51 protein-coding genes and 1 riboswitch are annotated in these 46028 nt (G+C 65.5%); of the genes, 18 read left to right on the forward strand and 33 right to left on the reverse strand.

The features are described from left to right. Window positions 1-73: 73 nt before the first annotated feature. From FNL14_RS00545 to FNL14_RS00580, 8 genes are read right to left on the reverse strand one after another with little or no spacing between them, the layout of a single operon-like run. The gene (locus FNL14_RS00545) at window positions 74-1135 is read right to left on the reverse strand and encodes an L-idonate 5-dehydrogenase (RefSeq protein ID WP_181762495.1); all 1062 of its coding nucleotides are present in this window, start codon (window positions 1133-1135) and stop codon (window positions 74-76) included. Next, window positions 1135-1905, reverse strand: a complete 771-nt coding sequence (locus tag FNL14_RS00550) for an SDR family oxidoreductase (RefSeq protein WP_142056713.1) — start codon at window positions 1903-1905, stop codon at window positions 1135-1137. Before FNL14_RS00550 ends, FNL14_RS00545 begins: the two co-directional genes overlap by 1 nt. Continuing rightward, window positions 1902-2846, reverse strand: coding sequence for a 2-hydroxyacid dehydrogenase (locus FNL14_RS00555; protein ID WP_142056715.1), 945 nt, complete (start codon window positions 2844-2846; stop codon window positions 1902-1904). Before FNL14_RS00555 ends, FNL14_RS00550 begins: the two co-directional genes overlap by 4 nt. A gap of 42 nt (window positions 2847-2888) precedes the next feature. Next, window positions 2889-3638 carry an SDR family oxidoreductase gene (locus FNL14_RS00560; protein ID WP_142056718.1) on the reverse strand — a complete coding sequence of 250 codons (750 nt, stop codon included), beginning with the start codon at window positions 3636-3638 and terminating at the stop codon, window positions 2889-2891. A gap of 53 nt (window positions 3639-3691) precedes the next feature. Further along, complete coding sequence (locus FNL14_RS00565) at window positions 3692-5032, reverse strand: MFS transporter (protein WP_091421598.1); 1341 nt, start codon at window positions 5030-5032, stop codon at window positions 3692-3694. Between the two features lie 55 nt (window positions 5033-5087). Then, window positions 5088-6143 carry a biotin-dependent carboxyltransferase family protein gene (locus tag FNL14_RS00570; protein WP_255470650.1) on the reverse strand — a complete coding sequence of 352 codons (1056 nt, stop codon included), beginning with the start codon at window positions 6141-6143 and terminating at the stop codon, window positions 5088-5090. Continuing rightward, window positions 6140-6871, reverse strand: a complete 732-nt coding sequence (locus tag FNL14_RS00575) for an allophanate hydrolase subunit 1 (protein ID WP_142056720.1) — start codon at window positions 6869-6871, stop codon at window positions 6140-6142. Before FNL14_RS00575 ends, FNL14_RS00570 begins: the two co-directional genes overlap by 4 nt. Window position 6872: 1 nt before the next feature. Then, complete coding sequence (locus tag FNL14_RS00580) at window positions 6873-7661, reverse strand: LamB/YcsF family protein (RefSeq protein ID WP_142056722.1); 789 nt, start codon at window positions 7659-7661, stop codon at window positions 6873-6875. 504 nt (window positions 7662-8165) lie between these two features. On the opposite strand from FNL14_RS00580, the gene FNL14_RS00585 reads away from it, so the two are divergent. The 4 genes from FNL14_RS00585 to FNL14_RS00600 all read left to right on the forward strand — a co-directional run bounded on the left by FNL14_RS00585 (window position 8166) and on the right by FNL14_RS00600 (window position 11654). Beyond that, window positions 8166-9086 carry a LysR substrate-binding domain-containing protein gene (locus tag FNL14_RS00585; RefSeq protein ID WP_142056725.1) on the forward strand — a complete coding sequence of 307 codons (921 nt, stop codon included), beginning with the start codon at window positions 8166-8168 and terminating at the stop codon, window positions 9084-9086. 180 nt (window positions 9087-9266) lie between these two features. Further along, the gene (locus FNL14_RS00590; RefSeq protein WP_181762496.1) at window positions 9267-9446 is read left to right on the forward strand and encodes a hypothetical protein; all 180 of its coding nucleotides are present in this window, start codon (window positions 9267-9269) and stop codon (window positions 9444-9446) included. Between the two features lie 246 nt (window positions 9447-9692). Beyond that, window positions 9693-11165, forward strand: a complete 1473-nt coding sequence (locus tag FNL14_RS00595; RefSeq protein WP_142056730.1) for an HNH endonuclease signature motif containing protein — start codon at window positions 9693-9695, stop codon at window positions 11163-11165. Between the two features lie 288 nt (window positions 11166-11453). Continuing rightward, window positions 11454-11654: a hypothetical protein gene (locus tag FNL14_RS00600; RefSeq protein WP_142056733.1), complete on the forward strand. Its 201-nt coding sequence runs from the start codon at window positions 11454-11456 to the stop codon at window positions 11652-11654. On the opposite strand, the gene FNL14_RS00605 is transcribed toward FNL14_RS00600, so the two are convergent. Beyond that, window positions 11651-12328: a 4-carboxy-4-hydroxy-2-oxoadipate aldolase/oxaloacetate decarboxylase gene (locus FNL14_RS00605; protein ID WP_142056735.1), complete on the reverse strand. Its 678-nt coding sequence runs from the start codon at window positions 12326-12328 to the stop codon at window positions 11651-11653. The two genes, FNL14_RS00600 and FNL14_RS00605, sit on opposite strands and share 4 nt — an antisense overlap. A gap of 25 nt (window positions 12329-12353) precedes the next feature. Continuing rightward, window positions 12354-13562: an aspartate transaminase gene (locus FNL14_RS00610; RefSeq protein ID WP_142056737.1), complete on the reverse strand. Its 1209-nt coding sequence runs from the start codon at window positions 13560-13562 to the stop codon at window positions 12354-12356. A gap of 248 nt (window positions 13563-13810) precedes the next feature. On the opposite strand from FNL14_RS00610, the gene FNL14_RS00615 reads away from it, so the two are divergent. Beyond that, window positions 13811-14320, forward strand: a complete 510-nt coding sequence (locus tag FNL14_RS00615; RefSeq protein ID WP_142056739.1) for a hypothetical protein — start codon at window positions 13811-13813, stop codon at window positions 14318-14320. Between the two features lie 47 nt (window positions 14321-14367). After that, a complete protein-coding gene (locus FNL14_RS00620) occupies window positions 14368-14787 on the forward strand; it encodes a universal stress protein (protein WP_142056741.1) in 420 nt (139 codons plus the stop codon). A gap of 108 nt (window positions 14788-14895) precedes the next feature. On the opposite strand, the gene FNL14_RS00625 is transcribed toward FNL14_RS00620, so the two are convergent. After that, complete coding sequence (locus FNL14_RS00625) at window positions 14896-15534, reverse strand: GPP34 family phosphoprotein (protein ID WP_142056744.1); 639 nt, start codon at window positions 15532-15534, stop codon at window positions 14896-14898. 144 nt (window positions 15535-15678) lie between these two features. Between FNL14_RS00625 and FNL14_RS00630 the strand changes: the two genes are divergently transcribed. From FNL14_RS00630 to FNL14_RS00650, 5 genes are read left to right on the forward strand one after another with little or no spacing between them, the layout of a single operon-like run. After that, complete coding sequence (locus FNL14_RS00630) at window positions 15679-16587, forward strand: MurR/RpiR family transcriptional regulator (RefSeq protein WP_142056745.1); 909 nt, start codon at window positions 15679-15681, stop codon at window positions 16585-16587. 27 nt (window positions 16588-16614) lie between these two features. Then, on the forward strand, window positions 16615-17562 hold the full coding sequence (locus FNL14_RS00635) for an NAD(P)-dependent oxidoreductase (protein WP_142056746.1): 948 nt from the start codon (window positions 16615-16617) through the stop codon (window positions 17560-17562). A 33-nt stretch (window positions 17563-17595) separates the two neighbouring features. Beyond that, window positions 17596-19143: an aldehyde dehydrogenase gene (locus FNL14_RS00640; protein WP_142056747.1), complete on the forward strand. Its 1548-nt coding sequence runs from the start codon at window positions 17596-17598 to the stop codon at window positions 19141-19143. A gap of 36 nt (window positions 19144-19179) precedes the next feature. Continuing rightward, window positions 19180-20406 carry an amidohydrolase gene (locus FNL14_RS00645; protein ID WP_142056748.1) on the forward strand — a complete coding sequence of 409 codons (1227 nt, stop codon included), beginning with the start codon at window positions 19180-19182 and terminating at the stop codon, window positions 20404-20406. After that, complete coding sequence (locus FNL14_RS00650; protein WP_142056750.1) at window positions 20403-21809, forward strand: DUF3100 domain-containing protein; 1407 nt, start codon at window positions 20403-20405, stop codon at window positions 21807-21809. Before FNL14_RS00645 ends, FNL14_RS00650 begins: the two co-directional genes overlap by 4 nt. A gap of 250 nt (window positions 21810-22059) precedes the next feature. Here FNL14_RS00650 and FNL14_RS23165 read toward each other — a convergent pair whose 3' ends face one another. The 12 genes from FNL14_RS23165 to gcvP form a co-directional block, all read right to left on the reverse strand. Then, a complete protein-coding gene (locus FNL14_RS23165; RefSeq protein WP_167344656.1) occupies window positions 22060-22212 on the reverse strand; it encodes a hypothetical protein in 153 nt (50 codons plus the stop codon). A 39-nt stretch (window positions 22213-22251) separates the two neighbouring features. Continuing rightward, window positions 22252-22488: a hypothetical protein gene (locus tag FNL14_RS00655; protein WP_091421635.1), complete on the reverse strand. Its 237-nt coding sequence runs from the start codon at window positions 22486-22488 to the stop codon at window positions 22252-22254. 110 nt (window positions 22489-22598) lie between these two features. After that, on the reverse strand, window positions 22599-22817 hold the full coding sequence (locus FNL14_RS00660; RefSeq protein ID WP_142056752.1) for a hypothetical protein: 219 nt from the start codon (window positions 22815-22817) through the stop codon (window positions 22599-22601). A 5-nt stretch (window positions 22818-22822) separates the two neighbouring features. After that, window positions 22823-23755, reverse strand: coding sequence for a formyltetrahydrofolate deformylase (purU, locus tag FNL14_RS00665; RefSeq protein WP_142056754.1), 933 nt, complete (start codon window positions 23753-23755; stop codon window positions 22823-22825). Continuing rightward, on the reverse strand, window positions 23752-25239 hold the full coding sequence (cycA, locus tag FNL14_RS00670; protein WP_142056756.1) for a D-serine/D-alanine/glycine transporter: 1488 nt from the start codon (window positions 25237-25239) through the stop codon (window positions 23752-23754). Before cycA ends, purU begins: the two co-directional genes overlap by 4 nt. Next, window positions 25229-26065 carry a methylenetetrahydrofolate reductase gene (locus FNL14_RS00675; RefSeq protein WP_142056758.1) on the reverse strand — a complete coding sequence of 279 codons (837 nt, stop codon included), beginning with the start codon at window positions 26063-26065 and terminating at the stop codon, window positions 25229-25231. Before FNL14_RS00675 ends, cycA begins: the two co-directional genes overlap by 11 nt. Window positions 26066-26176: 111 nt before the next feature. Continuing rightward, the gene (gene lipA, locus FNL14_RS00680) at window positions 26177-27193 is read right to left on the reverse strand and encodes a lipoyl synthase (RefSeq protein WP_142056760.1); all 1017 of its coding nucleotides are present in this window, start codon (window positions 27191-27193) and stop codon (window positions 26177-26179) included. 13 nt (window positions 27194-27206) lie between these two features. Further along, complete coding sequence (locus FNL14_RS00685; RefSeq protein ID WP_142056762.1) at window positions 27207-28634, reverse strand: L-serine ammonia-lyase; 1428 nt, start codon at window positions 28632-28634, stop codon at window positions 27207-27209. Window positions 28635-28732: 98 nt separating this feature from the next. Then, window positions 28733-30070, reverse strand: coding sequence for a serine hydroxymethyltransferase (gene glyA / locus FNL14_RS00690; protein ID WP_142056764.1), 1338 nt, complete (start codon window positions 30068-30070; stop codon window positions 28733-28735). Beyond that, entirely contained in the window at window positions 30067-30450 is a 384-nt protein-coding gene (gene gcvH, locus FNL14_RS00695) for a glycine cleavage system protein GcvH (protein ID WP_142056766.1), read from the reverse strand. Before gcvH ends, glyA begins: the two co-directional genes overlap by 4 nt. Before the next feature lie 271 nt (window positions 30451-30721). Next, window positions 30722-31855: a glycine cleavage system aminomethyltransferase GcvT gene (gcvT, locus tag FNL14_RS00700; protein ID WP_142056768.1), complete on the reverse strand. Its 1134-nt coding sequence runs from the start codon at window positions 31853-31855 to the stop codon at window positions 30722-30724. 4 nt (window positions 31856-31859) lie between these two features. Continuing rightward, window positions 31860-34751 (reverse strand): aminomethyl-transferring glycine dehydrogenase, encoded by a 2892-nt coding sequence (gene gcvP / locus FNL14_RS00705; protein WP_142056770.1) that lies wholly within the window; start codon window positions 34749-34751, stop codon window positions 31860-31862. A gap of 161 nt (window positions 34752-34912) precedes the next feature. Continuing rightward, window positions 34913-35010, reverse strand: a riboswitch (glycine riboswitch). A 182-nt stretch (window positions 35011-35192) separates the two neighbouring features. Here gcvP and FNL14_RS00710 point away from each other — a divergent pair. Next, window positions 35193-37067: a Na+/H+ antiporter gene (locus FNL14_RS00710; protein WP_142056772.1), complete on the forward strand. Its 1875-nt coding sequence runs from the start codon at window positions 35193-35195 to the stop codon at window positions 37065-37067. A gap of 87 nt (window positions 37068-37154) precedes the next feature. Here the strand turns inward: FNL14_RS00710 and FNL14_RS00715 are convergent, their stop codons facing one another. The 4 genes from FNL14_RS00715 to FNL14_RS00730 form a co-directional block, all read right to left on the reverse strand. Beyond that, window positions 37155-37580, reverse strand: coding sequence for an ester cyclase (locus tag FNL14_RS00715; protein ID WP_142056774.1), 426 nt, complete (start codon window positions 37578-37580; stop codon window positions 37155-37157). A 115-nt stretch (window positions 37581-37695) separates the two neighbouring features. After that, complete coding sequence (locus FNL14_RS00720; RefSeq protein ID WP_142056776.1) at window positions 37696-38103, reverse strand: SRPBCC domain-containing protein; 408 nt, start codon at window positions 38101-38103, stop codon at window positions 37696-37698. Next, complete coding sequence (locus FNL14_RS00725; protein WP_091424400.1) at window positions 38100-38414, reverse strand: helix-turn-helix transcriptional regulator; 315 nt, start codon at window positions 38412-38414, stop codon at window positions 38100-38102. Before FNL14_RS00725 ends, FNL14_RS00720 begins: the two co-directional genes overlap by 4 nt. A gap of 33 nt (window positions 38415-38447) precedes the next feature. After that, window positions 38448-38744, reverse strand: coding sequence for a cbb3-type cytochrome c oxidase subunit I (locus tag FNL14_RS00730; RefSeq protein WP_142056778.1), 297 nt, complete (start codon window positions 38742-38744; stop codon window positions 38448-38450). Window positions 38745-38791: 47 nt separating this feature from the next. Between FNL14_RS00730 and FNL14_RS00735 the strand changes: the two genes are divergently transcribed. The 3 genes from FNL14_RS00735 to FNL14_RS00745 all read left to right on the forward strand — a co-directional run bounded on the left by FNL14_RS00735 (window position 38792) and on the right by FNL14_RS00745 (window position 39973). Then, window positions 38792-39151: a VOC family protein gene (locus FNL14_RS00735; protein WP_142056780.1), complete on the forward strand. Its 360-nt coding sequence runs from the start codon at window positions 38792-38794 to the stop codon at window positions 39149-39151. A gap of 120 nt (window positions 39152-39271) precedes the next feature. Then, on the forward strand, window positions 39272-39556 hold the full coding sequence (locus tag FNL14_RS00740; protein ID WP_142056782.1) for a DUF427 domain-containing protein: 285 nt from the start codon (window positions 39272-39274) through the stop codon (window positions 39554-39556). Between the two features lie 60 nt (window positions 39557-39616). After that, window positions 39617-39973: a DUF5655 domain-containing protein gene (locus FNL14_RS00745; RefSeq protein WP_142056784.1), complete on the forward strand. Its 357-nt coding sequence runs from the start codon at window positions 39617-39619 to the stop codon at window positions 39971-39973. 64 nt (window positions 39974-40037) lie between these two features. Here the strand turns inward: FNL14_RS00745 and FNL14_RS00750 are convergent, their stop codons facing one another. From FNL14_RS00750 to FNL14_RS00775, 6 genes are all read right to left on the reverse strand, one after another. Next, the gene (locus tag FNL14_RS00750; protein ID WP_142056786.1) at window positions 40038-40475 is read right to left on the reverse strand and encodes a hypothetical protein; all 438 of its coding nucleotides are present in this window, start codon (window positions 40473-40475) and stop codon (window positions 40038-40040) included. Window positions 40476-40575: 100 nt separating this feature from the next. Further along, window positions 40576-41181 (reverse strand): hypothetical protein, encoded by a 606-nt coding sequence (locus tag FNL14_RS00755; RefSeq protein ID WP_181762497.1) that lies wholly within the window; start codon window positions 41179-41181, stop codon window positions 40576-40578. Continuing rightward, the gene (locus FNL14_RS00760) at window positions 41181-41513 is read right to left on the reverse strand and encodes a PEP-utilizing enzyme (RefSeq protein ID WP_142056788.1); all 333 of its coding nucleotides are present in this window, start codon (window positions 41511-41513) and stop codon (window positions 41181-41183) included. Before FNL14_RS00760 ends, FNL14_RS00755 begins: the two co-directional genes overlap by 1 nt. Window positions 41514-41522: 9 nt before the next feature. Beyond that, window positions 41523-42413 carry a phosphotransferase gene (locus tag FNL14_RS00765; RefSeq protein ID WP_142056790.1) on the reverse strand — a complete coding sequence of 297 codons (891 nt, stop codon included), beginning with the start codon at window positions 42411-42413 and terminating at the stop codon, window positions 41523-41525. A 66-nt stretch (window positions 42414-42479) separates the two neighbouring features. Continuing rightward, the gene (locus FNL14_RS00770) at window positions 42480-42761 is read right to left on the reverse strand and encodes a helix-turn-helix domain-containing protein (protein WP_142056792.1); all 282 of its coding nucleotides are present in this window, start codon (window positions 42759-42761) and stop codon (window positions 42480-42482) included. Beyond that, a complete protein-coding gene (locus FNL14_RS00775; RefSeq protein WP_142056794.1) occupies window positions 42758-43162 on the reverse strand; it encodes a VOC family protein in 405 nt (134 codons plus the stop codon). The genes FNL14_RS00770 and FNL14_RS00775 overlap by 4 nt, the downstream gene beginning before the upstream one ends. A 215-nt stretch (window positions 43163-43377) precedes the next feature. On the opposite strand from FNL14_RS00775, the gene FNL14_RS00780 reads away from it, so the two are divergent. From FNL14_RS00780 to FNL14_RS00790, 3 genes are all read left to right on the forward strand, one after another. Next, the gene (locus FNL14_RS00780) at window positions 43378-44157 is read left to right on the forward strand and encodes a hypothetical protein (protein ID WP_370455784.1); all 780 of its coding nucleotides are present in this window, start codon (window positions 43378-43380) and stop codon (window positions 44155-44157) included. A gap of 289 nt (window positions 44158-44446) precedes the next feature. After that, entirely contained in the window at window positions 44447-45010 is a 564-nt protein-coding gene (locus FNL14_RS00785) for a dihydrofolate reductase family protein (protein WP_142056798.1), read from the forward strand. 91 nt (window positions 45011-45101) lie between these two features. Next, the gene (locus tag FNL14_RS00790) at window positions 45102-45938 is read left to right on the forward strand and encodes a class I SAM-dependent methyltransferase (RefSeq protein WP_142056800.1); all 837 of its coding nucleotides are present in this window, start codon (window positions 45102-45104) and stop codon (window positions 45936-45938) included. Window positions 45939-46028 lie beyond the last annotated feature (90 nt).

A 46028-nucleotide genomic window follows, 5' to 3' on the forward strand; every position in this document is an offset into this window, starting at 1 on the left:
ACGGCGGGACCTCCCGCCGTCGCCCGCTTCTGTTATGTGCGCTGCTGTTATGTGCGCTGCCCGGAGGCTGGTGCTAAGGCTTGGCGCCGAAGCTGAGCAGGACCTTCCCGGATTCCGCAGAGTTCCGGGCCACGCCGAAGGCTTCCAGCGCGTCCTCCACCGGGTATTCGTGCGTGATGACGGGCTCAATGTGCAACGAACCGTCAGCGAGGGCGGCAATGACGTCGTCGATCTCGTCGTTGAACCGGAACGAACCCTTCAGCTCGAGCTCGCGAGTGATGGCCAGCGAGATCAGCACCGGCTGCGGCCCGGTGGGCAGTAGCCCCACCATCACCACGGTACCGCCGCGGGTGGCGCCCTGGATGGCGGACGCCAGGCCGTGGTGGTTGCCGGAGGATTCAATCACGACGTCGGCCTCCACGCCGGCGATCGCCTCGGCATCACCGGCGGTGATCACCTGGTCCGCTCCCACGGCTTGGGCGATCTCCAGCGGCTTGTGATGCATGTCGACGGCGGTGATGCGGCTTGCGCCGGCCCGTTTCAGGACCGCAACGGCAAGGGCGCCGATAGGGCCGCTTCCGATCACGAGCGCGGATTTTCCGGCCACGTCTCCGGCCCTCGCCACTGCATGCCAGGCCACCGAGGCCGGCTCGATCAGGGCGGCGGTGCGGAGATCGATGTTGTCCGGCAGGGTCCGGAGCATCCGGGTCGGCAGGTTCACGTAGCGGCTGAACGCGCCGTCCTTGTGCGGGAACCGTGCGGCGCTGCCCAGGTACGTGCAGCCGGGCGAAAGGTTGGGCCGGTCCTCCGGGTAGCGCGCCGCGCCAGGACCGGGCGTGGCGGGGTGGACCGCCACCGGGGTGCCCGCTGCCGGACCGGTGCCGTCAGCAGCGGCACGGACCACTGTCCCGGAAATCTCGTGGCCCAGCACCAGGGGCGCCTTGAGGATGGATTCGCCGGCCGCGCCGTGCAGCCAGTAATGCAGGTCCGAGCCGCAGATGCCGCCGTAGTGCACCTCGATCACGGCCTCGTCCGGGGCCGGAGCGGCGAGGGTCAGTTCATCGATCCGGAGATCGTTCGCGGCATGGGCCACCACAGCCGGGCCGGTAATGGGGAGCGCTGTATCCAGGGACATCAGACCACCACCGTCATTCCGCCGTCGATGAAGATGGTCTGGCCGTTGACAAAGTCAGAACCGCTGGAGGCAAGCCACACGGCAGGGCCCGCGAGGTCCTGCACGGTCCCCCACCGGTTGGCCGGGGTGCGGCCCAGGATCCAGGTGTTGAACTGTTCATCGTCCACCAGGTTCTGCGTCATCTCGGTGTGGATATAGCCGGGAGCGATGCCGTTGATCTGCAGCCCGGACGCCGCCCACTCAGCGGTCATGGCACGGGTCAGGTTCCGCAGCCCGCCCTTCGCCGCGATATAGGGCGCGATGGTGGGCCGGGCCAGGTCCGTCTGGACGGAGCAGATGTTGATGATTTTCCCGTGCCCGCGCGGGATCATGAACCGGGCAGCTTCCCGGCCCACCAGGAACGCGCTGGTCAGGTCCGTGGAGATCACCCGTTCCCAGTCCTTCACATCCAGGTCCAGCATCGGCACCCGGTGCTGGATCCCGGCGTTGTTCACCAGGATCTCCAGCGGCCCCACGTGGTCTTCCACCCAGGCAACGCCGCGCGCGGCCTCGGCGTCATTCGTGACGTCGAAGGCCACACTGTGCACCCGGCCCGGCGCGAAGTCCGCAGCCATGGCCGCCGCGGCATCCTTGAGCCGCTCCTCATTGACGCCGTTCAGCACCACTGTTGCACCGGCGTCGGCCAATGCCCTTGCCAGGGCGTTGCCGATCCCGCGGCTGGAACCGGTGACCAGCGCAACCCGGCCGGTCAGGTCGAAAAGTGAGCTCATGCGAACGGACCTTCCTGGACGAGGTTGGCCGGAATCTGGCCGGCTGCCAGCGCCTCGAGCTGCTTCCGGAGGAGCTTCAGGATCCGCGGCTGGAACGCCGAGGCGTTGCCGCCCACGTGCGGCGTGATCAGGGCGTTCGTGGTGGACCAGAGAGGGTGGTCCTGCGGCAGCGGCTCGGGATCAACCACGTCGATGGCGCACTGCAGGCGGCCGGACAGGACTTCCTTGGTCAGCGCGGCGGTGTCCACCACGGAACCGCGGCCCACGTTCACCACCAGGGCACCGTCCGGCAGGGCAGCCAGGACCTCTTCGCCGATCAGCTGGTGGGTGTGCTCGTTCAGGGGCAGCACCGAAACCAGGATGTCGTGCGAGGCGGCGAGCGCGGCCAGTTCGGAGGACGCGTGGACCTGGCCGTGCTCATCCGTCCGGGCCGAGCTGCCCACCCGGGTAATGGAGACTTCGAAGGGCTCCAGCCGGCGCGCAATCTCGTGCCCGATTCCGCCCACGCCCACCAGCAGCACCTTGCGGTCCGCCAGCGACTGCCGCCGCTCCGGCCGCCACAGCCCGTACTGCTGGTCCCGGACGGCCTGGTCGATGCCCCGCAGCTTGGCGAGGATCAGGCCGATGGCGAGCTCCGCCGTCGCCGCCGCGTGGACTCCGGAGGCGTTTGCCACGCCGGCCGCCGGGCCCGCAGCCTCAATCACGCCGTCGTACCCCGTGGACTGGGTCTGGACGAACTTCAGGTCCTGCACCCTGGCCAGGGACCCCAGCACTGCGCCGGCGTTGATGTACGGCAGGATGACGCCGTCGATCTCAGCCAGCGTCCCGCCGTCGGGATCCTCATTCAGGTCCCAGACCACTCCCCGCAGCCCGGCGGGCAGGGGTGACAGATCGTCGAGGAGCTGCTGGTCGGGGAAGCTGACGGTGCGGACTGTTTGCATCGGGAACCTATCAATCGGTGGAACTGGTTGGCGTGGCGGTGGCTAGCGCCGGTCGAATGTGAGGCCGCCGGGCACCTGGAACGTGGGCATCAGTTCAAGCATGCCAACATTTACGTGCCGGGGTGTTTCGATGGCGTAATCCATGGCGTTGACGATGTCATCGGTGGTCAGCGATTCGTAGCCCTCGTAGTAGGTCTTCCACGCCTCTTCCATGGCCTCCGGCGTTCCGCCCATGTTGCGGCCGAAGATTTCCGTCTCCACCCGGCCGGGGCAGATCTCGGTGACGCGGATGCGCTTGCCCACGGTGTCGTTGCGGAGCTGGCGGGAGATCTGGTGCACCGCGGCCTTGGTGGCGTGGTAAACCGTGTGGCCGTAGAAGTTGTACACGCCGGCGATGGAGCTGACGTTGATGACGTGCCCGCGGTCGCGGTCCACCATACCCGGCAGCACCAGCCGGGTCAGCTGCAGCAGGCCGCGGAGGTTCACGTCGATGAGTTCATCGATGTCGCCCTCGCTGGAGTCCAGGATGTTGCCTGGCCGGGAGACGCCGGCGCAGTTCACCAGGATGTCCACTTCAAGGCTTCCGACGGCGGCAGTCAGGGCCGCGGTGTCGGTCAGGTCCACCACGTGGGGCACCGCGCCGGTTTTGTCCGCGAGTTCCTTCAGGCGGTCCTCGTTCCGGGCTACGGCGTGGACGGTGAGTCCGCGCTTGGCCAGGCGTTCGGCGATGGCGGCACCCATGCCGGTGGAGGCACCGGTCACCAGGGCGGTTGAGTAGTCAGAAAAAGTCACGGATATCTCCTGTGGGCAGCTCGGGGCTGCGGTGGTAGTTGTCGCGGGAAAGGTCAGGCGTCGCGGAGCGGCAGGTGCGCCCTGTCCTTCACCGTGCTGACGGCGGCGAGCGTGCCCAGTGCGGTAATCACGGCGTAGAAGGCGGGCATGTAGATGTTGCCGGTGGACGAGATCAGCCAGGTCATCAGCAGCGGGGCGGTGCCGCCGAAGAGTGCCGAGGAGATGTTGTAGCCCAGGCCGTAGGCGGAGTAGCGGACGCGGGTGGGGAAGAGTTCCACGATCAGGATGTGGATCACTGCCGTGTGGCCGGCGAAGACCACTGCCATGATGCAGGCACCCAGGATGGCCAGGGCCATCTCGCCGGTGGCGATCAGGGCGTAGGAGGGGATGCCCAGGACGGCCATGGCGATGGCGGAACCGGCGATGACTTTCTTGCGGCCTACCCTGTCCGAGAGTGCGCCCATAAACGGGATGGCGATGCAGATGACCACCAGGCTGCAGGCGGTGACCAGCAGTGCCTCGCCGATGGTGAAGTTGAGCTGCTTGCCCTTGAGGAATGTGGGCATGTAGGAGAACAGGACGTAGTAGCCGGAGCCGTTCATCAGCGGGATGAACAGGGCCAGGAGCATGGCGCGGCGGTGCTCTGCGGAGGCGAAGGCTTCCTTGAGCGGGTTCTTGGACAGCCCGCCTTCTTCCTTGAGCTTCTGGAAGTTGGGGGTGTCCGCGATGGCCTTGCGGATGTACCAGCCGATGATGCCCATGGGGATGGCAACCAGGAACGGAATGCGCCATGCGAACGCACCGAACCCGCCGCCGTCGATCGCTGCCTGGGTGAGCCACGGGGACATGGAGAAGGCAACCAGGGTGCCGGTCAGCAGTGCCGCGAAGGAGGCGATCTGGGCGTAGGAGGTGATGATGCCGCGCTTGCCTTCCGGGGCGTGCTCGGCGAGGAAGGTCATGGCGCCGGCAGCTTCGCCGCCCACGGAGAAACCCTGCAGCAGACGGAGCAGCACCAGCAGGATGGGCGCCGCGATGCCGATGGCCGCGTAGTTGGGCAGCAGGCCGATGCCGGCCGTGGCCACGCTGATCAGCAGGATGACGAAGACCAGCAGCTTTTGCCGCCCTATCCTGTCGCCCAGGTAGCCGCAGACCACGGCGCCAAGGGGGCGCACGAAGAAGGAGACGGCGTAGCCGGCGAAAACGAACAACAGGGCGTTGTCCGGGTTGCCGGGAGCCAGGAAAACAAGGGCAAGGGTCCCCGCCATGAAGGCGAAGATGCCGTTGTCATAAAGTTCCACAAAGATGCCGACGCAGCCGGCCGTGACGACCTTGCGGGTCTGCTTGCTGCTGAGCCGCTCTTGGTGCGGCTGGGCCGCATGCGTAGAAGTGGACATGGCTTTCCTTACTTAAGGGGATGGTAACAAGGGTTTGACGCCGGGGCGAGGGTGTTTAGCTTCCTGCTGCCGGCGCGAGCCGGGGCCAGCCTGGTTGGTTGCTGTAGTGGTTGCTTGGCTGGTTGCTTGATGGGTTGCCTGGCTGGTTGCCGACGCCCAGGAGGGCGAAGACGGTACTGACGGTGGAGCGGAGTGTTTCCAGTTCCCGGAGCGCTGCGCGGTATTTGGCTGTTGCTTCCGGGACGGAGGTTCTTCGGAAGATGATTTTGTGGCCGGGGCGGGCCTGGGCCAGGACGTCCAGCGAGCGGCTGGTGACCACTGCCAGGACGGGGTAGCCGGCGGTGACCCCCCGGCCGCGGTGCAGCACCAGGAGCTCTTCCCGGGACGGCACCTCGATGGCGCCCACCGGGACTCCCCGGGACAGCACCTCGGCCGTGGACTGGCGTTCGGGAAGGGCCCCGCCCAGCCGCAGGCCGATGTGGTTGCTCCGGGCGCTGACGGTGTACTCGGTGTTGTAGAGCAGGTCCGCGGTGCCGCCGAACTCCTCCACATCGGGTCCGTCCGTCACTTCCACCACGGCCGTGCTGGTGAATTGCGGCCGGGTGAGGCCCAGGCGGAAGAGGGGAAGGTCGAAGTATGGCTGGCGGATGGGCGGAACGCTGCGGAAAGTCTTCAGTTCCGTGCCTTCGATGAGCCGCAGGCCGAATCCGGCGACGGTGTCCGGCGCGCAGCTGCCCAGCAGGACCGGCGCCTCCACTGAGCCGTGGACGGCGATGTAGGCGCGCAGGCCGCCGTCGATCCTTCGGAGCGCCACCGTCTCCCCCGCCCGTACGGACACCGGCTCCCACTGCTGGCACTCGCGCCCGCCCACCGTGAGGTGCAGGGGCGCGCCGGTGACGGCGATGAGGAGGTCCGTGGTGGCCCGCATGCGGAAGTCCAGTGCGGTAACTTCCAGCAGCGGGGCGTTGTCCGGATTGCCGGCAAGGATGTTGGCGGCGCGGGCCGAGAACTGGTCCAGCGCGCCGTTCACGGGCAGCCCGAACCGGGGTCCGCGGAAGCGTCCCAGGTCAGTTACCACTGAGTTGCCGGGCTGCTGGATGACCAGGCTCATTGTGTCGCCTCCAGTTTCCTGCCGGCGTACTTCGCGAACTCTTCAGGCTGGATCTGTTGGAAGCGCAGGGTGTCGCCGGGGACGTAGGGAACCAGTGGTTCGGCGGCGACATCTAGGACGGTCAGGGGGGTCTGGCCGATGACGCACCAGCCGCCTGGCGCCGCGGCCGGTGCAATCACTGCCTGCCGGCCGGCCACCGATACTGCCCCTGCGGGCACGGACAGCCTGGGGTCCTTGAGGCGGGGCACAGGGAAGGGGAAATCGGGGCCGTCCATCATGGGCGAGCCGGCGGGGGCGCCCAGGCAGCGGATCACGTAGGACTTGGTGGTGTGAAGGGCGATGATGTCCTCGACGGAGAGCTGCTGTTGTTCGGCAACGCGCTCCAGGTCCGGGCCATATTCGCCGCCATACACCACGGGAACAAGGAATTCGCGGGGTTCCCGGGCGGGGGCGCCGGTGAATTCGAGCTGGCGCAGGCCCAGAAGGACGAAAGCCCGGACCTGGCGCGCTGAGGTGACGCCGGGATCGAATTCCACGAGAAGCGAGTCGTAGGTGGGCACTGCCCCGTGGACGCCGTCGATACCGGCAGCGTCCAGCCAGCCGGCGAGGGCATGGACCGTCGCCCAGTTTGCCTCCCGGTCCGAGGAGGACGTGACGACGCGGAGGGCGGCGTCACCGGATTCGAACACCTCCACCGGAGGCTGTGCTGGCGTTGGGGTGGCGGGCATGTCAGGCGGCTTTCACTTTGGCGGCGAGGACCTGGGCGAGCGGTGCAATGGTGACGCCGGCGCGTTCCAGTTCAGCGCGGACCTGGCGGGCCAGCTGGACGGCGCCCGGGGTGTCCCCGTGCAGCAGGATGGTGTCGGCAACGATCGGGAGGTCTGTTCCGGCAACGGTTTCGATGACGCCTTCGCAGACCATCCGGATGGTGCGCTCAACAATGGCCGAAGGATCATGGATGACGGCGCCGGGACGGCTGCGCGGCACCAGGGTGCCGTCCGCTTCGTAGGCGCGGTCTGCGATGCCCACGATGCCCACAGGGAGCTGGCGGGCTGCGGCGGCATCGGCGAGTTCGCCGTCCTGGGCGAGGACGATGAGATCCGGGTTGATGCGGGCGGCCGCGTCAGCCACGGCTTCTGCATAGTCGGGGCGCGTGGCCACGAGGTTGCCGAGGCGGCCGTGCGGTGCAAGATGGACGACGCCGGCGCCATGGTAGGCGGCGAAAGCGCTGAGGGCTCCGAACTGGTACAGGACGTCGTTGCGGACTTCGTCTGCGGTGAGGTCCATGGCGCGGCGGCCGAAGCCCCGGAGGTCCGGGAAGCTCGGGTGCGCCCCGATGCTGACGCCGCGGCGCACGCATTCGGCCACGGTGGTGTTCATGATGTCCGGATCTCCAGCGTGGAAGCCGCAGGCGATGTTGGCGCTGGACACCACTTCGAGCAGGGCTGCGTCGTCGCCCATGGAGTAGGCACCGAAGCCTTCTCCGAGATCTGCCACGAGATCAACTCTGGGTCCCATCTGAGCCCTCCTTGGGGGTTTTGGCGCAGCGCTGTACAGCGGCACAGCGCCTGTCGCCTGAAGCGGGAGTGGTGGGGACCAGCCTGTGGGGCTTTGGTCCGGTTGCCCGGATCACCGGACTGTAGAAAAAGTCTGGCACCGGGACTTTGATCACACAAAGACGTAATCCATGTCACGGGATAGGCGGGGGTTATGACCGCCGGACTGTGGCATAGAGAGTCCATATGTCACCTCCTCCACTAAAGGCCTGTTGCCCGCCAATTCCGGTTATCGATCGCCTTCAAGGTAAGTGCCGTACATTTCCGGAATGTTAAAAGGAATGGCTCGGAGCAATTAACGATTTAGCTATGCAAAAAGCATCTGACGCCATCAGGAAATTGCATGATTGGCCGGGGGTAGAATGACTGATTAGTGAATTAGCGTTCAGGACAAGGATGTCCGGACAGTGACGTTCCCGACGGGGACGATCTGCACGGTGACGATCTGAACAGGGAGAGGGCGGCCATGGATACGCGAAAGCTTGCGTACTTTGTCCAGATCGTGGATTCGGGAAGCATCACCAAGGCGGCCGCGGCGCTGCATGTGGCCCAGCCGGCACTGAGCCAGCAGGTTTCCGCGCTGGAGACAGACCTGAAGCAGCGGCTGCTGATCCGCAGCAAACAGGGTGTGGTGCCCACTGCTGCAGGCCACACCCTGTACCGGCACGCACAATCCATCCTGCGCCTCGTTGACCAGGCCCGGCAGGACGTTGCCAAGTCCGGGGCAGCCCCTTCCGGCCGCGTGTCTATCGCCATCGCGCCGTACAGCATGGCCTCCAGCCTGACTCCCCGGATCATCAGCGAAGTGGCGCGCAGATACCCGGACATCGTCCTGCATGTTACGGAGATCTATGGCGGCGTCCTTAGCGAGGCCATCAAGAATGGCCGCCTGGACATGGCACTCATCTACGAGCCCGGTCCCATCCGGGGCGTGCTGTTCACCACCATGATCGTGGAGGACCTCCACTTTGTGGTCAATGCCAACCGGGAGGACGTCAAGCACGCGGACGGCGAGATCTCCCTTGAAGAAGTGGCCCGCCACGGACTCTTCCTGCCCGAACAGATCCACACTCTTCGCCAGGCTGTCCAGGCGGGGCTCACCAGCAAGGGGCTAGAGCTGCGGCTGGTGGGCGAGGTGGAATCCGTTCCGTCCCTCGCCCGGTTGCTGCGCGCTGACTTGGGTGCCACCATCATGCCCAAGTCCGCAGCGGATGCCCTGTTTCACGAGGAGGACTTCAACGTCCTGCGGATCGTAGACCCGGCACTCCAGTGCAAAATCGCCCTGTGCACCCCGGACCACGATCCCCTCTCGGAAGCGGCGTCCGCAGTCCTGCTGGTCCTGAAGGAAATGCTTCAGGAAATGCTCAACAATAAGTACGCCCGCTAGTTTCCATAGCACGCGCTTATTGGGTCACGCGTCTTTGGTCTTAGCGCTGCTTCACTGTGGATCCTAAAATTAATTCAAGGCCGGAATTTACGGCCGATTCAATCCTTGAAGAATTAATTGGAGCACGCCGTGAAAAAGATAGATACGTTGCGGAGGATTAGCGGTAAGGGTCTGGGCCTGATGGCCAAAACTGGATTCCACTGCCCGGCGAATGGATTCTGGCGTCCGGAGGACCGCTCGACGGACCCTGTTTTCGTCTTCGAGGGCAGCCTCATGCCGGCAGGCAGGGGCGGGTCCACGGTCTGGCTGCTGGAGGATGCCATGTTCGGGCCGCCGGAGTACCCGCTTCCGGCACGTTAGAAGGCTCTTCCGCGGAAAGCTGCCATTTCCATATCCGGCCCCGCCTCTTCCGTCTGGCCTGCGTTTCCGCAGGCCTGCCACTTCCCTATCCAAGCCTGTCTTTTCGTATCGGGACCTCCCCTTCCTGTCTCGGTTTCCTGCCCACTCCGGCGCTTGCTCCCAATCTGGACAATGGCGCCCGTCCGGGTCATCCCATCCCCGGCCCCTCCCTCGAGGAATGTCAGACCCCCTTGTCATGATGGGTTTATGGGGAAAGCGGCGGTGGTGAAGGCGTTTGAGGACATCAAGGCCGCCCTTGCCGTGCTCAATTCCGAGGTGGATGGGTGTGGTTCGGAGCCATACTCGGCTGCTGATCCGTTTGCCGGTTTGGCGGATGGGTGCCTTGACATTCTTGCCGGGGCGCGAGTGGCGGAGGCCGGGTTCGCCGCTGTGAAGGCCCGGGCTGCCGTGACGTACGCGGACACTGCCCACGCCATTGCGGGGCCGGACGCCCCGGTGCAGGCACTGGAAATGGCTGTCGCCGCGGAAATCGGCGCCCTCCTGGCCCTCGGTCCCAGGGCAGCCGGCGCGTTCCTGGCCGCCTCCCACGCCATGGCCAAGGAGTTGCCGCTGGCCTTCTCGGCGCTGCAGACAGGAACGATCACCTGGCCGCACGCCCTGGTCATGGTGGAGGAAACAGCCGGCCTTGACCCCGCCGGCGCCGCCGCACTCGAGGCCCACTTCCTGGACCCGGACCTGCCCCGACCGGCCGCGGCTGCCCCGATCGGGGAGCTGCCCGCGTACCGGTTCCGTGCCAAGGCCAGGAACTGGCGGGAACGCCACCACCCCGAATCCATCGAGAAACGCCATGCCAAGGGTGTGGCGGACCGGCGGGTGGAATACCGGCCGGACCGGGACGGGATGGCCTGGTTGTCCGCCTGCCTGCCCGCGGACCAGGCGATGGCGGGCTGGAACCGGCTCACCGCCCTCGCCCGCGGGATGCAAGGACCCGACGAGTCCCGCACCCTCACCCAGTTGAAGGCCGACAAGTTCACCGATGCGATCCTTGGCAGCGGCAACAACGCCGGGTCTGCCGGTGCAGGCAGTGACGACTCCGGTACGGCGGCTGGCCCGTCGTCGCGGATCCAGGCGCAGGTGCTGGTCACCGTGCCGGTATTCTCCCTCGAGGGCCTGACCGATGAGCCCGCCATGCTGGACGGCTACGGCCCGATCCCGGCGTCAATGGCCCGGCGGCTAGTTGCTGAAGGTGCCGGTTCGTTCTATCGGGTGCTGGTGGATCCGCGGGACGGGGCGCCCATGGAGATCGGCCGTACAAGCTACCGGCTCACCAAGGCCATGAAAAAAGCCCTGCAGCTTCGGGACGGAAGATGTACTTTCCCCGGCTGCAACAACCCCTCCCTGGACAACGAGGCAGACCACCTTCAAGCCTGGCAACACGGCGGCACCACCGGGATCAGCAACCTGGCCCAGCTCTGCCCCAAACACCACCGCCTCAAACACTCCACCGGATGGACGCCCACCACGGCCACCCAAAACGAACCACCGGGCTGGACCTCACCCACCGGCCGCCACTACAAAGCCGAACACCACGACTGGGAACCACCACACTGGCCTGCCCAACTACAGTCCGCGACTGGGGATCCCCCGGACTTTGTCTACCTTGGGCTCTCCCCAGGAGAACAAGCACTCGAGTGGTTCCTGCACGCCCCACCCGCCTGACTCGTTGCTGGGTTTCGGGTTTCGACAAGCTCAACCACCGACTTGGTCACGCCCGGACGGGGAGCCGGCGGCCGTAGGCCCAGGCTAAACCAGCGGGTTCTGCTCCCCACCCGCCTGACTCGTTGCTGAGTTCCGGGTTTCGACAAGCTCAACCACCGAATCGGTCACGCCCGGCCGGGAGCTGGCGGCCGTGGGCCCAGGCTCAACCACCGGGCTTTGGGGTTTCGACAGGCTAAACCACCGGCTTTTGGGGTTTCGACAATTCAACCACCGGCTCAGTCATGCTCAGTGGCAAGCTCAACCACCGGCTCAGTCATGCTCAGTGGCAGGCTCAACCACCGGATGAGTTTTGCCCGGCCGCAGAACCAACCACCGGGCTTTGGGGTTTCGCTCCCCAGCCTCAACCACCGGGACGCAGCGAAGCCGCCGCAGGACCAGATCCGCGGCGGCTGCACTGCTGCTTCAGTGCCGGCATTCTCAGGCTCCTAGGCCTGCTCGACCAGCAGTCCCTTCGCCTTCAACACATCCGTGAGATTGCACAGGTCGATGGTGGTGCCGCCAGCCTTGTACAGGCTGATGAGCTCGCGCTCGGCGTCGTCGCGTTCCTGCGAAAGACGGATAACTTCCTCGATCTCGTCCTTGCGGACCACCACAACACCGTCGGCGTCGCCGCGCAGGACGTCGCCGGGGTAGATGATCTCGTCGCCGAACACTACCGGGTGGTTGATGGGGCCGATGGTCTCTTTGACGGTGCCCTTGATGGACACGCTGCCGGAGAAGACGGGCAGCCCCAGTTCAATGAGGTCCTGGGTGTCGCGGACGCCGGAGTCCGTCACCAGGCCGGCCAGGCCCTTGGCTTTCATGGCGTTGCCGAGGACATCGCCGAAAGTCCCGGCTTCCTCGTACTCCCCCGCTGCGGCCAGGATCACGTCGCCGGGCTCGGCATAGTGAATGGCCACCTGCAGCATGAGGTTGTCCCGCGGCGCGCACCGGACGGTGGTGGCCGGGCCGCAGAAGGACATCGACCTGTCGATGGGTTTGATGCGGGAGCTCAGCGCACCCTTGCGCCCCTGTGCCTCATGAATGGTGGCCGACGAGAACTTCGCGAGCCGGCTGACGGCGTCGGCGCTGGGGCGGTCGATGTTGGTTTTAACGTGAATCACGGCATTTTTCCTTCGGTGGTTTGGGTCAGTTGAGGGCCCGGACGGCCTTGTCGATGGCAGCGATGGACTCCTCGATGACGTCCAGGCTGGTGGCGTAGGAGATGCGGAAGTACGGGCCCAGGCCATAGGCCGATCCCTGGATGACCGCCACGGAGGTGGCCTCCAGCAGGTATAGCGTGAAGTCCTGGTCGTCGCTGATGACTTCGCCATCCGGCGTCGTCCTGCCAATAACCCCCGCACAGTTGACGTAGGCGTAGAAGGCTCCTTCCGGCGTCGTGCAGGACAAACCTTCGACGGCGTTCAGGCTGGCCACTGCCGTATCCCGCCGCTTGCGGTACACCTCGAGGCTGTCCCGGACGAAGCCCTGGTCGCCGGTCAGCGCCGCGACGGCGGCGGCCTGGCTAACAGAGGAAGGGCAGGACGAGATCTGGGACTGCAGCTTGTTGATAGCGGCGATCACCGGAGCCGGTCCGGCCGCGTATCCCAACCGCCAGCCGGTCATGGCGTAGGCCTTGGATACGCCATTGACGGCGAGGACGCGGTCCTTCAGTTCGGGGGCTACTTCCACCAGGCTGGTCAGCTTGCCGTCGCCAAAGTAGATCTGGTCATAGATTTCGTCAGTCAGGACGTGGACGTGCGGGAAGCCGGCCAGGACATCGGCGAGCGCGCGCAGTTCCGCCGGGGAGTAGACGGCGCCGGTGGGGTTGGACGGTGCGTTGAGGATGACCCACTTCGTGCGGTCGGTCAGTGCACCGGTCAGCGCGTCGGGCGTGAGCTTGAAGCCAACGTCCTCGCCGCACGGAACCACCACCGGGATGCCGTCATTGGCCAGCACCATGTCCGGATAGGAAACCCAGTAGGGGGCGGGGACAATCACTTCGTCGCCGGCGTCGAGCGTTGCCATGAATGCGGTGAAGATGACCTGCTTGGCACCGCCGCCGATGGTGATCTCGGCAGGGGTGTACTCAAGGCCGGTCCGCTGCGCCAGGGTCTGGAGGATGGCCTTCTGCAGGGCAGGGGTGCCGGTGACGGACGTGTATTTGGTTTCGCCGCGGCTAATGGCTTCAACCGCTGCTGCCTTGATATGCGCCGGGGTATCGAAGTCCGGCTCGCCAACCGTGAGATCGAGGATGCGGCGCCCTTCCGCCTTCAGTTCACGTACACGGGCGGCGGCGGCCACGCTGGCCGAAGACTTGATGCGGGACACCCGCGATGCAGGGACAAATTCAGGCATGGTCTTTTCCTAGGGAGTCAGGAGCGAGCGGTACTCGTTTCTTCGACACTAGGGAAATCCGGCGGGTATGGATAAGACCAATACTGCGTGGACGGATAAGCGTCCCTTATGGCTGGCAAGCCCACACTTTCCCGTTATGGGTCCACTCACAATTGGTATTTCCGCCATGCATCCGACACTGCCTAGCCTCGAAGGTGACCCATCCGGGTATGTGGCCCATCCGGCAAAATTCCAACCGAGGAGTGACCTTGGCCGTTACGCACCATGGCGACGCCGGCTACTACCGCTACCGCGGAATGCCCAGGCCTGACAAGCCGACCGTAGACGCGGAGAAGATCCGGACGCTGCTAAAGGCGAACCGGCAGCGGCTTGCCTTCAATGCCAGCAGCAGCCGCCCCCTGTCCGCCCGGCTGAACCAGCACGTTGCGCAGGCGCTCCGGGACGGCGTCAAGGTCACCCGGCTGGCCCAAACTGCCGGCCTTTCCCGCTGGACCATCAGGACTATCGGCCTGACATATATCGACCTGCATCCCTCAGGCCAGCCCGCCGAGCAGCAGCTCGACGTCATCGCCCGGCTGAAGTCCGAGCTCACTGAGTTGGAGGAATCCAGGGCAGCACTTGAGGAACAGCGCCTGAAACTCCTGGCTGCGGCACGCCGGCTCGGCGTGATGGACGACTTCGAACTCGCGGCCCTCAGCGGACTCCAAAGCGACGCCATCCGCAAAATGACATGGGGGCAACCGGTCCACGTTCTCTAGACTGGCATCTGAACGCCAAGTAATGGATACCAGTAAAGGAGCAATGCATGAGTGACGTAGTTGTTGTAGGCGTGGACGGCAGCGAGTCCGCCAAGAAGGCCGCGGAGGCTGCACGCGACCTCGCGGCGTCGCTGGGAGCTTCACTGCACGTGGTGACAGCATTCGAGACCGAGAGCGCCGAAACCTTCGGCGTCGGGTCGGACAAGGTGCGGATCTCAAACGCGGACGCCGCCGAGATGGTTGCGAACTCGCTCTCCAACTCAGGGCAGGTGTCCATCACCCACTCGGCCGCCCGCGGCAAGCCCGCCGACGCCCTGATCAAGGAAGCCATCCGCCTGGACGCGAAGGTCATCGTGGTGGGAAACCGCAGGATGCGCGGCATCGGCCGGCTCCTGGGCAGCGTTGCCAACAGCGTGGCGCACAACGCCCCCTGTGACGTCTACATCGCCAACACGTACGACGACTGACGGCTCACCCTACATAAAACAAAAGCAAAGCGGACGACGGCGGAACTTCCCGCCGTCGTCCGCCTGCGTTTAATGCCCGCCCCAGGGAGCGCGCTGCCGCAACGAGTGCTAAGTGGCCGCCTCCGCCTCCGCCAGCGCGATCATCCGGATTTCCTCGGCAACTGCGTGGGATGGCCAGTGGCTGTTGGCTATGTCCCTGGCCCGGTGGTGATCAGCATCGGCAAAGAGCTTCTCCAGCAGCCCCGTCACATGCAGCAGACCGATCAAGGCCGTGGTGCGCGCATCGGCTGTTCCGCTTCCCAGCCCGGCCTCAATGTCCTTGAGGAGCGCCGCCTTGGGCGCATGGTCCTGCTCCGGATACCGCCTGATCCTGAACAGGCCCAGGCGCTTTTCGCCGACGTGCCTCACCACGCCCTGCGCAGCCAGCTCCTCATAAATCCGATGCACCTCGGCACGGCTTTCCAGGATTGAAACCCAGCGATGGGAAGTGTGCGGCCTGGATTTATGCCGGATGAGCTCCAAGTGGTGCTGAATCCCGTCGGGCACAGGGCCGCCTGTGACCCTGACGTGCTTGCCCTGCAGTTCAATGGCACCGAGCAGATCCAGCTCCGCCAGGATTGCCCCGGCTACGCCGGCCTGCAGAACGGGCTGGGTGATTTCTGCCCCGCCGTCAGCGTCGTTGGTTGCGAGAAGGAGGAATGCCTGGGGAAGGCTCAGCTCCCCGGCCTTGGGAGATTCAGCATCCATACCACTATGGTCCCGCGGGAAACGGGCAACCACAACGAGGATTTACCTCCACGAAACGCAAACCACTGGAAGCAATCAAAATTGCAGAGTACATTTAATGCAATCACCCTTGCAGAGTGATCTGCGTTACAGAACAGGTCTTCCTTGAACACCAAAACCGCAGAAGCGGAAGCCTCCGCACCTGTTGCCGACGGCAGCAACGGTGCCGGGGACAGCTCCCAGGCATGGCTCGGCGACGCGATCCCGGATGTTCCGCTCACCAAGGCACAAAGCCGGGTAGTGGAGGTCATCACCCGGAATCCACAACTCTCCTCCTACGCGGATATTGCGGAAATCGCGCAGCGGGCCGATGTCAACAACTCCACCGTGGTCCGCGCTGCCCAGCACCTGGGCTACCGAGGATGGCCGGACCTGCAGCGGGAACTCCGTTCGCGCTACCTCGTGATGATTTCCACGGAGGACACCCTCACCGAGCACGGCGAACACCGCAGCCCCTTGCACGACGCCCTGAACCACGACGTTGAAAACCTCCGGCTGACCCTCGAATCGAATACGGCAGACGAAGCCGAGGCCGCTATTGCGGCGATGGCCGCGGCGAAGTCCATCACCGTCGTCGGGATCGGCTCCTTCGCCGGCCCCGCAAGCGTGATGGCCCACCTCGGCTCCACTATGGGGTATCCCATCTCCCTGGAAAACCGCGGCGGCGTCCACCTGGCTTCAAGCACCAACACCCTTGGCCCCGGCGATGTGCTGGTGGTGATCAACATGTGGCGTTCGGTCCGGCAGGTCATCGTGGCCGCCGAAGCCGCCAAAGCCGCCGGTGCCACGGTCATCGCCATCAGCGACATGCGCCGCGGCCGCCTGGCAGCCGCCGCCGACCACCTTCTGGTGGTGGCCTCCGAGGGCATCTCCTTCTTCCAGTCCGTCACCGCCGCGAACTCGCTGGTCTACGGGTTGCTCGCCGGGATGGAGGCAGCACACCCCGAGCGCAGCCGGGCCGCCATCCGCCGCACCCAGCAGCTATGGAAAGACCTCGACATCTACCTCGACTGACCCGCCTTAACTTCACAGGAGCATTTGATGAATGACCAGATCGATCGCCGGATAGCCGTCATCGGGCTCGGCGCCATGGGCGGAGCAATGGCCGCCACCCTGCACCGGGCGGGTTGGCAGGTCACAGGCTTCGACCCCTCCGGCGAGGCACGTACCGCCGCGGAACAAACCGGCATCAAAACCATTCCCAACCTTGCGGATGCCGCCGGGACACCCTACGCAGTGCTGTCATTGCCCGCGGCCAGCATCGTGGAAAGCACAGTGCCGCAGCTCCTCAAAGAGCCGGGCACCGTGGCGATTATCGACACCACCACCTCCGAACCGGGCACCAGCAAAAACATGGCCGAGCTTGCCCAAACCCAGGGAGCGGCCTTCGTGGACGCACCCGTCTCCGGTGGCCGCGACGGCGCAGCAACCGGTTCGCTGAGCGCCTTCGTCGGTGCCACGGACGAGGCCCTCGCTGCCGCCGAGCCCGTCCTGCTAGCGCTGACGGGCGGGAAATACAGCCACATCGGCGGCCCCGGCAGCGGCAACGTGGTCAAACTCCTCAACAACGTGCTTGCCGCCGCCAACCTCGTCTCTGTCGGTGAAGCACTGGGCGTCGCCAAGGCCTACGGCATCGACCCCGCCACCGCCGCGGCCAGCATCAGCAACGCGTCCGGGGGCAGCAAAGTCTCGGCCAACATGTACCCCAACTGGGTGCTCAGCGGCACGCACGATTCCGGTTTCTCCCTGGGCCTAATGGCCCGGGATGCCGCCCTCGCCGTGGAGGTCGCCGCCCGGATCGGCGAAAAGCCCGCACTCTTGGCCGCCGTGGCCAGCCAGTGGCAGGATGCCCTGGCCGCGCTTGGACCGAAGGCTGACTTCACGGAAATCGCCCGGACCGTGGCCCCGGCCATCACTCCCGCCGGAGCACCAAGCGGGGCATCAGACGCGGCACCAAGCGCCGTCCCCGGCAACGCTTCAGGCACCTAATACCCAACCCGCAGCTCCCAAAGGAACACGACATTGAGCGTCACCACAGCACCCACCTCCTCCTCGGCAGCCACCGCTAAGAATGTCCTGGATGCAGCCTTCCCAGCCGGCCTCGGCGCCTTCGTCGACGGCAAGATAACCACCGGCAGCGGCGAGTCCATTACCCTCACCGCGGCTGCCACCGGCGAACCGTTCGCCACCTACGCGGACCCCGGCGCCGAGGGTGCCAACGCCATCCTGGAAAGCTCGACGGCGGGTGCCAAAGTCTGGGGCGCACTGAACGGCTTCGAACGGGCCGCCATCCTCCGCAACGTCAGCCGGGCGGTGGAACAGCACGGGGAGGAGCTCGCCATCCTCGAATCCGCCACCACGGGCAAGCCCATCCGGGACACACGCGCCGAAGCCGCGAAAGTTGCTGAGATGTTCGGCTATTACGCCGGCTGGGCGGACAAGCTGACCGGCCAGACCATCCCTGTCCCGGGCAACTGGCACACCTACACCGAGCGCGTCCCGTGGGGCGTCGTCGTGGCCATCACGCCCTGGAATGCTCCCTTGTTTACGGCCGGCTGGAACTCCGCGGCCCCGCTCGCGGCCGGTAACGCGGTGATCATCAAGCCCAGCGAATTCACCCCGGCCTCATCGGTCCGGCTCGCCCAACTGGCGCACGAAGCCGGGCTGCCGGCAGGCGTTTTCAACGTGGCGGCCGGGCTGGGCCAGACTGTGGGCGCAGCCCTGACCACGGACCGGCGCGTGGGCAAGGTGAGCTTCATCGGCTCCGTCCCCACCGGCCGCCGCGTTGCGGTGGCTGCAGCCCAGGCCGGGATTCCCGCCCTGCTGGAGCTCGGCGGGAAGAGCGCCAACATTGTCTTCGCGGACGCGGACCTGGACCGTGCCGCGGACGGCGCCGTCTCGGCCATCTTCTCCGGCGCGGGCCAGTCCTGTGTGGCCGGATCGCGCCTGCTGGTGGAGCGCAGCGTCCACGCAGAGTTCGTGGAGCTGGTGGCCGCCAAGGCCGCACGTCTCCGGGTGGGCGACCCGCTCAGCGCGGACACCGAGGTGGGCCCCATCATCACCGCCCAGCAGTTCGCGACCGTCACCACGCTCATCGAGGCAGGAATGAACGACGGCGGCCGCCGGGTCACAGAAGCCGCTTTGCCGGAGTCCCTGGCCGGGTCCGCCCTGGCCGGCGGGCACTGGGTGATGCCCACCCTGCTGGACGGCGTCACCCCGGCCAACCGCCTCGAAACCACGGAGGTCTTTGGTCCCGTAGTGGGCGCCGACGCCTTCGACACGGAAGCCGAAGCCATCGCCCGGGCCAACAACACGAACTTCGGCCTGGCCGGTGCCGTCTGGACCTCCGACGTGTCCCGCGCCCACCACGTGGCCCGCGAAGTGAAGGCCGGCACCTTCTGGATCAACTCGTACAAGACCATCCACGTGGCGGTTCCGTTCGGCGGCTTCGGCGATTCCGGCCACGGCCGCTCCTCCGGACCCGGCGTGCTGGACGAATACACGCAGACCAAGGCCATCTGGGTGCCCACCCGCGCGGCCGGGTCTCCTTTCCCGTCCCTGTCCTACTAACCCGCCCTAAACGCCGCACCCCAAAGGAAGATGCCCATGGAACTGACCAACCCATCCCCCGCCCCGGCAGCCCTTCGCGGCACCCTGGCACAAGGCGTCGACCACTGGAAACCCCGAGTCCAGGCATTGGCGCAGGAAGTCCACGCGTTCAAGGAGATCTCCTTCGAGGAGGTCCGCTCCGCTGGGGCCATTGCCGCCCTGCTGGAGGAGGCCGGCTTCGAGGTGGAGCGTGGCACCTCAGGCCTTCCCACCGCCTTCTCGGCGAGCGCAGGCAGCGGCGAACTGACGGTGGCGCTGTGCGTGGAATACGACGCGCTTCCAGACATCGGCCACGCCTGCGGCCACAACCTGATCGCCGGCGCCTCGGTGGCCGCCGCCCTCGCCCTCCTACCCTTGGTGGACCAGCTCGGCATCACATTGAAGGCCATCGGCACCCCCGCCGAGGAGCATGGCGGCGGCAAGGCGCTGATGCTGGAACGAGGAGCGTTCGACGGCGTCGGGCTGGCCCTGATGGTCCACCCCGTCCAGGACGGGCTCACCTACAACCCCACCGGCACCAGCGCCCAAGCGGTGGGCCGCTACAAGGCGACGTTCACCGGTAAGGCGGCCCACGCCGCGGCAGCCCCGCACCAGGGCGTCAATGCCGCCGATGCAGCGGTCCTGAGCCAGGTGGCCATCGGCCTGCTCCGCCAGCAGATCCCCAGCGACCACCGCGTTGCCTGCTTTGTGGCCGAGGCCGGGCACGTCACCAACATCATTCCGGAGAAGGCGGTGGTCCAGTTCGAATGCCGTGCGTTCACCCTGCCGGAGTACGAGGCCCTGCACCAGCGGGTCCGGAACTGCTTCGAAGGCGCCGCGCTGGCCACCGGAACAACCCTGGTCATCGAGGAAGCGGAACCGTTGTACGAACCGCTGCTCCAGGATGACGCCCTCGCAGCGCACTGGACCGACGCGATGGGCGCCTTCGGCAAGGACACCTCGCGGTCGTCCGGCCTCAGCGGAGGCTCCACCGACATGGGCAACATCTCCCAGGTCATCCCGTCCCTGCACCCGTGGCTGAGCATCCCGGGCGCGGACGTGCCCATCCACTCGCACGCGTTTGCCGCACTTGCGGACACTCCCGGGGCGTACGGCGTGATGTTCGAGGCAGCCGTTGCGCTGGCCTGGACCGCCGCGGCCGCCGCCTCAACCCCCACCGAACGGGACCGCTTCATCAAAGCTGCGTACCGCCGTCGTACTTTCACGCAGGAAGGCACATCATGAGCACCACCAAAACAGCCCGGGCTGATAGGGCCGGGGCCAAGCTGACCATCCCGATCGCCGCCCTGGCCCTGGTGATCGCCGTGGCGGTCCAGTTCATTGGGCAGGTGAAGATCGATGTGGGAATCGGCTCCATCATCATCTTCCCCATGGTGTGGGGCCTCATCCTGGGCCTGCTGGTCTCCATCCAGAAGTTCAAGCCCCTGGGCATCGACCTGCAGCGGGTGGCGGCGGCCCTGGTGGGCGTGGCCGTACTGCTGCTGGTGGCCCGGCTGGCGTTCAACATCGGACCCAGCCTGCCCACCCTGCTCAAGGCCGGACCCGCGCTGCTCCTCCAGGAGGTGGGCCACCTGCTCGGCACCATCGTGCTGGCGCTCCCCCTGGCTGTGCTGCTGAGGATGGGGGCGGCAACGGTGGGCGCCACGTTCTCGCTGGACCGCGAGCCCTCCTTCGCCATGGTGTCCGAGAAGTACGGCCCCGATTCAGACCAGTACCGCGGCGTTCTGGCCATGTACGTGTTCGGCACGCTGTTCGGCGCCGTCTACATCACGCTCCTCACCTCGCTCGTGGCCAACTGGAAGATCTTCGATCCGCTGGCCCTGGCCATGGGCGCCGGCGTGGGGTCCGGCTCCATGATGGCGGCGTCCGCGGCGAGCATCGTGGCCGGCTACCCCGCGGACCAGGAAGCCATCCTGGGCATGGCGGCCGTGTCCAACCTGATCACCACGGTCCTGGGCGTTTACGTGGGCATCTACATCGCCCTGCCGCTGGCCGACCGGTTCTACCGGCTCCTCACCCGCAAGCAGACCGCACGCGAAGACGCTGCCGTGACGGCTGGTGCACCGGCCGGCGCTGCCGGGGCTTCCGCCGGTGCACCGGCAGCACGTACCGCGGAAGACATGGACCGCGAGACCGCCCAGGCGGAGGAAAACCGGCGGTTCCGTGAGCGCGTGGCCGAATCCGCGGCAGCCATGAAGCTGCCGCTCTGGCTGTCCCTCTCGGTCCTCACGGTCCTGGGCATCGCGACGGCGTCGGTGGCGGCGAAGGGCTTCAGCCTCAGCATCGTGGCCGGCTACGTGATCATGCTGGTTTTGGTCCTGGTCAGCATCGCGCTGGCGAAGGCCACCCGGAAGATCTCGGCCATCGTTTTTATCACCACCATTGGCGCCTACATCTCCAGCCCGTGGTTCTTCGCGGCGGAACCGTTGAATGCCGCGGTCAAAACCGTTGACTTCCTCTCCATCGCCACCGTGATGCTGACCCTGGCGGGCCTGTCGCTGGGCAAGGACATCCCGTTGCTGAAAAACATTGGCTGGAAGATCATCCCCGTGGGCCTGGTTGCCGTCACGGCGTCGTTCCTGCTCTCCACGGTGATTGCGGAATTCGCCCTCGGCCTCTGGCACTGACTCCGGACCAAGACTCCCGACCAAGAGTCCCGATAGCCGGTGCACAGCAGAGCGGACGACGGCGGGACCTCCCGCCGTCGTCCGCTTGCTTTAATCGTCGGCTCGCCCGAAGTAAGGGTGCGGGCCACCTGGACCACTGGTATTGCTCCGCGCCCGAAGGCGAAGGAACCATGCGCCCAACACGGCCAGCGCACTAATCCAGGTTGTTGCCTGCCGTTTCCGGCCCGCACGGTCTTTGGGCTGGAGCGCGTCAGACGCTGGTTCTGCGCTTCAGCCAGCCCCAGACAGCGGTGGCCACAAACAGGATCAGGCCGATGAACGCCAGCCACAGCAAGCCCTTGATCACGAAGCCCAGGATCGACAGAACAAGCCAGATGATAAGCAGTGTGATGATTAGTCCCATAGGGGAAGCTTAGGCCAATCCCGGGCCGCGCATGCCTCGTTAGGTCGAGGCGTCCCGCTCGATTTCCTCGGCGAGGTCGTCCACCGCTTCGGGGCGCAGGTTGATTCCCGCCTCATCGAAGCGTTCCTCCAGCACGTGGCTTACGTCGTCCTGCACATGGCCCAGCCGGATCTCGTCCTTGACCTCTTCGGCAATGCTTTCCGCGGTTTCCACGGCGTCAACCTCCTCCATGTTGTCGTCGTCAAAAGGGGCACCGGTATCAGCTGCGTCAGTCATACTTCATCGTTGCGGCTCGGCGGCGGGCGGTCAATGACGGGAACGGCGAAAAGGGCAAAGCGGACGACGGCGGTACCTCCCGCCGTCGTCCGCTGCCGTTGTCCGGGGGCTTAGCCCGCAATCTCCACTTTGACGAAGTCCTCCCGGTGGAACATCCGGCGCTCGGCCCAGCCGTCCATGACCACCCAGATGATGGAGCCGTCGGGTGTGGTGCCGTCCACCACGCCGCAGCCCAGGGGCACGCCGTCCCGTGAGAGGCGCACCCACTGTCCCACCGGCAGGGCATTCCAGGAAACGCGCCGCCAACTGTGCAATCCAGTAAGGTTCATGGCGCCTACCGGAGGATGACCGTGCGGTTGCCCAGCAGCAGGATCCGCCCCTCGCAATGCCAGCGGACGGCATTCCGGAGGGCAGCACCCTCGGCGTCCCGGCCCACCGCCACCAGGTGGTCCGCCGTGTAAGTGTGGTCCACCTCGATGACCTGCTGCGCGATGATCGGGCCCTCATCCAGTTCCGCGTTGACGTAGTGCGCGGTGGCACCCACCGTCTTCACGCCCCGCTCGTACGCTTGGTGGTAGGGCCTGGCGCCCTTGAAGCTGGGCAGGAACGAGTGGTGGATGTTGATGGTTTTGCCCGCCAGCCTGGCCGAGAGCTCATCGCTGAGCACCTGCATGTAGCGGGCCAGGACCACCAGTTCCACGTCGAGCCCATCCACCAGTTCCAGGAGCCGCGCCTCAGCCTGGGGCTTTGTGGCAGCCGTGACAGGAACGTGGAAGAACGGAATGCCGTGCCACTGCACCAGGCCTTCCTGGTCCCGGTGGTTCGAGACGACCGCGACGATCTCCACCGGGATGTCACCCGTGCGCGCCCGGAACAGGAGGTCGTTGAGGCAGTGCCCCATCTTGGACACCATCACCAGCACACGGCGTTTTCGGCCCTGCGGCTCCAGCTTCCAGTTCATCTGCCACTTCTCCGCCACAGGCTCGAACTGCCGGCGCAGGTTATCGGTGGTGAGAGGTTCCTTTAGGCTGCCTTCGGACGAGTCCGAGGCGAAGTGCACCCGCATGAAGAAGTGTCCCTGAGCCTTGTCCCCGTACTGCTTGATGTCGACGATGTCGCAGCCGTGCTCGAGCAGGAACGCCGACACCGCGTGCACAATGCCCGGCGATTCGGCACAGTCAACGGTCAGGATATGTTCGACGGCGGCAGCAGGTTCCCCAGCTGTCGCAGCCGCCGCGGGGGCTGGCTCTTCGAGCGCCGTGCTCATTTCTTGGCCCCGTCTTCCACAGCTCCGAGGTCGCGGCCGATGGTGGACGCCTCGGTGTCCAGGTCCTGGGCAAGCTCGGACTTGAACGTCTCGTAACGGGCCAGGTGTGCGGGCCGGCGGCGCAGCACCAGCCACGCGGCGCCGAGCACCAGGAACCAGACCGGCGTGACCAGCAACGCCAGCAGGGTATCCGGCTGGGTGGTGAGGGCCCAGAGGACGAAGCCGAAGAACGCGAACACTATCCACACCATCGGGATCCCGCCGGGCATGCGGTACTTGGACGCCTCGTGCAGGTGGGCGCGGCGGCGGCGGAACGCGAGGTAGCTGGCCAGGATGATGGACCAGACAAACACGAAGCAGACGGCGGACACGGTAGTCACCATTTCGAAGGCCTTGCCGATGTCCTGGCCCGCGTACATCAGCACTACGCCGGAGAGCAGCAGCACGCAGGAGAGGAACAAGGCATTCTGCGGCACTTTTCGGGTCGACAGGTGGCGGAACACTGACGGCGCGTCGCCTTCCTGTGCCAGGCCGTAGACCATGCGGGAGGTGGAGTAGATCCCGGAGTTGGCCGAGGACATCGCCGAGCTGAGGACCACCAGGTTCACTACGGTGGCGGCGGCGCCGAGGCCGGCCAGGGAGAACATGGCGATGAACGGGCTGTGGCCGGCCTGGAACTGGGTCCACGGGGTGACGGACATCAGGATGATCAGGGCGCCCACGTAGAACAGGAGTACGCGGATGGGGATGGAGTTGATGGCCTTGGGCAGGTTCTTCTCGGGGTCCTTCGCCTCGGCGGCGGTGGTGCCCACCAGCTCAATGCCCACAAACGCGAACACCGCAATCTGGAAGCCGGCCACAAAACCCATGAATTCATTGGGGAACATCCCGCCGTGGCTCCACAAGTTCGTGAAGGTGGCGGGGCCGGCGTCGGACTGGAAGCCCGTGAAGATCATGAACATGCCCACGATGATCAGCGCCGCGATGGCGATGATCTTGATCAGCGCGAACCAGAACTCGGTCTCGCCGAACGCCTTCACCGTCACCAGGTTCAGGAACAGCAGGATGGCCACGGTGGCCAGGCCCGGGATCCAGAGCGGCAGCCCGGGCCAGAGTTCCTTGGAGTAGCCGGCGATGGCGATCACGTCCGCGATTCCGGTGATCACCCAGCAGAACCAGTAGGTCCAGCCGGTGAAGAAGCCCGCCCAGGGGCCCAGCAGGTCCGCGGCGAAGTCGCTGAAGGACTTGTAGTTCAGGTTGCTCAGCAGCAGTTCGCCCATGGCCCGCATCACGAAGAACAACATGAAGCCGATGATCATATAGACGAAGATGACGGACGGCCCTGCTGCGGAGATGGTTTTGCCCGAGCCCATGAACAGGCCCGTGCCGATGGCGCCGCCAATGGCGATCAGCTGGATGTGCCGGTTGGTAAGCTGCCGCTCCAAGTGCGGTTCCTGGTGGGTTGTTACGGGTTTAGTGCTCACGTGCTGCTCCTCGAATCATCGTTGGTTGAAGTGCTGCGGTAGTGGATGTTTGCTCCGGTCCGGCTGGGACCGGGTCAAGGCTGTTGAAGCTGTAGAGGTGGATGCCGGCGATGCTGCCCGGCTGGCTTTCCAGGCCGTCGATCAGGCTGTCCGGCGAGTAGCGGTCGCCGCTGAGGAGTTTGCGGGCCAGCGGGCCCTTGCGGCTGAGGAACTTCAGGGAACTTCCGACGCCGATCTGCCCGGCGAGTGCCACCAGCCTGGTCCGCGGGACGGCCCCCGCCACACCCGCCCAGACGGGAAGGTGAACGCCTTCACGGCGCAGGAGAGCTGCATAGTCGTGGATTTTCTCCGGGGAAAAGCACATCTGGGTAACCACGTGCGAGGCCAAATGCTGCTTGGCCAGCAGCCCGTCCAGCAGGTCCACCAGGCTCACGGCAGGGTGGCCCTCGGGGTAGCCCGCCACACCGGCCCGCATGGTCCCGCCGGTGTACTGCGCGATGTCTTCGAGGACCGGAAGAGCCGAGTCATAGACGCCGGCCGGCTGTTTCCGGTCTCCCCCAATAACGAAGACTTCGCGGATGCCCGCTGCGTCGCAGCCGCCGACAATTTCGGTGAGCTCGGCCCGGCTGCTGATGCTCCGGGCTGCGAGGTGCGGCACCACGGTGTAGCCGGCATCACTGAGCTCCACCGCGGTGCGCATGGTCCGTTCGATGCCGTGGTGCGGCAGGCAGGTCACGCTGAGCGTGGTGGTCCTGGGCACCAGGGCCTGGACCTGCTCCACGGTTCCCTGGGCAGGGATGATTTCGATTCTGATGGGGAACTTCATTGGTCCTGTCTATGCATCAGGTATGGGTCATCCGTTCCGAACTGCAACGCGGGGTCACTCCCGGCCCGATGTTGGCGGTTTTTTGGGCCGGATGTGACCCCGCGTTGTGGTTCAGGAAGCGGCGAGCAGTGAGCTGGCTTCCTGGCGGGTGGTTCCGGAGTCCTGGATGCCCTCGGCGATGTGGGCGAGTTCGGCGGGGATGTCCCGGCCTTTCTTGCGCATGGCGGTGGCCCAGAGCCGGCCGGCCCGGTACGAGGAACGCACCAGCGGGCCGGACATAACACCGAGGAAGCCCAGCTCGGTGGCCTCGTCCTGCAGGTCCACGAACTCCTGCGGCTTGACCCACCGGTCCACCGGCAGGTGCCGCTCGGACGGGCGCAGGTATTGGGTGATGGTGATCAGGTCGCACCCGGCCTCGTGCAGGTCCCGCAGCGCTTCGGAGATCTCTTCGCGGGTTTCGCCCATGCCCAGGATCAGGTTGGACTTGGTCACCATACCCAGGTTCCGGCCCTGGGTGATCACATCCAGGGACCGCTCGTACCGGAACGCCGGCCGGATCCGCTTGAAAATCCTTGGCACGGTTTCCACGTTGTGCGCGAACACCTCGGGCTTGGAGTCGCAGATTGCGGCGATGTGCTCGGGTTTGCCGGAGAAGTCCGGGATCAGCAGCTCCACCCCGGTGCCCGGGTTCAGCTCGTGGATCTTGCGGACCGTTTCGGCGTACAGCCACACGCCCTCGTCCGCCAGGTCGTCGCGGGCCACGCCGGTGACGGTGGCGTAGCGCAGCTGCATGGCCTGCACGGACCGGGCCACCTTGGTGGGTTCGAACATGTCCAGCGGTGAGGGTTTGCCGGTATCGATCTGGCAGAAATCACACCGGCGCGTGCACTCGGACCCGCCGATCAGGAAGGTGGCTTCCTTGTCCTCCCAGCATTCAAAAATGTTGGGGCAGCCGGCCTCCTCACACACCGTGTGCAGGCCCTCTTTTTTCACCAGGTTCTTGAGCCCGACGAACTCCGGACCCATCTGGACCTTGGCCTTGATCCACTCCGGCTTGCGCTCCACCGGAACAGCAGAATTACGCTGTTCAACGCGCAAAAGCTTCCGGCCTTCAGGTGCCAATGTCATTTCTGTACTTCCTTCAGCATTCGACGACGTTGACGGCGAGGCCGCCCATGGCCGTTTCCTTGTATTTGGAGCTCATGTCCTTGCCGGTCTCGCGCATGGTCACAATGACCTCATCAAGCGAGACGCGGTGGGAGCCGTCACCCCAGAGCGCCATCTTCGCGGCGTTGATGGCCTTCGCCGCGGCAATCGCGTTCCGTTCGATGCACGGCACCTGCACCAGCCCACCGATCGGGTCACAGGTCAGCCCCAGGTTGTGCTCCATCGCGATCTCCGCCGCGTTCTCCACCTGCGCCGGCGTTCCGCCCATCACCTCGGCCAGGCCTGCAGCCGCCATGGACGACGCCGATCCCACCTCGCCCTGGCAGCCCACCTCGGCTCCTGAGATGGACGCCTGCTCCTTGTACAGCACCCCGACGGCGCCCGCGGTGAGCAGGAACTTGACCACCACGTCATCGCGGTCTTCCTGTGACGCGTTCTCCATCCCCGGCGCGAAGTGCAGCGCGTAAAACAGGACCGCCGGGATGATTCCGGCCGCGCCGTTGGTGGGGGCGGTGACCACCCGGCCGCCGGAGGCGTTTTCCTCATTGACCGCCAGGGCGATCAAGTTAACCCACTCCTGCCAATACTTCTGGTCATAGAAGTCCTGGTCCTGGCCTTCATCGTCCGGCCGTGAGCTTTCCTTTTTCAGCCGGTCGTACCAATCCGGGGCACGACGGCGGACCTTCAGTCCCCCGGGCAGCACGCCTTCGCGTTTCAGGCTGGTCTGCACGCAGTCCTCCATCACCGACCAGATGTGCAGCAGGCCTGCGCGGATCTCTTCGGGAATGCGGCTGTCCTCCTCATTGACGCGCATCACGTCGCTGATGCCCAGACCGGTTTCCCGGCAGTGCTCCAGCAGTTCGGCGGCAGTGCGGAAGGGCAGCGGCAGTTCCTTCTTGGACTCCTCGAGTTCCTGCTGCGCCGCGTCTTCCTCGCCTTCGCGGACGATGAACCCGCCGCCCACCGAGAAAAACGTGGCGGTGTGCAGGACGTTGCCGTCGGCGTCGGACACAGTGAAGGTCATGCCGTTGGTGTGCCGGGGCAGGACGGTCAGCGGCCGCAGCACCATGTCCTTCACCCCGTACGGCAGTGCGACCGCGCCAGCCAACTGCAGCGTGCCGGTATCGGCGATTGCCGCCAGCCGTTCCTCCACCTCGTCCGGGAGGATCAGCTCCGGATGGAAGCCCTCCAGTCCCAGCAGGATCGCGGTCATGGTGCCGTGCCCGTGGCCGGTCGCCGCGAGCGAACCGTACAGGTCCACCCGCAGCGAGGCCACGTCCGCGAGCTTGCCCAGGCCTTTGAGCTCCTCGGCAAAAACGGCAGCAGCCCGCATCGGGCCCACAGTGTGGGAACTGGAAGGCCCGATGCCAATGGAAAAGAGGTCAAAGACTCCAACAGCCATGCGCGTTTCCTAACTAGAAGTGGGGCGTTGGTTGAGCTTGTAAAAACCGGTTTCGACAGGCTCAACCACCGGTGGTTGAGCCTGTCGAAACCTAGTGCTCAACTAGCGAGGTTTGCGACGCCCGGGTAGAGCGGGTGGGCTTTGGCGAGGGCGTCGACGCGGTGACGCAGGCCGGAAAGGTCTGTGTCGGCGTCGGCCGTTAATGCCTCGGCGATGATGTCAGCAACCTCACGGAAGGCCTCTTCGCCGAAGCCGCGGGTGGCCAGCGCGGGCGTGCCGATCCGCAGGCCAGAGGTGACCATCGGCGGGCGGGGGTCGAACGGCACGGCGTTGCGGTTCACCGTGATGTCGATGGCCGCGAGCCGGTCCTCGGCCTGCTGGCCGTCGAGCTCGCAGTTGCGCAGGTCCACGAGGACCAGGTGCACATCGGTGCCGCCGGAGACCACGCTGATGCCCTTGGCGCTGACGTCGGGCTGGACCAGGCGCTCGGCCAGGATCCGGGCGCCGGCCAGGACGCGCTCCTGGCGTTCCTTGAACTCGGCGGACGCGGCGATCTTGAACGCCACAGCCTTGCCGGCGATCACGTGCTCCAGCGGGCCGCCCTGCTGGCCCGGGAACACCGCCGAGTTGATCTTCTTGGCGATGCCGGCGTCGTTGGTCAGAATGATGCCGCCGCGCGGACCGGCGAGGGTCTTGTGCGTGGTGGAGGTGGTGACGTGCGCGTGCGGCACCGGCGACGGGTGCAGCCCCGCGGCCACGAGCCCGGCGAAGTGCGCCATGTCCACCATCAGGTAGGCGCCGACAGAGTCGGCGATGCGGCGGAACTCGGCGAAGTCGAGCTGCCGGGCGTAGGCGGACCAGCCGGCCACGATCAGCGCGGGCTTGTGCTCCTGGGCCAGGCGCTCCACCTCGGCCATGTCCACCGTGTGGGTGTCTTCGCGGACGCTGTACGGCACCACGTTGTAGAGCTTGCCGGAGAAGTTGATCTTCATGCCGTGGGTGAGGTGGCCGCCGTGGGCCAGGTTCAGGCCCATGATGGTGTCGCCCGGCTTGATCAGCGCGTGCATCACCGAGGCGTTGGCCTGCGCGCCGGAGTGCGGCTGCACGTTGGCGAACTCCGCGCCGAAGAGCGCCTTGATCCGGTCGATGGCGAGCTGTTCGATGACGTCCACGTGCTCGCAGCCACCGTAGTAGCGCTTGCCCGGGTAGCCCTCGGCGTACTTATTGGTCAGCACCGAGCCCTGCGCCTGCATCACGGCGACGGCGGTGTGGTTCTCGGAGGCGATCATCTCCAGGCCGTCGCGCTGGCGGGTGAGTTCGTCGTCGATCTTTGCCGCGATCTCCGGGTCCAGGGCGGACAGGTCGGCGTCCAGGGACGGGGAGACTACCTGCTCGAAGGCGACTGTGGTGGTGCCTGCGGCACCGGTGGCGCTCACAGTTCACCGCCGTTGGCCGCGGCGTACTCTTCGGCGGACATCAGCGGGCCCTCTTCGGTGACGGCCACCTTGAAGAGCCAGCCTGCGCCGTAGGGATCGTTGTTGATCAGGGCGGGGTCGGAGACCACTTCGTCGTTGATCTCCACCACTTCGCCGGTGACGGGTGCGTAGAGGTCGGAGACCGACTTGGTGGATTCCACCTCGCCGCAGGTCTCCCCCGCGGTCACCGTGGAGCCAACCTCGGGCAGGTCCACGTAGACGATGTCGCCCAGGGCTTCGGCGGCCACAGCGGAAATGCCGACGCCGGTAGGCCCGGACCCGTCAGCAGCAACCCACTCGTGCTCGGCCGAGTATTTAAGTTCAGCAACAACTTTTGCCATGTGTATTTCCTTAGGTAGGTGTGAAAAGTGAAAGAGCGTCAGCCCAAACCCCACATCAAGTGAAAGAGCGTTTGGTCAAAACCCGCATCAAGTGAGGGAGCGTTTGGCTATAACCCGCATCAAGTGAGAGAGCGTTCCGTTAAACCCTGCGAAAAGTGATGCAGCGTCGGGGGTACCAATGGGGACGACGGGGCTGGCATCCGGCAGCGTGCGTCAAAGCGACGAAGGAGCAGCACGCAGAGGATGTCAGCCCCGGCGTCACGCAAGAGCGTTACTTCGTGCGCTTGTAGAACGGGAGCTCTACTACTTCGAACGGCTCCGCCTTGCCGCGGAGGTCGATGTCCAGGGCGGTGCCGGGTGTGGAGTGTTCGACGTCGACGTAGGCCAGGGCGATCGGGTAGCCGAGGGTGGGGCTCGGCTGGCCGGAGGTCACCTCGCCCACCACGGTGCCGTCCTTGAGGACTGGGTAGTGGCTGCGGCCGGCGCGGCGGCCCAGGCCTTTGAGGCCCACGAGCTTGCGGCCGGAGGTGGAACCGGCCCCCAGTTCCTTGAGCTCCGCCAGCACGGCCCTGCCCACGAAGTCCGATTCCTTCTTGAGCGATACAACAGGACCCAGTCCGGCGGCGTAGGGGTTTCCTTCGCGGGAGAGTTCGTTGCCGTAGAGCGGCATGCCGGCTTCGAGGCGGAGCGAGTCCCGGCAGGCCAGGCCGGCGGGGATGAGCCCCTGGTCCGAGCCGGCTTCCAGCAGGGCATCCCACAGGCCGGCGGCGTCCTCGTTCGGGATGTAGATTTCGAACCCGTCCTCGCCGGTGTAACCGGTGCGGGCCAGCAGCAGTTCCTGGACAGTACCGTTGACGGCGATGCCTACCTCCACGGCCGCGTAGTACTTCAGCTCGGTTACCAGGGAGTGCTGCTCGGCCGGGACCAGCTTCAGCAGGATCGCTTCGGCGTTCGGTCCCTGGATGGCGATCAGCGACGTCTGGGCGGACACGTCCTCTACGCGGACGTCGAAGTTGGCTGCACGCTCGGCCAGTGCCGCGGCAACCACCGCAGCGTTGCCGGCGTTGGGAACCACCAGGTACTTCTGCTCCCCGCGGCGGTATGTGATGAGGTCATCGATGATGCCGCCGTCTTCCTGGCAGATCAGCGAGTACTTGGCTTTGCCCACGGCCACGGCGGAGAGTTTGCCGGTCAGCGCGTAGTCCAGGAAGGCTGCGGCGTCGGGGCCGGTAACCCAGACTTCGCCCATGTGGGAGAGGTCGAACAGGCCGGCGGCCTTGCGCACGGCGTGGTGCTCGGCGAGTTCGGAGCTGTACTTCAGGGGCATCTGCCAGCCGCCGAAGTCTGTGAAGGAAGCGCCGGCGATCTTATGCTGCTCGTACAGCGCGGTGTAGTTCTCAGTCATGGGATCAGCCTTCCAATCCGGTGGTTGAGCTTGTCGAAACCTCGAACTCGGAGAGCGGAGGGCAGGAGCAGACCAGGTTGCGGTCCCCTGCGGCGCCGTCGATGCGGCCCACCGGCGGGAAGTACTTGTCCTGGCGGAGCGAGGCCACCGGGAAGGCCGCCTGCTCACGCGGGTAGGAACGATCCCAATCAGAGGAGACGACGGCGGCTGCCGTGTGGGGTGCGTTGCGCAGCGGTGAGTTCTCCACGGAGAAATCGCCGGCGGCCACTTGGTCGATTTCCTTGCGGATGATGATCATGGCTTCGATGAAGCGGTCGATCTCCGCGAGGTCCTCGGACTCGGTGGGCTCCACCATCAGCGTGCCGGCCACCGGGAAGGACAGCGTGGGTGCATGGAAACCGAAGTCGATGAGGCGCTTGGCCACGTCCTCGGCCGTGACGCCGGTCTTGGCCGTCAGGTCGCGCAGGTCCAGGATGCACTCGTGCGCCACGAGGCCGCTTTCACCGGTGTAGAGGACCGGGAAGTGCTCGTCCAGCCGGGCGGCAACATAGTTCGCGGCGAGCAGCGCGGACTTGGTGGCCTCGGTGAGGCCTTGGCCGCCCATCAGCTTCACGTACGCCCAGGAAATGGGCAGCACACCGGCGGAACCGAAGCGGGAAGCGGAAATCGCGACGCCGTGACCAGCCGCGGCGTTTTCGGAAGAACCGTTGTTCGCATCCCCCGGCATAAACGGTGCCAAGTGCGCCTTGGCAGCAACAGGTCCGACGCCGGGTCCTCCACCGCCGTGCGGGATGCAGAACGTCTTGTGCAGGTTCAGGTGCGAGACGTCGCCGCCGAACTTGCCCGGCTGCGCCAACCCGACGAGGGCGTTCAGGTTCGCGCCGTCAACGTACACCTGGCCGCCGGCCGCGTGGATCGCATCGCAAACCTCGCGGACGTCGGAATCGTACACCCCGTGGGTGGACGGGTAGGTGATCATGATGGCCGAGAGGACATCCTTGTGGGCCTCGATCTTGGCCTGCAGGTCCGCGTGGTCAATGGTGCCGTCGGCAGCAGTCGCGACGACAACAACCTTCATGCCGGCCAGGACAGCGGAGGCGGCGTTGGTGCCGTGCGCCGACGCCGGGATGAGGCAGACATTGCGCTGCTGATCGCCCCGGGAGTGGTGGTAGCCGCGGATTGCGAGCAGGCCCGCGAGCTCGCCCTGGGAACCGGCGTTGGGCTGGATGGACACCTGGTCGTAACCGGTGATCTCGGCGAGATCCGCTTCCAGGCCGGAAATCAGTTCACGCCAGCCGGCCGTCTGGGAATCAGGAGCAAACGGGTGGATCGAGGCGAATTCGGGCCAGGAAATGGCTTCCATCTCGGCCGTAGCGTTCAGCTTCATGGTGCAGGAACCCAGCGGGATCATGGTGCGGTCCAGGGCCAGGTCCCGGTCGGAGAGGCGGCGGATGTAGCGCAGCAGCTGGGTCTCGGAGCGGTGGGTGTTGAACACCGGGTGCTGCAGGTAGGTGGAGGTGCGCTGCACGGACGCCGGCAGCTCGAAACCCTCGGCAGACGCAACGGGACCGGCACCAAAGGCGACAACAACCGCGGAGAGGACCTCCGGCGTCGTGGTTTCATCGACGGACACGCCAACTGTGTCCGCGTCGATGAGGCGCAGGTTGATGCCGCGGGCTTCGGCGGCGGTGATCACCTTGGCGGCCTTGCCGGGCACGCGGACAGTGATGGTGTCGAAGAAGGTGTCGGATACCAGTTCGCGGCCGGCGATCTGCAGCGTGGTGGCCAGGGCGCGGGCGTTGTTGTGGACGGTTTCGGCGATCGCCTTCAGTCCGTCGGGGCCGTGGTAGACGGCGTAGAAGGACGAGACGATGGCCAGCAGCGCCTGCGCGGTGCAGATGTTGGAGGTGGCCTTCTCGCGGCGGATGTGCTGCTCGCGGGTCTGTAGGGCCAGGCGGTAGGCGGGGACGCCGGCGTTGTCCTTGGACACGCCCACGATGCGGCCGGGAAGCGTGCGCTCCATACCGTCGCGGACGGCCATGTAGGCGGCGTGCGGTCCGCCGAAGAACAGCGGCACGCCAAAGCGCTGGGTGGAGCCGACGGCGATGTCCGCGCCCTGCTCGCCCGGCGGAGTGATCAGGGTGAGGGCAAGCAGGTCGGCGGCGACGGTGACCAGCGCGCCGCGGTCCTTGGCCTCGGCGATGACGGCCGACTGGTCCCAGACCAGGCCGGAAACGCCGGGCTGCTGCAGGACCAGGCCGTTGATGTCACCCTCGGGCAGGCCGGCCGTGAGGTCGGCAACTTCCACCTCGAAGCCGAGGGCTTCGGCGCGGCCCAGCACGATGGCGATGGTCTGCGGGAGCAGGTCGGCGTCCAGGACGGTCTTGCCGTCCTTGGCCGTTTTGTTCTTGTTGGCCCGGCGCATCAGCAGCACGGCCTCGGCCACGGCGGTGGCTTCGTCCAGCAGGGAAGCGTTGGCCACCGGGAGCGCCGTGAGGTCCTGCACCATGGTCTGGAAGTTCAGCAGTGCTTCGAGCCGGCCCTGCGAGATTTCGGGCTGGTAGGGGGTGTAGGCGGTGTACCAGGCGGGGGCTTCGAGGATGTTGCGGCGGATCACCGGCGGCGTCACGGTGTCGTAGTAGCCCTGGCCGATCATCTGCACGGCCATCTTGTTCTTGCCGGCCAGCTTGCGGAGCTCGGCGAGGACCTCGACTTCGCTGAGGGCGCTCTCAAGGGTGAGCGGCGTGTCCTGGCGGATGGATTCGGGCACGGCGCTGTCAACGAGGCCGTCGAGGGTGTCGTAGCCGACGGCCTTGAGCATGGTGTCGATGTCGGACTGGCGGCGGGCGCCGATATGGCGGTCTGCGAAGGTGGTGGGGGACGATTGAACCGTCATAAGAGGAACTCCATAATTCAGGTGGCGCCGAAGCACCACGTTGATTCGGGTTCCTCCCCGCTCTGTATTGGACCTGAGAGTTTTGTGTAGTCCTGCTGTTTGGCAGGGCGCCACTTGCACCGTCGGTGAGCCCGGTTGCCCGGACTGCTTTCCAGAGTTGCCTTGCCGCGGCGGTACGTGGGCCTGAGAGATTCCTGGGGAGGATTTGCTCCTACGGCGCCTGCAGAACGTACCGGCAGGACTCTCCCGCCGCAGATCATAAGCACGTGCCACTGGTGGGTGACACGGCTCACACCTTACAGGATTCACGGGCAGGAAGCAAAACGGCGCCTCCCAGCCAGGAGGGCGGACGACGGCGGCACCTCCCGCCGTCGTCCTGTCCCCCACGCGTTAGGAGGCGCCGGCGGGGACACCCTTGGCAGGGCCTGAGACAATGGCCGAATGGAGATCGCCCTGGGACTTCTGGTTCTCGTTGCGGTGGTATGCGCTGGGAGCGCGCTGGGCCGGAAACTGAACATTTCCGTGCCGCTGCTGCTGGTGCTGGCAGGCGTGATCGGTTCCTTCCTCCCGTTTGTTCCGGACATTGAACTGAACCCGGAACTGGTCCTCGTGGGCCTGCTGCCGCCGCTGCTGTACGCCGCGGCGCTGCGGACGTCGCTGTTCGATTTCGGTTCCAACCGCCGCGCCATCGGCCTGCTCTCGGTGGGCTATGTCATCTTCGGCACCATCACGGTGGGACTGGTGGTCTGGTGGCTGTTTCCGGAGATTCCGCTGGCCGCAGCGATCGCGCTGGGTGCGGTGCTGGCGCCGCCGGATGCGGTGGCTGCCACATCCATCGCGCGGAAGGTGGGGATGCCGCGCAGGATTGTCACCATCCTGGAAGGCGAATCCCTGGTCAACGACGCCACCGCATTGATCTGCCTCCGGGCAGCGATCGCTGCCATCTCCGGGTCGGTGTCCGCGGCCGGGATCGCCGGGGACTTCCTGCTCGCCGTGGGCGGCGGTCTGGTGGTGGGCCTGGCCGCGGCCTACGTCCTGACCATGCTGCGCAAGCGGATCCGGAACGTCGCGATCAACACTTCCACGTCCCTGGCCGCCCCCTTTGTGGCGTACCTGCCGGCCGAGGCCATCCACGCTTCCGGGGTGCTCGCCGTCGTCGTTACTGGCTTGGTGATGGGCACAAAGGCGCCGTCCATGCCCAACGGTGCCGCCCGGCTGAGCCAGCGCAGCAACTGGAACACCGTGCAGTTCCTGCTGGAAAACTCGGTGTTCCTGCTGATCGGGCTCCAGGTCCGGACCATCATCGAAGGTGTCCAGGACGATTCCCTGGGTGCTGGCCGGATCTGGGCGGGCTGCGCGCTGATCCTGCTGGCGGTGCTGGTGCTCCGGCCGGTGTGGGTGTTCCCGGCCACTTACCTCCCCCGCCTTATCCCGGCGGTGCGGCGCAGCGATCCGTCGCCGCCCTGGCAATTCCCGGCGATTGTTTCCTGGGCCGGGATGCGTGGGGTGGTCACCCTCGCCGCGGTGCTGGTGCTGCCCGAGGACCTGGAGCACCGTTCAGTGCTGATCCTCGCTGCCCTTGTGGTGGTGGGCGGCACGCTGACGCTGCAGGGCTTCACCCTCCCGGCGCTGGTCCGGCTGCTGCGGGTCCAGGGCCCAGACCAGCGCGAGGATGCGTTGAACAAGGCATCGCTGATGCAGCTCGCCACCGCTGCCGGCGTGACCCGGCTGCAGGAATTGCGGACGGACGACGACCCGCCGGAGGTGGTGGCCATGCTGAAGCGGCGCACGCAGGAGCGGGGGCTGGCGGCATGGGAACGGCTGGGCCGGCCGTCGGCGGAGACGGCCACGCCCAGCGAGCGTTATGCCCGGCTGCGGCTTGCCATGCTGGATGCCGAACGGGCCAAGGTGCTGGAGCTGCGGCGCGGCGGCGAGTACGCGCAGGAGGTGCTCAGCGATGTCCTGGAGCGGCTGGATGTTGAGGAATCGATGCTGGACGTGGCGCTGGACGAGGTGGATGCGTCCGGCGAGGGCGGCGGCGAAGGCATCGCGCGGCCCGGCGGGGTATGCGGGCATCTCGAGCAGGCCCGGCCCCTTGAGGCGCCACGGAACGCATTCTGCACTGACTGCCTACGGGAAGGGACCACGACTGTGCACCTGCGGATGTGCCTGGCTTGCGGGCAAGTCGGGTGCTGCGACTCCTCGCCCGGAACGCACGCGTCAAGGCATTTCCAAGCTACCGGGCACCCTGTTATGCGCAGCATCGAGCCGGGCGAGGACTGGCGCTGGTGCTATCAGGACGATCTGCTGGGGTGATGGGCCCGCTGAGGTGCTGCTTGCTCCCGTGAGGGGACGACGGCGGGAGGGCCCCGTCGTCGTCCGGTCACCTGAAGTTTCAAGGGGCTAAGCCCCGGGCAATTGGATTACGCCGAGCTGCTGCATCAGCCCAAGATCGTCCCGGTCAGACCAGTGCTCCACGATCTTTCCATTTTGGATCCGATGGATGGCCACTGCAGTCTCCCGCAGTTCGGCGCCTGTGGGTGGCAGCGGTCCGGGAAGCTCGCCCACATGCCGCCCGGTGGCTGTCAGCCTGGTCACCACCTTGTCCCCTTCTGCAACCTGGTCCTCGATCTCGTGGACGCCAGGCGTAGCCGAAAGAAAGATGCGGAAGGCCTGCTTCAGTCCTTCGCGTCCTGCCGGCAGTCCAGGAAACGGCGGGTGATGGTCGAGATAATCTTCCGCCACCAGCTCATCCATCGCGTCGATATTCCCGGCGTCGATCTCGGCGTAGAAGCGGCGCACGAGCTCTTTGTTGTCGTCAGTTCCCACAGCAGGCCTCCCTTTTGCACACGGGGTTTCGCGCTCGGATGGGATCAGGTGTCGCCGTTACAAGCGTGCCGTGGAGGGCCCATTGTAAATCCCCTATCGGCACTCCGGTAGAAGGTCAGGAGACGCCGGCGAGGACTCCGTCAATCTGTTCCAGCAGTGCGGGCCAGCCGTTGCCCATACCTTCAATGGCCTGTTTGCCCATGGGGGTGTCGAGGCGGAAGCCGGCGTGTTCATGGTGGAGGACGGTGCCGCCTTCCACCGGCTCGAGCCGCCAGGTGATGGTGGTGTCCAGCATTCCTTCTGAGAAGAGGAAGCTGATGGAGGTGCTTGGATCCACGGTGAGCACTTCACATTGCTGCTGGCCCCATGAGCCCATGTCCATGGTGAAGCGGTGGCCGACGACCGGAGCGATATCGCCCGGCGCCCACCAGCGGGCCAGCAGTTCCGGGGTAGTCAGTGCGGCCCACACGGATTCCGCGGGGTGCGGATAGCGGCGCTCGAGCCGGATGGCGTTCTCGGTCATGACGGTTTCTCCTCGTCCAGAAGTTCTGCCAGCGCGTCGAGGCGCCGGTTCCAGTAGTGCTCGAAGTGCTTCACCCAACCGCCGATATCAGCGAGGCCTTGCGGCTGGAGGTGGTACAGCCGGTTGCGGCCGCGCCGTTCTTCCCTGACCAACCCGGCCTCCCGTAGTACGGCGAGGTGCTCAGAGGCCGCCGAGCGGCTGAGGTTCAACAGCCCGGTAAGTTCGCCCGCCGTCCGGGGACCCTGGCGCAGCTCGTCGAGGATGACGCGCCTGGCCGGGTTGGAGACAGCGCCGAACACATCAGGAAGCACGGGATCAGTATATGTCGGAAATCTCCGACATATCTAGCGGGGACTTCTCCGGCCGATCCGGCGCCCTGCCCAGAAGGCGAGCAGGAGCAGCCCCACCACGGAGATTGCCACTCCGATCTGGGTTCCTTGGGTTATGAGGGCAGCGCCGTTGGCACTGAACGGCGAATTGCTGAGCGGTGCATACGCGAACCAGCCCACGTAATCCCTGTTCAGGAAGGCGGTGAGCCCGCCTGCCAGCACCGCGGCGAAGCCTGCAAGAGGCACGACGGCGGCACGGACTTTGACTCTTTTTGGCGTGTTTGGCTGCTCGGCAGCATTGTTTTCCCCCATGGAAGCGAGTCTAGCCGGGCCGCTGCAGCCGGGATTAGGCTGGGCGGATGTTGACTATCGGAACGATTGTCCTCGGCGTCAACGACGTTGCCGCCGCCACCGATTTCTGGCACGAAGCCCTGGGCTATGTCCCGCGGGAGCAAGGTGACGAGACGTGGGTGACCCTTGCGCCGGCGTCGGGACCTGGAGCGCAGCTGTCACTGATGCTGAGCGAGACGCCGGTCCAGGAACATCCCCGGATCCATCTGGATTTGTATGCGGACGACCAGGGCGCTGAGGTGGAACGGCTGGTCTCGCTCGGCGCCCAGCGAGTGGATTGGGACCTGTATCCGGAAGACCCCGACTTCATCGTGCTCGCTGATCCTGACGGGAACAGGTTCTGCGTCATCGACAAAAGCCCGCGGTAGCACCGCCGTCGAACGCTTTCTTTGACGCTGGCCGCCGGGAACATTCCTTTCCGCTATTCCGTTGTCATCCCTACGACGCGCGCCGTCTTTCAACGCGGCGGCGCTTACGGAAGGGAACATATGGCCAGGGCTATCTGGAACGGAAAAGTCATCGCCGAATCCACGGACACCGTGGTGGTGGAAGGCAACCACTACTTCCCGCGCGAAGCCGTCAACCCCGTCTACCTCAGGGACAGCGACCTCCACTCCATCTGCCCCTGGAAGGGCAAGGCCAGCTATCACACACTCGAAGTGGACGGAAAGCTGAACATGGACGCGGCCTGGTACTACCCGGAAACAAAGCCGCGGGCAAAACAGATCGAGGACCGGATCGCGTTCTGGCGCGGGGTCACCATCGAGGCTTAAGAACAGAAGGCAACGGACGACGGCGGAACCTCCCGCCGTCGTCAGCTCAAGTAGGCCACCATGGTGACTGTGGATGCAGAACGGCTTTTCCCCGGCGCGCTCACGGAGATCTATGATGCGCTTTCTGCGCGGATGTCCGGGCTGGGTGACGACATCGTCGAAGAGTTTTCAAGAACCCAGGTAAGTTACGGGGTGGCGCGTAAGTTCACGTGGCTCACCCCCATCTCGAAGAGCAAAGCGCTTCTGACCATGGACATGTGGGATGAGCACCATGCCGCGTTCGTCCGTAATGTCATCCCGTTTCGTTACGACAAGTACACCCACCAGGTGGAAGTGCGCGCCCCAGCCGACATTGAGTCTGTTGCCGCCCTCGGCTGGTTTGAAGATTCAGCCGCCTGGGGCCGGAAGCAACGCTGACCAGTGGGCTGCTTCATAGGCGCCGGGATCGTCGCTGTCCTCAAATTGATTGGCGCAGCTCCAGCTATGAGCCGACGATGACGTACTCGCCATTGAGCTCCTTAACCAGGCGTTCGATGTCCCTCGTTGACTGTTGGCCGGTGGCTATTTCAGTGAAGTCGACAACCATCCAATTCTTCCCATGGACTAGATGGATTTTGCCTTGGTTGGAGTCAGACAAGATCTGGTAGGTTTCGCGAAACGCTTTCTCATCTGCAAAAAGGTCTATCTGGACCTTTTCAAAGCACAATTTCTGCGCCGAGGCCAGCCTGATGCCATCGCCCATTGGCACAATTGGATCACCAACAGGATCAGCTTCGCAGGCCAGGACGTCATTGACGGCGGTGTAAGCCTCATCCATGGAGCTGAATCCTTGTAAGCTCTCGCCTCCCGGTTGCTCTTTGGCGCCACATCCCGTGACCGGAACGGCCACAAGAAAAGCAGCCATTGCAATATTCGGCAAACACCTGTTCTTCGCCACTTTTACCCCCCGGTTATTTATCGCACTATTCCATATGCATGAGGAACCTAATAGCACTTTCTGGTCTGCCGGGGGGCGGTATTTATCGCTGTAGGCCGAGAGTGGCGATCAGGTCCTCGTGAAACTCGAACCAAATGCGATGAAAGGAATCACGGTCTGTGGCGATTAGCCAGGTTGTTTCCGTGGCTGCGTTTGCCACCGCCTGCTCGAGGCGTTGGGTATATCCGCTAAACCGCGGCAACGCTCCAGCCAGGCGGGTTTCCAGGCCGCGGAAGGATGCCACGGCGTCGGTAAAGGTTTGATGCGTCTGGTGGTCCATCGCGTCATTTTGCTGGTTCTCCCGGGACAGCCGGTCGAGCTGAAGCTGGCTGCAGGCCGCGACGACATCCGTGTTCAGGGGCACGAATTCCTCGTGCACGGAGGTGACCGACGGACGTGCACCCGCCGCCTCAAGTTCCCCGGCCAGGAGTCGTTCGTTTTCCGTCCTTCCGGCGACAGTCAGGGACCACCCCCGCGAGCCTCCGAACGAGGAGCGTGCGGCCCACCCCTTGGAGCCGGCTTCGATGAGAAGAGATTCGACTTGTCGGGAATCCTGGCCGAACCTTGTTGCAACTGCCTCAGTGTCGGCGAAGCCGAGGAGCCGGATGGAGTGGAGGGTGAGCAGCATTGTGGGCTGGTTCGAGCTCATCACGGACCCTTTGCCGGCGGTTCGGTGACGGTTCCCTGTGTTCCGTCGACCACGATGGTGGTTCCGGCCGGGAAAAGGTCAAGGGCGCCGGCTACCCCTAAAACAGCGGGAATGCCATATTCGCGAGCCACGATAGCGGCGTGCGAAAGCATGCCGCCTGTTTCCGTGACGATTGCAGCGGCCAGTCCGAACAGTGGTGTCCAGGCAGGGTCGGTGGTCCGGCAGATAAGGATGTCGCCGGGCTTCACCGTGGAAAATTCGTCCACGCTGTGAACTGTTCTTGCCGTGCCGCAGGCGGTCCCGGGGCTGGCGCCGGTTCCAATGGAAGTCATCAACCAAAATTACCGTGTCGCGCCGGGCAGCGCCGGGAGGTAGTTGCTTCTGTAATTTGCGAGCGCATCAGCAAGCATCCGGTGGCCTTGTTTCTCGAACTCGTGGTCGCCGACCTGGAAAGTCAAGGCGGCGGTGGCGACGGCTTCACGCAGCAGCGTTATATTCCAGAGTCTGCTCTCTCGCGGATCTGAACCATATCCCTCAAAGAAGGCCGCCTCCAGCTCGGGACGGGTCCGCCATTGCTGCACAGCCAGGCGGCAGAAATCGCTGATGGCCGGCCTGAATTCAAACCGGCCGAAGTCTATGACTCTTAACTCGCTACCGTTCATGAGCCAGTTGCGTGGCTGCCAGTCACCGTGGGTCGGCACCACCGGCACAGGTTCCGGCCGGTATGTGGAGAGTATGCCCCGCACTTTCCCTGCTACAGATTCTTCAATGCGGTGGGGCGTCTCCAGCCAGGCCATAGCTTTCTCCGTAGCTGCCGCCTCATACTGCGAGTCAATCCGAACGGTTTGGGTGTGGAACTCACGCAGAAGCTGCCCGGCTTGCAGGTAAGTGCCACTCTCATATTCAGCTGCGCTTCCCTCCACCAAGTAACCCTCCAGATACTCCGTTATCAGGAGGTTCAAGGAACGGTTGGCGTGCAGGAGTCTGGGTGCCCTCTCCTGGCAGGCCCAGACTTCAACCCAGGCCTCGTGCGCGTCTATCTCACGCCCGATGTGATGGCTGGAAGGTCCCGCTGCCTTGATGACGTACCTACCCTGTCCGTGCGCCACTTCAAGCACAGCGGTATCCACAAGATTCCAGGAAAGATCATTGAGGAATCGAACGCCCGGGAGCCGGGTTTCCACGAACTCGGCTTGTCCGGCACTAAGCCTGTTCCGGTGCCAGGATTCCATCCCAGCAGACTAACGCGTCCGCACCGGATCTTTCCCTGGCAGTTGGCGCCATGGTTCCGACCTCGCTCAAGGTGCCTCGCCGCCCCAGCGTGCCAGCGCGTCGATCGTCTCGCGCAAGGCGAGCCCGCGATCGGTCAGCGCGTAGGCCCGGGTGTTGTGCCGGAGGGGCAGGCGGGACAGTACGCCGGCGGCCTCAAGCTCGCGCAGGCGGGTCGCAAGCATGTTGGTCGGCACTCCAAGGTCGCGCTGCAGATCGCCGTAGCGCTGTGGCCCGTCGAGGAGCCGCTCCACGAGGAGCAGGGCCCACCGCGCTCCGACGATGTCGAGGGCCGCGGCGAGGTTGCTCACGCGGTCGGATCGGTGTCCGGCTTCATCCAAAACGGCGAGTAGTGGTAGCCGTCGGGGTCGTCGAATTGGCGCTGGTACATGAAGGGGTAGTCGTCGGTGTCACCGATCCGCCCGCCGGCGGCGCCGGCGCGTTCGGTGAGCTCGTCGACCGCCTCGCGGCTGCCGAGGTCGAATGAGACCGTGACTTTCGAGGGGGTGTCGGGTCCGCCGACCAGCTCCTCGGCGCCGCCGATGCTCGCGTACATCTCGCGGCTGCCGAGCATGACGTACTGCTCGGGCGCGATCTCGAAGCATGACACGTTGTGATCGGACATCTTGGCGTTGAGGGTCCAGCCGAGGGCGGTATAGAAGGCGGTGGTGCGCTCAACGTTCTCTACAGGGCAGGTGATGAAAAGGCTCATGGGGCCATACTTGCAAAATGCAAGTATGGCGTCAAGCCCTCAGCCGCAGGGGATTGCAATGAGTTCAAACTGATATCCGTACAACTCTTCATTGTCACGGGTTCTGTGCCGGAGGAGACTTGGGGCGACGGCATCCCATCAGGGGCCGCCCGCGGGGCCAGCCGGCTGCAGGGCCTCACAGCACTCTGTAGCGGCCTGGTGGATCGATGAGCTCCATGACACCTCTCGAAAAGGCCGCTCAGCGTTCGCGCCATCTCGTGTCCTTGGTGGCTATCGCACTGATTGGATGTCTCGGCGGGTGCGAGTATGAATCCAACGACGTCTCCCTCCCGTCCGCCAGTTCTCCCACTACGGAGGCTCGCACTGTCCCACCGCCGCCGGAGAGTGGCGACACTCGCACGGTCCCACTGCTGCCGGAGAATGGCGCCATCGACGCCGGCACATACCTCGTCCTCGCCCCTGGCTACACGGCGCCATTCGAGATCACTGTCCCAGACGGCTGGTCGAGTGAAAGCGGTGACACCCTGGGCAAGAACGACCCGGATCATCCGGGGGACGCGGCCGTCTACGTGGCTTGGTGGCCCGTCGACCATGTGCCGACGGACGCCTGCGAGTGGGTGGGCGCCCTCGCCGAGGTCGATCCGTCGCCTTTGGCCTTCGTTGACGCCATGGCGGCGCAGAAGTCCACCGTGAGTACCCCCGCCGTCAAGGTCATGGTGGGCGACTACTCCGGCTTCGAGTTCGACCACTCGGTCGAGGGCGACGTGGAGATCACAGCCTGCGATGGCAAAAGGCTCTGCATCCACTCATCATCCGCATACGAATGCGGACGCTGGTACTCGACTCAGAATGAACGCGAAACCTACCGGGTGGTCGACCTGAACGGCCAGCGCGCGGTGATCTGGGTGGCCCAGTACCGCCCACCCATCAATCCGGAGCTGACGAGAGAGGCACGAGCCGTCTTCGACTCGATCGTGTTCAAGTCCGACAAGTGACCAGCTGATGCGATAGGCGATCCCGCCCGCGGACGCCGACTCCTTCTCTGAACCCACCTCGGTGTCTTGTAGCCTCAATGCCTTGAAACCCTTGGATTTCGCAACACTGAGGCTACAAGACAAATCAAGTTGAATTGGGGGAAAAATTCGGGTGCCTGCAAGAGGACCTTTCCCATGCGCTGCATTGCTCGGCGTAATGGTCAACTAGCGGTCGATGTGTCCTGACCGGTGACTTTTCCGCGCCGTGCTGGTCTGTACAACCGATACCGCCTCACGGGAGACTGACGCCATGCGCACCCTGGCCTTCGGCATGAACGTGAGCGTGGACGGCTATATCGCCGCGCCCGGCGATGACCTCGGCTGGAGCGTGCCCAGTGACGAGTTGTTCCAATGGTGGTCCGACCGGGTGGGGACCACGGGCCTGGCGCTGTACGGGCGAAGGCTGTGGGAGACCATGAGCTCCCACTGGCCGACGGCGGACCAGCAGCCTGGCGCCACACCCGCCCAGATCGAATACGCCCGCCGCTGGCGGGACATGCCGAAAATGGTGTTTTCCTCGACAACCGGCACTGTCGACTGGAACACCAGTGTGGTCACCGGCGACGCGGTTACCAAGATCACGCGGCTCAAGGCCGACGACGGCGGCTCCATGGACATCGGCGGCGCCACACTCGCCGCGGCGGCCATGCGGGCCGGGCTGATCGATGAGTACTTGATCGTTACCCATCCGGTACTCGTGGGCGCCGGTACGCCGTTCTTCACAGCCTTGGACAACTGGGTGAACCTGAGCCTCGTCGAGACCCGGACGTTCCCCGACGGTGTACTCATGACGAGGTATTTGACCAGGGGCTGAGTGCCCGGCAGTCCGGCATCAGCCTACTGGAAGCTACGAAGTCCAGGCCGGGACCTTACGATCGCGTGGATCGGCGTTGTAGGGTGACGGCGTGATCGTCCCCGATGTTTCCCAGAGCGCCGCCGCGGTCGCGGACCACTACGACGAGCTCGATCCCATCTATCGACGGGTGTGGGGTGAGCACGTCCACCACGGGCTGTGGGCGACGGGCCGCGAGACGCCCGCCGAGGCGGTCGAGGCGCTGGTCCACGCCGTCGGCGATCGGCTGCGGCTTATGCCCGGGGAGGCGTGCGTGGACATTGGCTGCGGCTATGGCTCCACTGCACGGCAGCTCGCGCTGACGCACAAGGTGAGCGTGACCGGGCTGACGCTGTCCGGAGAGCAGGCCCGCTACGCCGCCGCGCATCCCGTGCCCGGCGTGGACATCCAGCTCCGCGACTGGCTCGCCAACGGGCTGCCCGCCGCCTCGGCCGCTGCCGCGTGGGCGATCGAGTCGAGCGAGCACATGGTCGATAAGCAAGCGTTCTTCGCCGAGGCACACCGCGTACTGGCGCCGGGCGGCCGCCTCGTGGTCTGCGCGTGGCTGGCCGAGACTGGTGCCAGCGGATGGAAGGTTCGCCACCTGCTCGAACCGATTTGCCGCGAAGGGCGCCTGCCCTCCATGGGCATGCGCGAGGACTATGAGGCGATGGCCATGGCGGCCGGTTTCGCAATCGATGGCTACGAGGATGTCAGCCAGCGCGTCGCGCGCACCTGGACCATCTGCGCCCGTCGGCTTGTGAAGGCCCTGCTCGTCGATCGCGAGATCCGCCGCCTCGCCTTGGGCGGACGCAACCGCATTTCCGTTCTCAGCTTCCCCCGCCTCATCCTGGCCTACCGCACCGGCGCAATGCGCTACGGGATCTTCACGCTGTCAAAGGCGAGGTAGAACGGGGCGCCGCGTGAACGCGGCAGAGAAATGCAGCAGGAGCCGGCCCGATCGCAAAAGCGGCAGCGGACGACGGCGGAGCCTCCCGCC

Origin of the sequence: Pseudarthrobacter sp. B4EP4b, assembly GCF_006680095.1 — a bacterium.
Lineage (GTDB): Bacteria > Actinomycetota > Actinomycetes > Actinomycetales > Micrococcaceae > Arthrobacter.

Bases quoted from the DNA above. Each gene is read 5' to 3' on its own strand.
- FNL14_RS00545 (WP_181762495.1), bottom strand. From the start codon at position 1,135: ATGTCCCTGGATACAGCGCTCCCCATTACCGGCCCGGCTGTGGTGGCC.
- FNL14_RS00550 (WP_142056713.1), bottom strand. From the start codon at position 1,905: ATGAGCTCACTTTTCGACCTGACCGGCCGGGTTGCGCTGGTCACCGGT.
- FNL14_RS00555 (WP_142056715.1), bottom strand. From the start codon at position 2,846: ATGCAAACAGTCCGCACCGTCAGCTTCCCCGACCAGCAGCTCCTCGAC.
- FNL14_RS00565 (WP_091421598.1), bottom strand. From the start codon at position 5,032: ATGTCCACTTCTACGCATGCGGCCCAGCCGCACCAAGAGCGGCTCAGC.
- FNL14_RS00570 (WP_255470650.1), bottom strand. From the start codon at position 6,143: ATGAGCCTGGTCATCCAGCAGCCCGGCAACTCAGTGGTAACTGACCTG.
- FNL14_RS00575 (WP_142056720.1), bottom strand. From the start codon at position 6,871: ATGCCCGCCACCCCAACGCCAGCACAGCCTCCGGTGGAGGTGTTCGAA.
- FNL14_RS00580 (WP_142056722.1), bottom strand. From the start codon at position 7,661: ATGGGACCCAGAGTTGATCTCGTGGCAGATCTCGGAGAAGGCTTCGGT.
- FNL14_RS00585 (WP_142056725.1), top strand. From the start codon at position 8,166: ATGGATACGCGAAAGCTTGCGTACTTTGTCCAGATCGTGGATTCGGGA.
- FNL14_RS00590 (WP_181762496.1), top strand. From the start codon at position 9,267: ATGGCCAAAACTGGATTCCACTGCCCGGCGAATGGATTCTGGCGTCCG.
- FNL14_RS00595 (WP_142056730.1), top strand. From the start codon at position 9,693: ATGGGGAAAGCGGCGGTGGTGAAGGCGTTTGAGGACATCAAGGCCGCC.
- FNL14_RS00610 (WP_142056737.1), bottom strand. From the start codon at position 13,562: ATGCCTGAATTTGTCCCTGCATCGCGGGTGTCCCGCATCAAGTCTTCG.
- FNL14_RS00620 (WP_142056741.1), top strand. From the start codon at position 14,368: ATGAGTGACGTAGTTGTTGTAGGCGTGGACGGCAGCGAGTCCGCCAAG.
- FNL14_RS00625 (WP_142056744.1), bottom strand. From the start codon at position 15,534: ATGGATGCTGAATCTCCCAAGGCCGGGGAGCTGAGCCTTCCCCAGGCA.
- FNL14_RS00635 (WP_142056746.1), top strand. From the start codon at position 16,615: ATGAATGACCAGATCGATCGCCGGATAGCCGTCATCGGGCTCGGCGCC.
- FNL14_RS00645 (WP_142056748.1), top strand. From the start codon at position 19,180: ATGGAACTGACCAACCCATCCCCCGCCCCGGCAGCCCTTCGCGGCACC.
- FNL14_RS00650 (WP_142056750.1), top strand. From the start codon at position 20,403: ATGAGCACCACCAAAACAGCCCGGGCTGATAGGGCCGGGGCCAAGCTG.
- FNL14_RS23165 (WP_167344656.1), bottom strand. From the start codon at position 22,212: ATGGGACTAATCATCACACTGCTTATCATCTGGCTTGTTCTGTCGATC.
- FNL14_RS00655 (WP_091421635.1), bottom strand. From the start codon at position 22,488: ATGACTGACGCAGCTGATACCGGTGCCCCTTTTGACGACGACAACATG.
- FNL14_RS00660 (WP_142056752.1), bottom strand. From the start codon at position 22,817: ATGAACCTTACTGGATTGCACAGTTGGCGGCGCGTTTCCTGGAATGCC.
- purU (WP_142056754.1), bottom strand. From the start codon at position 23,755: ATGAGCACGGCGCTCGAAGAGCCAGCCCCCGCGGCGGCTGCGACAGCT.
- FNL14_RS00675 (WP_142056758.1), bottom strand. From the start codon at position 26,065: ATGAAGTTCCCCATCAGAATCGAAATCATCCCTGCCCAGGGAACCGTG.
- lipA (WP_142056760.1), bottom strand. From the start codon at position 27,193: ATGACATTGGCACCTGAAGGCCGGAAGCTTTTGCGCGTTGAACAGCGT.
- FNL14_RS00685 (WP_142056762.1), bottom strand. From the start codon at position 28,634: ATGGCTGTTGGAGTCTTTGACCTCTTTTCCATTGGCATCGGGCCTTCC.
- gcvH (WP_142056766.1), bottom strand. From the start codon at position 30,450: ATGGCAAAAGTTGTTGCTGAACTTAAATACTCGGCCGAGCACGAGTGG.
- gcvT (WP_142056768.1), bottom strand. From the start codon at position 31,855: ATGACTGAGAACTACACCGCGCTGTACGAGCAGCATAAGATCGCCGGC.
- gcvP (WP_142056770.1), bottom strand. From the start codon at position 34,751: ATGACGGTTCAATCGTCCCCCACCACCTTCGCAGACCGCCATATCGGC.
- FNL14_RS00710 (WP_142056772.1), top strand. From the start codon at position 35,193: ATGGAGATCGCCCTGGGACTTCTGGTTCTCGTTGCGGTGGTATGCGCT.
- FNL14_RS00720 (WP_142056776.1), bottom strand. From the start codon at position 38,103: ATGACCGAGAACGCCATCCGGCTCGAGCGCCGCTATCCGCACCCCGCG.
- FNL14_RS00730 (WP_142056778.1), bottom strand. From the start codon at position 38,744: ATGGGGGAAAACAATGCTGCCGAGCAGCCAAACACGCCAAAAAGAGTC.
- FNL14_RS00735 (WP_142056780.1), top strand. From the start codon at position 38,792: ATGTTGACTATCGGAACGATTGTCCTCGGCGTCAACGACGTTGCCGCC.
- FNL14_RS00740 (WP_142056782.1), top strand. From the start codon at position 39,272: ATGGCCAGGGCTATCTGGAACGGAAAAGTCATCGCCGAATCCACGGAC.
- FNL14_RS00745 (WP_142056784.1), top strand. From the start codon at position 39,617: ATGGTGACTGTGGATGCAGAACGGCTTTTCCCCGGCGCGCTCACGGAG.
- FNL14_RS00755 (WP_181762497.1), bottom strand. From the start codon at position 41,181: ATGAGCTCGAACCAGCCCACAATGCTGCTCACCCTCCACTCCATCCGG.
- FNL14_RS00760 (WP_142056788.1), bottom strand. From the start codon at position 41,513: ATGACTTCCATTGGAACCGGCGCCAGCCCCGGGACCGCCTGCGGCACG.
- FNL14_RS00765 (WP_142056790.1), bottom strand. From the start codon at position 42,413: ATGGAATCCTGGCACCGGAACAGGCTTAGTGCCGGACAAGCCGAGTTC.
- FNL14_RS00775 (WP_142056794.1), bottom strand. From the start codon at position 43,162: ATGAGCCTTTTCATCACCTGCCCTGTAGAGAACGTTGAGCGCACCACC.
- FNL14_RS00780 (WP_370455784.1), top strand. From the start codon at position 43,378: ATGACACCTCTCGAAAAGGCCGCTCAGCGTTCGCGCCATCTCGTGTCC.
- FNL14_RS00785 (WP_142056798.1), top strand. From the start codon at position 44,447: ATGCGCACCCTGGCCTTCGGCATGAACGTGAGCGTGGACGGCTATATC.